General features: G+C 56.3%; 44 protein-coding genes, 1 tRNA gene and 2 pseudogenes. 23 read left to right on the top strand and 24 right to left on the bottom strand.

The features are described 5' to 3' along the window. Positions 1-121 precede the first annotated feature (121 nt). Positions 122-197: transfer RNA gene (locus H2Z33_RS08560), tRNA-Trp, on the top strand. 99 nt (positions 198-296) lie between these two features. Here H2Z33_RS08560 and hdfR read toward each other — a convergent pair. Then, positions 297-1,118, bottom strand: coding sequence for an HTH-type transcriptional regulator HdfR (hdfR, locus tag H2Z33_RS08565; RefSeq protein WP_047732710.1), 822 nt, complete (start codon positions 1,116-1,118; stop codon positions 297-299). Positions 1,119-1,236: 118 nt separating this feature from the next. Between hdfR and H2Z33_RS08570 the strand changes: the two genes are divergently transcribed. After that, positions 1,237-1,575: a DUF413 domain-containing protein gene (locus tag H2Z33_RS08570; RefSeq protein WP_006808641.1), complete on the top strand. Its 339-nt coding sequence runs from the start codon at positions 1,237-1,239 to the stop codon at positions 1,573-1,575. A 27-nt stretch (positions 1,576-1,602) separates the two neighbouring features. Here the strand turns inward: H2Z33_RS08570 and H2Z33_RS08575 are convergent, their stop codons facing one another. Next, on the bottom strand, positions 1,603-3,123 hold the full coding sequence (locus H2Z33_RS08575) for a YifB family Mg chelatase-like AAA ATPase (RefSeq protein ID WP_023295617.1): 1,521 nt from the start codon (positions 3,121-3,123) through the stop codon (positions 1,603-1,605). Between the two features lie 340 nt (positions 3,124-3,463). On the opposite strand from H2Z33_RS08575, the gene ilvL reads away from it, so the two are divergent. From ilvL to ilvA, 7 genes are all read left to right on the top strand, one after another. Continuing rightward, entirely contained in the window at positions 3,464-3,562 is a 99-nt protein-coding gene (ilvL, locus tag H2Z33_RS08580) for an ilv operon leader peptide (protein WP_001311244.1), read from the top strand. An 86-nt stretch (positions 3,563-3,648) separates the two neighbouring features. After that, positions 3,649-3,699 (top strand): peptide IlvX, encoded by a 51-nt coding sequence (ilvX, locus tag H2Z33_RS08585; RefSeq protein ID WP_166792073.1) that lies wholly within the window; start codon positions 3,649-3,651, stop codon positions 3,697-3,699. Between the two features lie 2 nt (positions 3,700-3,701). Then, positions 3,702-5,348: an acetolactate synthase 2 catalytic subunit gene (gene ilvG / locus H2Z33_RS08590; RefSeq protein WP_063135471.1), complete on the top strand. Its 1,647-nt coding sequence runs from the start codon at positions 3,702-3,704 to the stop codon at positions 5,346-5,348. Further along, positions 5,345-5,608: an acetolactate synthase 2 small subunit gene (gene ilvM, locus H2Z33_RS08595; RefSeq protein WP_003860184.1), complete on the top strand. Its 264-nt coding sequence runs from the start codon at positions 5,345-5,347 to the stop codon at positions 5,606-5,608. The genes ilvG and ilvM overlap by 4 nt, the downstream gene beginning before the upstream one ends. 18 nt (positions 5,609-5,626) lie before the next feature. After that, a complete protein-coding gene (gene ilvE / locus H2Z33_RS08600; protein WP_063135472.1) occupies positions 5,627-6,556 on the top strand; it encodes a branched-chain-amino-acid transaminase in 930 nt (309 codons plus the stop codon). 60 nt (positions 6,557-6,616) lie between these two features. Continuing rightward, a complete protein-coding gene (gene ilvD / locus H2Z33_RS08605) occupies positions 6,617-8,467 on the top strand; it encodes a dihydroxy-acid dehydratase (RefSeq protein ID WP_033488021.1) in 1,851 nt (616 codons plus the stop codon). A gap of 2 nt (positions 8,468-8,469) precedes the next feature. Next, positions 8,470-10,014 (top strand): threonine ammonia-lyase, biosynthetic, encoded by a 1,545-nt coding sequence (gene ilvA / locus H2Z33_RS08610; RefSeq protein WP_026094330.1) that lies wholly within the window; start codon positions 8,470-8,472, stop codon positions 10,012-10,014. Between the two features lie 97 nt (positions 10,015-10,111). Here ilvA and ilvY read toward each other — a convergent pair whose 3' ends face one another. Continuing rightward, positions 10,112-11,002: an HTH-type transcriptional activator IlvY gene (gene ilvY / locus H2Z33_RS08615; protein ID WP_017693777.1), complete on the bottom strand. Its 891-nt coding sequence runs from the start codon at positions 11,000-11,002 to the stop codon at positions 10,112-10,114. A 152-nt stretch (positions 11,003-11,154) separates the two neighbouring features. Between ilvY and ilvC the strand changes: the two genes are divergently transcribed. Then, positions 11,155-12,630, top strand: coding sequence for a ketol-acid reductoisomerase (ilvC, locus tag H2Z33_RS08620; RefSeq protein ID WP_006808634.1), 1,476 nt, complete (start codon positions 11,155-11,157; stop codon positions 12,628-12,630). A gap of 38 nt (positions 12,631-12,668) precedes the next feature. Here ilvC and trmL read toward each other — a convergent pair whose 3' ends face one another. The 5 genes from trmL to lldP all read right to left on the bottom strand — a co-directional run bounded on the left by trmL (position 12,669) and on the right by lldP (position 18,318). Further along, the gene (gene trmL / locus H2Z33_RS08625) at positions 12,669-13,142 is read right to left on the bottom strand and encodes a tRNA (uridine(34)/cytosine(34)/5-carboxymethylaminomethyluridine(34)-2'-O)-methyltransferase TrmL (RefSeq protein WP_003860178.1); all 474 of its coding nucleotides are present in this window, start codon (positions 13,140-13,142) and stop codon (positions 12,669-12,671) included. Between the two features lie 45 nt (positions 13,143-13,187). Continuing rightward, positions 13,188-14,528: an MFS transporter gene (locus tag H2Z33_RS08630; RefSeq protein ID WP_047056518.1), complete on the bottom strand. Its 1,341-nt coding sequence runs from the start codon at positions 14,526-14,528 to the stop codon at positions 13,188-13,190. A 180-nt stretch (positions 14,529-14,708) separates the two neighbouring features. Further along, entirely contained in the window at positions 14,709-15,896 is a 1,188-nt protein-coding gene (lldD, locus tag H2Z33_RS08635; protein ID WP_015572772.1) for an FMN-dependent L-lactate dehydrogenase LldD, read from the bottom strand. Further along, positions 15,893-16,666, bottom strand: a complete 774-nt coding sequence (gene lldR, locus H2Z33_RS08640; RefSeq protein WP_006808630.1) for a transcriptional regulator LldR — start codon at positions 16,664-16,666, stop codon at positions 15,893-15,895. Before lldR ends, lldD begins: the two co-directional genes overlap by 4 nt. Next, positions 16,663-18,318 carry an L-lactate permease gene (lldP, locus tag H2Z33_RS08645; protein WP_003860175.1) on the bottom strand — a complete coding sequence of 552 codons (1,656 nt, stop codon included), beginning with the start codon at positions 18,316-18,318 and terminating at the stop codon, positions 16,663-16,665. Before lldP ends, lldR begins: the two co-directional genes overlap by 4 nt. Positions 18,319-19,418: 1,100 nt before the next feature. Here lldP and H2Z33_RS08650 point away from each other — a divergent pair. Genes H2Z33_RS08650 through H2Z33_RS08665 form a run of 4 tightly spaced genes read left to right on the top strand, consistent with a single transcriptional unit; the run spans position 19,419 to position 24,294 of the window. Then, the gene (locus H2Z33_RS08650) at positions 19,419-20,000 is read left to right on the top strand and encodes a fimbrial protein (RefSeq protein WP_015572771.1); all 582 of its coding nucleotides are present in this window, start codon (positions 19,419-19,421) and stop codon (positions 19,998-20,000) included. Between the two features lie 30 nt (positions 20,001-20,030). Further along, complete coding sequence (locus H2Z33_RS08655) at positions 20,031-20,705, top strand: molecular chaperone (protein ID WP_017693782.1); 675 nt, start codon at positions 20,031-20,033, stop codon at positions 20,703-20,705. Between the two features lie 4 nt (positions 20,706-20,709). After that, positions 20,710-23,190 carry a fimbria/pilus outer membrane usher protein gene (locus tag H2Z33_RS08660; protein ID WP_032651950.1) on the top strand — a complete coding sequence of 827 codons (2,481 nt, stop codon included), beginning with the start codon at positions 20,710-20,712 and terminating at the stop codon, positions 23,188-23,190. Positions 23,191-23,199: 9 nt separating this feature from the next. Further along, positions 23,200-24,294 (top strand): fimbrial protein, encoded by a 1,095-nt coding sequence (locus tag H2Z33_RS08665; RefSeq protein ID WP_032668988.1) that lies wholly within the window; start codon positions 23,200-23,202, stop codon positions 24,292-24,294. A 32-nt stretch (positions 24,295-24,326) separates the two neighbouring features. Here the strand turns inward: H2Z33_RS08665 and H2Z33_RS08670 are convergent, their stop codons facing one another. The 4 genes from H2Z33_RS08670 to H2Z33_RS08685 all read right to left on the bottom strand — a co-directional run bounded on the left by H2Z33_RS08670 (position 24,327) and on the right by H2Z33_RS08685 (position 28,492). Further along, positions 24,327-24,689: a YibL family ribosome-associated protein gene (locus tag H2Z33_RS08670; RefSeq protein WP_015572767.1), complete on the bottom strand. Its 363-nt coding sequence runs from the start codon at positions 24,687-24,689 to the stop codon at positions 24,327-24,329. 58 nt (positions 24,690-24,747) lie between these two features. Then, entirely contained in the window at positions 24,748-25,338 is a 591-nt protein-coding gene (gene mtlR / locus H2Z33_RS08675; protein ID WP_015572766.1) for a mannitol operon repressor MtlR, read from the bottom strand. Next, positions 25,335-26,483 carry a mannitol-1-phosphate 5-dehydrogenase gene (mtlD, locus tag H2Z33_RS08680; RefSeq protein WP_017382581.1) on the bottom strand — a complete coding sequence of 383 codons (1,149 nt, stop codon included), beginning with the start codon at positions 26,481-26,483 and terminating at the stop codon, positions 25,335-25,337. Before mtlD ends, mtlR begins: the two co-directional genes overlap by 4 nt. Before the next feature lie 101 nt (positions 26,484-26,584). Further along, entirely contained in the window at positions 26,585-28,492 is a 1,908-nt protein-coding gene (locus tag H2Z33_RS08685) for a PTS mannitol transporter subunit IICBA (RefSeq protein ID WP_015572764.1), read from the bottom strand. A 436-nt stretch (positions 28,493-28,928) separates the two neighbouring features. Here H2Z33_RS08685 and H2Z33_RS08690 point away from each other — a divergent pair, with 436 nt between their 5' ends. The 3 genes from H2Z33_RS08690 (at position 28,929) to selB (ending at position 32,861) form a co-directional block, all read left to right on the top strand. Next, on the top strand, positions 28,929-29,537 hold the full coding sequence (locus tag H2Z33_RS08690; RefSeq protein WP_045339422.1) for a glutathione S-transferase: 609 nt from the start codon (positions 28,929-28,931) through the stop codon (positions 29,535-29,537). A 103-nt stretch (positions 29,538-29,640) separates the two neighbouring features. Continuing rightward, positions 29,641-31,026 (top strand): L-seryl-tRNA(Sec) selenium transferase, encoded by a 1,386-nt coding sequence (selA, locus tag H2Z33_RS08695; RefSeq protein WP_047062390.1) that lies wholly within the window; start codon positions 29,641-29,643, stop codon positions 31,024-31,026. Further along, complete coding sequence (selB, locus tag H2Z33_RS08700) at positions 31,023-32,861, top strand: selenocysteine-specific translation elongation factor (protein ID WP_063135474.1); 1,839 nt, start codon at positions 31,023-31,025, stop codon at positions 32,859-32,861. Before selA ends, selB begins: the two co-directional genes overlap by 4 nt. A 3-nt stretch (positions 32,862-32,864) precedes the next feature. Here selB and H2Z33_RS08705 read toward each other — a convergent pair whose 3' ends face one another. Then, entirely contained in the window at positions 32,865-33,749 is an 885-nt protein-coding gene (locus tag H2Z33_RS08705; protein ID WP_015572761.1) for an ROK family protein, read from the bottom strand. Positions 33,750-33,915: 166 nt separating this feature from the next. On the opposite strand from H2Z33_RS08705, the gene aldB reads away from it, so the two are divergent. The 3 genes from aldB (at position 33,916) to H2Z33_RS08720 (ending at position 36,311) form a co-directional block, all read left to right on the top strand. Continuing rightward, on the top strand, positions 33,916-35,454 hold the full coding sequence (aldB, locus tag H2Z33_RS08710) for an aldehyde dehydrogenase AldB (RefSeq protein WP_006808612.1): 1,539 nt from the start codon (positions 33,916-33,918) through the stop codon (positions 35,452-35,454). A 249-nt stretch (positions 35,455-35,703) separates the two neighbouring features. Next, on the top strand, positions 35,704-35,889 hold the full coding sequence (locus H2Z33_RS08715; RefSeq protein WP_071788668.1) for a type II toxin-antitoxin system HicA family toxin: 186 nt from the start codon (positions 35,704-35,706) through the stop codon (positions 35,887-35,889). A gap of 14 nt (positions 35,890-35,903) precedes the next feature. Continuing rightward, positions 35,904-36,311 (top strand): type II toxin-antitoxin system HicB family antitoxin, encoded by a 408-nt coding sequence (locus H2Z33_RS08720; RefSeq protein ID WP_032651934.1) that lies wholly within the window; start codon positions 35,904-35,906, stop codon positions 36,309-36,311. A 3-nt stretch (positions 36,312-36,314) separates the two neighbouring features. On the opposite strand, the gene H2Z33_RS08725 is transcribed toward H2Z33_RS08720, so the two are convergent. Together H2Z33_RS08725 and H2Z33_RS08730 are read right to left on the bottom strand one after the other, a co-directional pair. Beyond that, positions 36,315-37,391: a type I restriction endonuclease gene (locus H2Z33_RS08725; RefSeq protein ID WP_047354172.1), complete on the bottom strand. Its 1,077-nt coding sequence runs from the start codon at positions 37,389-37,391 to the stop codon at positions 36,315-36,317. 201 nt (positions 37,392-37,592) lie between these two features. After that, positions 37,593-37,970: pseudogene (locus tag H2Z33_RS08730) on the bottom strand (glycoside hydrolase family 127 protein); the annotation flags it as partial. A gap of 6 nt (positions 37,971-37,976) precedes the next feature. Between H2Z33_RS08730 and H2Z33_RS08735 the strand changes: the two are divergent. After that, positions 37,977-38,264, top strand: a pseudogene (locus H2Z33_RS08735) (helix-turn-helix transcriptional regulator); the annotation flags it as partial. Here H2Z33_RS08735 and araD read toward each other — a convergent pair. The 8 genes from araD to yiaK form a co-directional block, all read right to left on the bottom strand. After that, a complete protein-coding gene (gene araD, locus H2Z33_RS08740; RefSeq protein WP_048246698.1) occupies positions 38,265-38,960 on the bottom strand; it encodes an L-ribulose-5-phosphate 4-epimerase in 696 nt (231 codons plus the stop codon). It abuts the pseudogene before it with no gap. Next, a complete protein-coding gene (locus tag H2Z33_RS08745) occupies positions 38,954-39,814 on the bottom strand; it encodes an L-ribulose-5-phosphate 3-epimerase (RefSeq protein ID WP_017693794.1) in 861 nt (286 codons plus the stop codon). The genes araD and H2Z33_RS08745 overlap by 7 nt, the downstream gene beginning before the upstream one ends. A 2-nt stretch (positions 39,815-39,816) precedes the next feature. After that, positions 39,817-40,470, bottom strand: coding sequence for a 3-keto-L-gulonate-6-phosphate decarboxylase UlaD (gene ulaD / locus H2Z33_RS08750; RefSeq protein WP_017693795.1), 654 nt, complete (start codon positions 40,468-40,470; stop codon positions 39,817-39,819). Next, a complete protein-coding gene (locus H2Z33_RS08755) occupies positions 40,467-41,972 on the bottom strand; it encodes an FGGY-family carbohydrate kinase (RefSeq protein WP_045334689.1) in 1,506 nt (501 codons plus the stop codon). The genes ulaD and H2Z33_RS08755 overlap by 4 nt, the downstream gene beginning before the upstream one ends. A gap of 76 nt (positions 41,973-42,048) precedes the next feature. Then, positions 42,049-43,368, bottom strand: a complete 1,320-nt coding sequence (locus H2Z33_RS08760) for an MFS transporter (protein ID WP_045334691.1) — start codon at positions 43,366-43,368, stop codon at positions 42,049-42,051. 45 nt (positions 43,369-43,413) lie between these two features. Next, a complete protein-coding gene (locus tag H2Z33_RS08765) occupies positions 43,414-44,340 on the bottom strand; it encodes a DUF4862 family protein (RefSeq protein ID WP_032103938.1) in 927 nt (308 codons plus the stop codon). A gap of 26 nt (positions 44,341-44,366) precedes the next feature. Further along, the gene (locus tag H2Z33_RS08770; RefSeq protein ID WP_063135476.1) at positions 44,367-44,834 is read right to left on the bottom strand and encodes a YhcH/YjgK/YiaL family protein; all 468 of its coding nucleotides are present in this window, start codon (positions 44,832-44,834) and stop codon (positions 44,367-44,369) included. A 10-nt stretch (positions 44,835-44,844) separates the two neighbouring features. After that, on the bottom strand, positions 44,845-45,843 hold the full coding sequence (yiaK, locus tag H2Z33_RS08775; RefSeq protein ID WP_063135477.1) for a 3-dehydro-L-gulonate 2-dehydrogenase: 999 nt from the start codon (positions 45,841-45,843) through the stop codon (positions 44,845-44,847). A gap of 224 nt (positions 45,844-46,067) precedes the next feature. Between yiaK and yiaJ the strand changes: the two genes are divergently transcribed. After that, positions 46,068-46,886, top strand: coding sequence for an IclR family transcriptional regulator YiaJ (gene yiaJ, locus H2Z33_RS08780; protein ID WP_015572751.1), 819 nt, complete (start codon positions 46,068-46,070; stop codon positions 46,884-46,886). Between the two features lie 3 nt (positions 46,887-46,889). Next, entirely contained in the window at positions 46,890-47,345 is a 456-nt protein-coding gene (locus tag H2Z33_RS08785; RefSeq protein WP_047740776.1) for a 4Fe-4S dicluster domain-containing protein, read from the top strand. Positions 47,346-47,352: 7 nt separating this feature from the next. On the opposite strand, the gene avtA is transcribed toward H2Z33_RS08785, so the two are convergent. Further along, positions 47,353-48,606 carry a valine--pyruvate transaminase gene (gene avtA, locus H2Z33_RS08790; RefSeq protein WP_015572749.1) on the bottom strand — a complete coding sequence of 418 codons (1,254 nt, stop codon included), beginning with the start codon at positions 48,604-48,606 and terminating at the stop codon, positions 47,353-47,355. Positions 48,607-48,915: the final 309 nt, after the last annotated feature.

A 48,915-nucleotide genomic window follows, 5' to 3' on the forward strand; every position in this document is an offset into this window, starting at 1 on the left:
AGTTCAGTCGGTTAGAATACCTGCCTGTCACGCAGGGGGTCGCGGGTTCGAGTCCCGTCCGTTCCGCCACTTATTAAGACATTAAGCCTGCCCTTCCGGCAGGCTTAATGGCAAAAACTTTAGGGGCGTAGCTCAGTTGGTAGAGCACCGGTCTCCAAAACCGGGTGTCGCGAGTTCGAGTCTCTCCGCCCCTGCCATATAGAATCCTTTGCTTCGGCAAAGGATTTTTTTTGCCTGCAAAACAGCTCAACACCTTCCTGAAGAATAAGCAGCCTGCGTTTCCGCAGGCTTTTGCGTTAATCCAGTATGCTGGTTTTTAACAGATCTTTTATCTGCGACTGCTTATCGCTGTTTTGCAGCCAAATGGCATACAGCGGTCTGGAGAGCGTTGTCGAATCGGTGACAACATGGAGTGTAGGTTTATTATCCGCCCAGCGAGCAGGTAACCAGGTACAGCCTTTCAATGCGGGAAGATGCTGGCATGCGATCTCCGCTGAGCTTGTCGTGAGCTGCGGGATATCATCGCTGGCAATTAACCCCGTCTCGTGTTGCTGAAAATCAGGCCCCCATTCCAGGCGTAAATAATTCAGATCGGCCTTCATCATTGCAGGCTCCGATGCATAGAGCGCCAGGCTAAATTGTCCAACAATCTGGCTGCTAAATTCGTCCATCTTGGGGGCTTCTGTGGTGATCAGCAGATCAAGCTGCCGCTCGTGGAGTTGCTTAACCAGCGACTGACGTTGCGCAATCCTCGCCTCAAATTGCAGATGGTTGTGTGTGCGATATAGCCGCATAAGCCATTGGCTGAGCATGCATTCCCATAGCGATGCGCTGGCACCGATCGAGAATTCATTATGCCGGGAGGTGTGCGCAACCTCCTTTCGCGCTGCCTGCCAGGTATTCATCAGGGTTTCTGCATAAGGCAACAGCTTTTCACCAGCCGGAGTTAAACGAATATTGTTGCGATGGCGGGTAAAAAGGTTCACACCCAGTTGATTTTCCAGCTGTCGAATACGAAAACTGACTGCTGACTGCGTCAGGTAGAGGGCTTCAGCTGCTCGCCCAAAGTGTCGCGTTCTGCTCACTTCGAGGAAAGTTTTTAGCAATTCCGTATCCACATCTTTCTCCACAAAATTATTTGTCGTTATGATTTAAATGTTTTGTTTTACACTCTGTCAAGCGTAACTAATACTCCGCGCCATAAATAGCTCGGCCAAAGAATTAGGAGCGTGTAGGATGGCGGAAAGCTTTACGACGACTAATCGTTTTTTCGACAATAAACATTACCCGCGCGGGTTCTCTCGTCACGGCGATTTCACTATCAAAGAAGCTCAACTTCTTGAGCGCCATGGTTATGCCTTTAACGAGCTGGATCTGGGTAAACGTGAACCGGCAACCGAAGATGAAAAACAGTTTGTCTCTGTTTGCCGTGGTGAGCGTGAGCCGCAGTCTGATGCAGAACGTGTATGGATCAAGTATATGGCTCGCATTAAGCGTCCTAAGCGTTTCCATACGCTGTCTGGCGGTAAGCCGCAGATGGAAGGTGCAGAAGACTACACCGAGTCTGACGATTAAGAAGAGAAGGGGCTACGGCCCCTTTTTTTACGCCAGCATTTTTTGCAGATGCAACAGCAGCCGATCGATCGCACGGTAACTTAATGCCTCCTGCAAATGCCGCCTCTCTATTCCGGAGCAGCCCTCCACGTCGGCGACCGTGCGCGCTACTTTCAACAAACGCTGCCACGCGCGAATGGATAGCCCAAACCGCGTCAGTGTATCTTCCAGCCAGCCTGCATCTTCAGCGTTAAGAGAACAAAACTGTCGGATCCCGCTGTTATCCAGCCGGGCATTCAGCCTGTTCTGACGAGCATACTGCCGCGCCTGCGCCGCAATAACCCGTTCACGCACAGTTGCTGAGCTTTCGCCCCTAATACCGGTTTGCCTCAGCAGACCGGGCGGGGGCAGGGGGATCTCGAGAGATAAATCAAAACGGTCGAGGAAGGGGCCAGACAGCTTACTCAGATAGCGCAGCGTCTGCTCCGGCGTACAGCGGTTATGATTGCCCTGATAATGACCCGTAGGACTAGGGTTCATCGCCGCGACCAGCTGAAACTGCGCAGGGTAGCTTATTTTGGCCCGAGTACGAGACAAATGGATTTCGCCGGATTCAATCGGCTCCCGCAATGCATCCAGCACGCGGCGTTCAAACTCTGGCAATTCATCCAGAAACAAAATGCCGTTGTGCGCCAGTGAGATTTCACCCGGTCCGGGGATCGAACCCCCGCCCACCATCGCGGTAAGAGACGCACTGTGGTGTGGAGAGCGGAAAGGACGGCGGCGCCACTGTTTATGCAGCGAGGTAGAACTGACCAGGCTAAATATCGCGGCGCTTTCCAGTGCTTCATGATTATTGAGGGGTGGCAACAGGCCGCTCAATCTGCTCGCCAGCATCGTTTTCCCCGTGCCTGGCGGACCTATCAGTAACAGGTTATGCCCACCCGCGGCCGTTATCTCTAACGCCCGTTTACCCTGTTCCTGACCCATAATATCGCTGAGATCCTCGGGCGAAGCTGGCGCCACCTCGTCATTCTCCTGCGGCTCGGCAAGCTCGTGTCGGCCTTCCAGCCAGGCGCAAACCTCTTGCAAATGTCCCGCGACAAGACACCCCTTTTCGGCGATAAGGCTTACTTCAGAGGCATTTTCATTGGCCACAATGATTTGTCTTCCCGCGCGTATGGCTTCAAGCGCACCCGAGATTGCTCCGGGAACGCCTCTTAACGCGCCTGTAAGCGCTAATTCACCCACGAACTCACACGAGCTTAGCCCTGGCGTATTGAGCTGTTCAGAAGCCGCGAGAAGCGCTATAGCAATAGGTAAATCATATCGCCCTCCCTCCTTTGGCAAATCGGCGGGCGCAAGGTTAATGGTGATCTTCTTCGCCGGAAAAGCATAACCGCTATTAATAATTGCGCTGCGCACGCGATCCCTCGCCTCTTTAACGGTCGTTTCTGGTAAGCCGACCAGCGTCAGGCCGGGCAGTCCATTACTTAAATGAACCTCTACAGAAATAAGCGGTGCCTTCACGCCGATGGCCGCGCGTGTATAAACAACTGACAGTGACATAAGCCCTCCTTGGCGGTGACTATGCCAGCATCATTTTTTCCTGTTTAGCACTAATTCACTGAATTACGGCGCTCGTTCCAGCCTTTTAGCGGCAAAATGTAATCCTTACATGTCGGTGGAATCGGCCTCGCAGAAAAGAAATCATGCGCGCCTTGCCGGATGAAGCAGGACAAAAAAATGAAAAATCTTCATTTCTATTTTTTCCCTATATAAAACAACGATTTTGAAAGAAATAGTTCGCATGCTACAGATATAGGTCATAAAAAAATCTTGTGTCAGATGAAATATCTGTGGTAACTCTTTAGGTATTCCTTCGAACAAGATGCAAAAAGAACTGAAAATGACAGCCCTTCTACGAGTGATTAGCCTGGTCGTGATTAGCGTGGTGGTGATTATTATCCCACCGTGCGGGGCTGCACTTGGACGAGGAAAGGCTTAGAAATCAAGCCTTAACGAACTAAGACCCCCGCACCGAAAGGTCCGGGGGTTTTTTTATGACTAAAAAACTTAAATGAGGAGCAGAGAATGACGACTAGCACAAAATTCTGTTTCTCCAGATTTATGACGGGGAACTAACTATGAATGGGGCACAATGGGTAGTACATGCGTTGCGCGCGCAGGGAGTCGAAACCGTATTCGGTTATCCGGGTGGCGCAATTATGCCGATTTACGATGCACTGTATGACGGCGGCGTGGAACACCTGTTGTGCCGACACGAGCAGGGCGCAGCGATGGCCGCCATCGGTTATGCCCGTGCGACCGGTAAAACCGGCGTCTGTATGGCCACCTCAGGTCCCGGCGCAACGAACCTGATCACCGGCCTGGCTGACGCGCTGCTCGACTCCGTACCCGTGGTGGCGATCACCGGCCAGGTGGCCTCTCCGTTCATCGGCACCGATGCCTTCCAGGAAGTGGATGTGCTCGGTTTATCGCTGGCCTGCACCAAACACAGCTTCCTCGTTCAGTCTCTCGAAGAGCTGCCGCGGGTGATGGCCGAAGCGTTCGAGGTTGCCAGCTCTGGCCGTCCTGGCCCGGTTCTGGTTGATATCCCGAAAGATATCCAGATTGCACTCGGCGATCTGGAGCCGCATTTCTCTACCGTGGAAAGCGATAATGCGTTCCCGCATGCAGAGGTGGAAGAGGCGCGTCAGATGATGGCGCAGGCCAGACAACCGATGCTGTACGTAGGCGGCGGCGTGGGCATGGCGCAGGCTGTTCCGGCGCTTCGCGCGTTCATTGCGACCACGCAAATGCCCGCCACCTGCACGCTGAAAGGTCTCGGTGCGGTAGAGGCGGATTACCCGTACTACCTCGGCATGCTGGGGATGCATGGTACCAAAGCGGCAAACCTGGCGGTGCAGGAATGCGACTTGCTTATCGCCGTCGGCGCCCGTTTTGACGACCGCGTTACCGGCAAGCTGAATACCTTCGCGCCGAACGCCAAAGTGATCCATATGGACATCGACCCGGCGGAGATGAACAAACTGCGTCAGGCGCATGTCGCGTTGCAGGGCGATCTTAACGCGCTGTTACCGGCGCTGGAGCAGCCGCTGGATATCAACCCATGGCGTCAGCACACCGCTGATATGCGTACTGAACACGCGTGGCGTTACGATCACCCAGGCGACGCCATCTATGCGCCGCTGCTGTTGAAACAGCTGTCAGACCGTAAACCCGCAGACAGCGTGGTAACGACGGATGTCGGCCAGCATCAGATGTGGTCAGCCCAGCACATGACCTACACCCGCCCGGAGAACTTTATCACCTCGAGCGGGTTAGGGACGATGGGCTTCGGTCTGCCCGCTGCCGTGGGCGCACAGGTTGCCCGCCCGAACGATACCGTTATCTGTATCTCCGGTGACGGCTCCTTCATGATGAACGTCCAGGAGCTCGGCACCGTGAAGCGTAAGCAGTTACCGCTGAAGATCGTCTTGCTCGATAACCAGCGTTTAGGCATGGTTCGCCAGTGGCAGCAGCTGTTCTTCCAGGAGCGCTACAGCGAAACGACCCTGACCGATAACCCCGATTTCCTCACCCTGGCCAGCGCCTTCGGCATTCCTGGCCAGCACATCACCCGTAAAGACCAGGTTGAAGCGGCACTCGACACCATGCTGTCAAGCGAAGGGCCATACCTGCTTCATGTCTCAATCGACGAGCTTGAGAACGTCTGGCCATTGGTACCGCCCGGTGCCAGTAACTCACAAATGCTGGAGAAATTATCATGATGCAACATCAGGTCGCCGTGCAGGCTCGCTTCAACCCGGAAACTTTAGAACGCGTATTGCGCGTGGTTCGCCACCGTGGCTTTCAGATTTGCTCTATGAATATGGAAACGGCCACCGACGCGCAGAACATCAGTATCGAATTAACCGTTGCCAGCCCGCGGCCGGTCGACTTACTGTTTAGTCAGTTATCAAAACTGGTAGACGTTGCCCATGTTGCCATCTGCCAGAGCACAACCACATCACAACAAATCCGCGCTTAAGCGTGACAGGACGAAAAAATGACGACAAAAAAAGCTGATTACATTTGGTTCAATGGTGAGATGGTTCGCTGGGAAGACGCGAAAGTTCACGTGATGTCCCACGCGCTGCACTACGGCACCTCCGTGTTTGAAGGGATCCGTTGCTACGACTCTCACAAAGGGCCAGTGGTGTTCCGCCATCGCGAACACATGCAGCGTCTGCATGACTCAGCCAAAATTTATCGTTTCCCGGTCTCCCAAAGCGTTGATGAGCTGATGGAAGCCTGCCGCGAGGTGATTCGCCAGAACAAACTGACCAGCGCCTATATTCGTCCGCTGGTGTTCGTGGGCGACGTTGGCATGGGCGTGAACCCGCCCGCCGGCTATAACACCGATGTGATCATTGCCGCGTTCCCGTGGGGCGCCTACCTGGGCGCGGAAGCGCTGGATCAGGGGATCGACGCAATGGTTTCTTCCTGGAACCGCGTGGCGCCAAACACTATCCCGACTGCGGCTAAAGCGGGCGGTAACTACCTTTCCTCACTGCTGGTCGGCAGCGAAGCGCGCCGTCACGGCTATCAGGAAGGTATCGCGCTGGATGTGAATGGCTACATCTCCGAAGGTGCGGGCGAAAACCTGTTTGAAGTGAAAGACGGCATTCTGTTCACCCCGCCGTTCACTTCGTCCGCGCTGCCGGGCATCACCCGCGACGCCATCATCAAGCTGGCAAAAGATCTGGGTATCGAAGTGCGCGAGCAGGTACTGTCCCGCGAATCCCTGTACCTGGCTGACGAAGTGTTCATGTCCGGTACCGCGGCTGAAATTACGCCGGTGCGTAGCGTCGATGGCATTCTGGTGGGCGAAGGCCGCTGTGGCCCGGTCACCAAACGCATTCAGCAAGCCTTCTTCGGCCTGTTCACCGGCGAAACAGAAGACAAATACGGCTGGTTGGATCAGGTTAATCACTAAATATAAATTTGGGACGGCACGCACCGTCCCATTAAATAGTCAGACGGGAGTAAATAAAGCATGCCTAAGTATCGTTCAGCCACCACCACCCACGGCCGTAATATGGCGGGTGCCCGCGCACTGTGGCGCGCCACCGGAATGACCGACGCCGATTTCGGCAAGCCAATTATCGCCGTGGTGAACTCCTTCACCCAGTTTGTGCCGGGCCACGTGCACCTGCGCGATCTCGGTAAGCTGGTTGCCGAGCAAATCGAAGCCTCCGGCGGCGTGGCGAAAGAGTTCAACACCATTGCGGTGGATGACGGTATCGCAATGGGCCACGGGGGAATGCTCTATTCACTGCCGTCGCGCGAGCTGATCGCCGACTCGGTGGAGTACATGGTTAATGCCCACTGCGCCGATGCGATGGTCTGTATCTCCAACTGCGACAAAATCACCCCGGGGATGCTGATGGCTTCCCTGCGCCTGAACATTCCGGTGATCTTCGTTTCTGGTGGCCCAATGGAAGCGGGGAAAACCAAGCTCTCCGACAAAATCATCAAGCTCGACCTGGTCGATGCGATGATCCAGGGCGCGGATCCGAAAGTCACTGACGAGCAGAGCGACCAGGTGGAACGCTCCGCGTGCCCGACCTGCGGCTCCTGTTCCGGTATGTTCACCGCCAACTCCATGAACTGCCTGACCGAAGCGCTGGGTCTTTCTCAGCCGGGTAACGGCTCGCTGCTGGCGACCCACGCCGACCGTAAACAGCTGTTCCTTAACGCGGGCAAGCGCATCGTTGAGCTGACCAAACGCTACTACGAGCAGGACGACGCCAGCGCGCTGCCGCGTAACATCGCCAGCAAAGCGGCGTTCGAAAACGCCATGACGCTGGATATCGCCATGGGCGGTTCCACCAACACCGTTCTGCACCTGCTGGCCGCCGCGCAGGAAGCTGAAATCGACTTCACCATGAGCGACATCGACAAGCTCTCCCGCAAAGTGCCGCAGCTGTGTAAAGTCGCGCCGAGTACCCAGAAGTACCACATGGAAGATGTCCACCGTGCGGGTGGCGTGATTGGTATTCTCGGCGAGCTGGATCGCGCCGGGCTGCTGAACCGCGACGTGAAAAACGTGCTCGGCCTGACGCTGCCGGAGTCGCTGGAGCAGTACGACGTGATGCTGACCAAAGACGACGCGGTGAAAAACATGTATCGCGCCGGTCCGGCGGGCATCCGTACCACCCAGGCGTTCTCGCAGGATTGCCGCTGGGACACGCTGGATGACGATCGCGCCGAAGGCTGCATTCGCTCGCTGGAACATGCCTACAGCAAAGACGGCGGTTTGGCCGTGCTGTACGGTAACTTCGCGGAAAATGGCTGCATTGTGAAAACCGCAGGCGTGGACGACAGCATCCTGAAATTTACCGGCCCGGCAAAAGTGTATGAAAGCCAGGACGAAGCGGTAGACGCTATCCTCGGCGGCAAAGTGGTGGAAGGCGACGTGGTGGTCATTCGCTACGAAGGGCCGAAAGGCGGTCCGGGCATGCAGGAGATGCTCTACCCGACCACCTTCCTGAAATCGATGGGCCTCGGCAAAGCCTGCGCGCTGATCACCGATGGTCGATTCTCTGGCGGCACGTCAGGCCTCTCCATTGGTCACGTCTCGCCAGAAGCGGCAAGCGGCGGCAATATCGCGATCATCGAAGATGGCGACCTGATCGAAATCGACATTCCGAACCGCGGCATTCAGTTGAAGCTGAGTGACCAGGAGATTGCGGCCCGTCGTGAGGCGCAGGAAGCCCGCGGCGACAAAGCCTGGACGCCGAAAGATCGTCAGCGTGAAGTCTCCTTCGCCCTGCGCGCTTACGCGAGTCTTGCCACCAGTGCAGATAAAGGCGCGGTGCGCGATAAATCTAAACTGGGGGGCTAATGATGGCCGAGTCACAACCCTTATCCGCCGCCCCGGAGGGGGCGGAATACCTGAGAGCGGTACTACGCGCGCCGGTCTATGAAGCGGTGCAGGTCACGCCCCTGCAAAAAATGGACAAACTCTCTTCGCGTCTCGACAACGTCATTCTGGTGAAGCGTGAAGACAGGCAGCCGGTGCACAGCTTTAAGCTGCGCGGCGCATACGCGATGATGGCCGGGCTGACGGACGAGCAGAAAGCGCGCGGGGTGATTACCGCCTCGGCGGGCAATCACGCGCAGGGCGTGGCGTTCTCCTCGGCGCGTCTGGGGCTGAAGGCGCTGATCGTGATGCCGGTCGCCACCGCAGATATCAAGGTCGACGCGGTGCGCGGGTTCGGCGGAGAAGTGCTGCTTCACGGCGCTAACTTTGACGAAGCCAAAGCCAAAGCGATTGAGCTGGCGCAGCAGCAGGGCTTCACCTGGGTGCCGCCGTTCGATCACCCGATGGTGATTGCCGGGCAGGGTACGCTGGCGCTGGAACTGTTGCAGCAGGACGCCCATCTCGACCGCGTTTTCGTCCCGGTGGGCGGCGGTGGCTTAGCCGCAGGTGTGGCGGTGCTGATCAAACAGCTGATGCCGCAGATCAAAGTGATTGCGGTTGAAGCGGAAGACTCTGCCTGCCTGAAGGCGGCGCTGGACGCCGGACATCCGGTAGATCTGCCGCGCGTCGGGCTGTTCGCCGAGGGCGTGGCGGTGAAGCGCATTGGCGACGAAACGTTCCGCCTGTGCCAGGAGTATCTAGACGATATCGTCACCGTCGACAGCGACGCTATCTGCGCGGCGATGAAAGATCTCTTCGAGGATGTGCGTGCGGTGGCGGAACCATCCGGCGCGCTGGCGCTGGCGGGAATGAAAAAATACATCGCCCAGCACAATATTCGCGGCGAGCGTCTGGCGCACGTGCTTTCCGGTGCCAACGTGAACTTCCACGGTCTGCGCTACGTTTCCGAGCGCTGTGAGCTGGGTGAGCAGCGTGAAGCGCTGCTGGCGGTGACCATTCCGGAAGAGAAGGGCAGCTTCCTGAAGTTCTGCCAGCTGCTGGGCGGCCGCTCGGTAACGGAGTTCAACTACCGCTTTGCCGATGCCAAAGATGCGTGCATTTTTGTCGGCGTGCGTCTGAGCCGTGGCGTGGAGGAGCGCAAAGAGATCCTCAGCCTGCTGCATGACGGTGGCTACAGCGTGGTCGATCTCTCCGACGACGAGATGGCGAAGCTGCACGTGCGTTACATGGTCGGCGGCCGTCCATCCAAGCCGCTCAAGGAACGCCTGTTCAGCTTCGAGTTCCCGGAATCGCCGGGCGCGCTGCTCAAGTTCCTGCACACGTTGGGTACGCACTGGAACATCTCTCTGTTCCACTACCGCAGCCACGGCACCGACTATGGCCGCGTGCTGGCGGCGTTCGAGCTGGGCGAGCACGAGCCGGATTTCGAAACGCGCCTGAACGAGCTGGGCTATGAGTGCCATGACGAAACCCACAACCCGGCGTTCCGTTTCTTCCTGGCGGGTTAGGTTGTTCGGGAAAATGCCTGATGGCGCTGCGCTTATCAGGCCTACGTTCTAAGGTTTGAACTGCGTGTAGGCCGTGTAAGCGCAGCTCCACCCGGCTTTAGTGGTTCGGCAATATCGTCCAGAACGCATCAATAAGCGGCTCATGCAGCCGCTTTTTTTGTGCGCACACGCCGAGCTCGAACGGCGTTTTCTCATCGCTGCGTTCTAAAATCATCACGCGATTGCGCACCGGCTCCGGGCTGTTTTCCAGCACCACTTCCGGTAGCAGCGCTACGCCGCAGCCGAGCGCCACCATCGATACCATCGCCTCATGGCCGCCGACCGTGGCGTAAATCGACGGGTTACTGATCTTCTGGCGGCGGAACCACAGCTCAATGCGGCGGCGCACCGGCCCCTGATCGGCCATGATAAACGGCACCGTGGACCAGTCCGGTTTCTCCACCGAAACCTGGTTGCGCACCGGGCAGGGCAGCGCCGGGGCAATCAGCACTACCGCCAGATTTTCCAGCATCGAGAACGCCACCGCCCCCGGCAGCGTTTCGGGTTTCCCGGCAATCGCCAGATCCGCTTCGCCCGTTACCACTTTTTCCATCGCGTCGGCGGCATCGCCGGTGGTGAGCTTAATTTCAACCGACGGATGTTCCGCACGGAAGCGGTCGAGAATGGGGGGAAGATGGCTGTAGGCAGCGGTCACGGAACAGAAAATATGCAGCTCGCCGGAAAGCGACGGCCCCTGCTGGTCGATGGTGTGCCGCAGCTGCTGATACTGTAATAACGTCTGCTGAGCAAAGATGCGCAGCTCTTCACCGGCTTCCGTGAGAGTGACGGTGCGGTTATCGCGCACGAACAGCGGCTGGCCGAGGTCTTCCTCAAGGCGCTGGATCTGGCGCGACAGCGTGGAGGGGCTGACGTGCATCGCCCGGGCGCTACGGCCAAAGTGACGGCTTTCCGCCAGGTGCAGGAACATTTTCAGATCGCGTAAATCCACCGATTCCACTCCCTCTTTTTACATTGCATAAATTGCAATGTGACGTTGTGAATATATCAATTTCCGCAATAAATTTCCTGTTGTAATGTGGGTACATTCTCGCTGAAACGCGAACCGAACAATAAGACACACAACATCACGAGGTATCACCCATGGCTAACTACTTTAATACACTGAACTTGCGCCAGCAGCTGGCGCAGCTGGGCAAATGCCGCTTCATGGCGCGCGATGAATTTGCTGATGGCGCGAGCTACCTTCAGGGTAAAAAAGTGGTCATTGTCGGCTGTGGCGCACAGGGTCTGAACCAGGGCCTGAACATGCGTGACTCCGGGCTGGATATCTCCTACGCCCTGCGTAAAGAAGCGATTGCCGAAAAGCGTGCTTCCTGGCGTAAAGCGACCGAAAACGGCTTCAAAGTGGGCACCTACGAAGAGCTGATCCCGCAGGCGGATCTGGTGGTTAACCTGACGCCGGACAAGCAGCACTCTGACGTTGTGCGTTCCGTACAGCCGCTGATGAAAGACGGCGCCGCGCTGGGTTACTCCCACGGCTTCAACATCGTTGAAGTGGGCGAGCAGATCCGTAAAGACATCACCGTGGTGATGGTGGCACCGAAGTGCCCGGGCACCGAAGTGCGCGAAGAGTACAAACGTGGCTTCGGCGTACCGACGCTGATCGCCGTTCACCCGGAAAACGATCCGAAAGGCGAGGGCATGGCGATTGCCAAAGCCTGGGCTGCGGCCACTGGCGGCCATCGTGCGGGCGTGCTGGAATCTTCCTTCGTTGCGGAAGTGAAATCTGACCTGATGGGCGAGCAGACCATCCTGTGCGGCATGCTCCAGGCCGGCTCTCTGCTGTGCTTCGACAAGCTGGTGGAAGAAGGCACCGATCCGGCATACGCGGAAAAACTGATTCAGTTCGGCTGGGAAACCATCACCGAAGCGCTGAAGCAGGGCGGCATTACGCTGATGATGGACCGACTGTCCAACCCGGCAAAACTGCGCGCGTTCGCACTCTCTGAACAGCTGAAAACCATCATGGCGCCGCTGTTCCAGAAACACATGGACGACATCATCTCCGGCGAGTTCTCTTCCGGCATGATGGCGGACTGGGCGAATGACGATAAGAAACTGCTGACCTGGCGCGAAGAGACCGGTAAAACCGCGTTCGAAACCGCACCACAGTATGACGGCAAGATCACCGAGCAGGAGTACTTCGATAAAGGCGTCCTGATGATCGCGATGGTGAAAGCGGGCGTTGAGCTGGCGTTCGAAACCATGGTGGATTCGGGCATCATTGAAGAATCTGCGTACTACGAATCGCTGCACGAGCTGCCGCTGATCGCAAACACCATCGCCCGTAAACGTCTGTATGAGATGAACGTGGTGATCTCCGATACTGCCGAGTACGGTAACTACCTGTTCTCTTACGCCTGCGTACCGCTGCTGAAAGAGTTCATGACCACCCTGCAAGCGGGCGATCTGGGCCAGGCGATTGCGGAAGGAGCGGTTGATAACGCGCAGCTGCGTGACGTCAACGAAGCGATTCGCAGCCACGAAATCGAGAAAGTGGGCCAGAAACTGCGTGGCTACATGACCGATATGAAACGTATCGCGGTAGCAGGCTAAACACGACGAATCGGGTGGCGTAAGCCACCCGAACTGTTTTAGCTACGCAATATCGCGCCGGGATAACCCAGCTGGCGCCACGCCTCATACACCACCACCGACACCGCATTCGACAGGTTCATGCTGCGGCTGTCCGGCATCATCGGAATACGAATTTTCTGCTCAGCGGGCAGGGCATCCAGAATGGTGGCCGGCAGGCCGCGGGTTTCCGGACCAAACATCAGATAATCCCCGTCCTGATAGCTTACGGCGCTGTGCGCTGGCGTACCTTTGGTGGTCAGGGCGAACATGCGCTGTGGTTTTTCGGATCCCAGAAACGCGGCGTAATCGTGATGACGAACGACGGCGGTAAACTCATGGTAGTCCAGCCCCGCGCGGCGCAGACGTTTGTCGTCCCACGTAAAGCCCATCGGCTCAATGATGTGCAGACGAAAACCGGTGTTGGCGCACAGGCGGATAATATTGCCGGTGTTCGGCGGAATTTCTGGTTCGAATAAGACGATGTTAAGCATGCTGCCCCCTTAATTGCGGGGGCAGAATAGCAGAAAAGAGAGGGACTAGGCGACGCCCGGCTCCTGCGCGCGGCTATACAGCATTTTGTAGACGGTTGCCGCCGCAGCCACGAGAGCAGGTACGCTGAGGATCATTAAAATACTGTCCGCCTGCCACTGCATGGAAAGAAGCTGGGCGCTGGTCAGGGTGCCCGCCACGCCGCCGAAGCGGCCGATCCCCTGCATCCAGGCGATACCCGTCGCACGGCACTCGGTAGGGTAAAAGGTGGCGGCCAGGGTCTGCATGCCCGACTGCGCGCCGTTCATCGCGATCCCCATCAGGAAAATTAACCCGCCAAACAGGGCGATATGGTTATGCTCAATGCCGAGTAAAAGAATCAGGCCCATCGTCAGCACGAAACCACACGCGACCACCTTGTGCGCTTCCCAGCGATCCATCATCCAGCCCGCGAGCAAAATGCCAGCGGTGCCGCCGAAGGTGAACAGCGAGGTGAGCCAGGCGGATTCCGCCAGCGCATATCCCATCCCCTGCATCAGCGTTGGCATCCAGCTCAGCAGGACGTAATAAATCACCAGCCCCATAAAATAGGTGACCCACAGCATCAGGGTGCCGGGCAGCCAGGGCATGGAAAACAGCTGCGACACGCTGCCTTTTTTCGACGCGACTTTCTCCTCCGCGAGGAAAAAGCCCGTGACGCTATCCAGCGTGCTGCGGGCGAACCGGCTGGCGATGCGGCGAACCTGGGCGACGTCTTTCCCGCGCTGCACCAGAAACTTCACCGACTCCGGCAACAGCAGCGCCAGCAGCACCGTTAAAATCAGCGGCGCAATCGCGCCGGTCAGCAGCACGCTTCGCCAGCCGTGGTGAGGGATAAGCCAGGATGAGATTGCTCCGCCGCCCGCCGCACCCAGCGGAAAGCCGCAGTACATGGTGTTAATTGCCATGGCGCGGCAGCGCTGGGGGGCAAACTCGGAGATCAGCGTGATGGCGTTAGGCATGGCAGCGCCAAGGCCGAGGCCTGTCAGAAATCGCCACAGCGTCAGGGTATTCAGACTTTGCGCCCAGGCCGTGCCCAGGCTCGCCAGGCCGAAGAACAGACACGAAAAGACCAGCACGCGCTTGCGTCCCATCCGGTCCGATACCGGACCTGCAATCAGGGCACCCAGCGACAGCCCCAGCAGCGCCGCACTCAGCACCGGCCCCAGATCCTGTTTATGTATTCCCCACTCCGTCGACAGCGTAGGCGCAATGTAACCCATCGCTGCGGTATCAAACCCATCAATCGCCAGCACCAGAAAGCCCAGCACAATAAGAAGCCAGTGAAACCCTGAAAAAGGACTTTCATCGATCACCTGCTGAATATCCACCTTACCTGAATACGCCATACGCTCCACTCCGATCTGATGTTGTTTTTGTGTTCTTGTATTTGCTTGTCTATACAATTGCGGAAGGCAGGTGGATGTCAAATTTTCTTATCCAGAATGTTACGCAGGTGTTATTTTCGACAAAAAAAGCGCCCGAGGGGGAAGTCGGGCGCGGAAGAAGGGGAGGCTAACCGGGGGAGATCAGGCCGCGTTTCCCTGAGAAAGAGGGGCCAGCGCCGCAGGCAGCTTACTGAGCTCCTGCACCAGAGAGTCTTTGCTGATTTCACCGATTGTTTTCGCACCGGTCAGCGTCATCGCCACCTTCATCTCTTTCTCGATCAGGTTCAGCAGATTCGCCACGCCCGCCTGGCCGCTGGTGGCCAGCGCGTACAGGTAAGCACGGCCCAGCAGCACGCTGTCCGCGCCCAGGGCGATCATGCGCACCACGTCCAGCCCGTTACGGATGCCGCTGTCGGCCAGGATCGCAATATCGCCTTTCACCGCATCGGCAATGGCCGGCAGGGCGCGGGCGGAGGAGAGCACCCCGTCAAGCTGGCGGCCACCATGGTTAGAGACCACGATCCCATCGGCGCCAAAACGTACCGCGTCGCGGGCATCTTCCGGGTCGAGGATCCCTTTGATCACCATCGGGCCGTCCCAGAATTCGCGGATCCACTCCAGGTCTTTCCATGAGATCGACGGATCGAAATTGTTCGCCAGCCAGCCGATGTAATCTTCCAGCCCGGTCGGTTTACCCAGGTAGGCCGAAATATTGCCCAGATCGTGCGGACGGCCGTTCACGCCCACATCCCACGCCCACTGCGGGTGCGTCACCGCCTGCCAGTAACGGCGCAGGGCCGCGTTAGGGCCGCTCATGCCGGAGTGGGCGTCGCGGTAGCGCGCGCCGGGGGTCGGCATGTCGACGGTAAAGACCAGCGTTGAGCAGCCCGCCGCTTTGGCGCGCTCCAGTGCGTTGCGCATAAAACCGCGATCGCGCAGGACGTACAGCTGGAACCACATCGGGCGCTTGATGGTCGGGGCGACTTCTTCAATCGGGCAGACGGACACGGTGGAAAGGGTAAACGGAATGCCTTTGGCATCTGCGGCGGCGGCGGCCTGCACTTCACCGCGACGGGCATACATGCCGCATAAACCGACAGGTGCGAGCGCTACCGGCATGGAGAGCGTTTCGTTAAACAGCTTCGTCTCAAGGCTCAGGTCAGACATATTCTTCAGCACGCGCTGGCGCAGGGCCACCTCCGACAGGTCTTCCACGTTGCGGCGCAGGGTGTATTCGGCATACGCCCCGCCGTCAATGTAGTGGAACAGGAACGGGGGCAAAATGCGCTGCGCCGCGGCGCGATAATCACTGGCTGCTGAAATAATCATGCTTTGTTCTCCCTGGAAATATCACTCTCGCCAGGCAGACGGGTAATACGCGCCTGTCGGGCCTGATCTTCATCGAATCGTTTAATGGTGGTATGCACGAAGCCGAGATGCGCCATCATCGCCTTGCGCGCGGCCTCGGCATCACCGGCCAGAATGGCGTTGAGCACCGCCTCGTGCTGTTCGGTCAGCTGAGCAAACACCGGCGGGACCAGATACATGCGCTGGCGGCTCTGCTTCACGGAGGATTGCAGCAGGTCGAAGAACCCGCGCATGGTTTGCAGCAGTACCACGTTGTGCGAGGCCTCGGCAATCGCCAGATGGAACCGCACATCCGCCTGGGAGGCGATGTCCGGGTCGCTGCTTTGCGTGGCTTCAAAACAGGCTTTGAGCTTCTCTTTGTCGGCGTCGGTTGCCCGCATCGCCGCGTGCCACGCTGTACTGGTTTCGATGGCGTGACGCGCTTCGAGGATGTCGAAGCTGTAGTCCGGGTCGTTTTCCATCAGCGTCTTCAGCGGCTGCACGATGTTTTGTTCGGACCAGTCGTCATGCTGCCAGCGCACGAAGGTGCCGCCGCCGCGACGGCTCAGCAGCACCCCTTCACTAACCAGCGTCGCCAGCGCCTCGCGCAGCGAGTTGCGCGACACGCCAAGCTGAGCGGCAAGCTGACGCTCGGCGGGCAATCTCATGCCCGCTTCCAGCTGTTGTTCTTCTATCAGCGCCCGTACGCGAGTGGCAATCTCGTCGGACAGGCGTCTGGGCATCACTATCATGGAATCATCCAGGTTAAGACATAGGCCTGCAATGTGGTGATCACGCCCACCATGCAGGTAAATATCAGGCTGTGTTTAACGGTAAAGCGGAACAGGTCCGACTCTTTGCCTACCAGCCCCACCGCGGCACAGGCAATGGCGATGGACTGCGGCGAGATCATCTTCCCGGTCACGCCGCCGGTGGTGTTCGCGGCGACCAGCAGCACGTCCGAGACGCCAATCTGCTGCGCGGCCGTGGCCTGTAGGGCGGCAAACAGGGCGTTAGATGACGTATCTGAACCAGTCAGGAACACCCCCAGCCAGCCGAGGAACGGCGAGAAGAAGGTAAACGCGTGGCCGGTATGCGCCAGCGCTAACGCCAGCGTCGACGACAGGCCGGAGTAGTTCGAAATAAACGCGAACGCCAGCACCATGCCGATGGAGTAAATCGGCAACATCAGCTCTTTAATCGTCGCCGCAAAGGTCTGCACCGCGGCGGCAGGCTTCATGCGCAGCCACACTACGGAAAGGATAGCGGCAAACAGGATGGCCGTGCCGGTGGCTGAGAACCAGTCGAACTTAAACACTGCCGCATATGGCGTGGCGTCGTGCACCACCGGCGGCATACGGGCGACCATTTTGTCGAGGAACGGCACGGAGATATTAATCACCATGTCGTACAGCGCGCCGCCCGGGGCGAACAGGGCTTTAAACGGCGGAATGCTCCACAGCGTCACGGTGGCGGTCAGGAACAGGAACGGTGACCATGCGCGCACAATCTGTCCGGCGGTATAGCCGGTGCGCGCCAGCGTCTGATCCACGTGCGATGCGCCCATGTCAGCAAAGCGGAAGATACGTACCGGCTGCCAGCGTTTCAGGAACAGCGTCAGGCAGACCAGCGACACCAGGGAAGAGATGATGTCCGGCAGTTCCGGGCCGAGGAAGTTGGAGCTGAGATACTGGGCAATGGCGAACGAACCGCCCGCTACCATCACCGCAGGCCAGGTCTCCTTCACGCCGCGCCAGCCGTCCATAATCGCCATGATCCAGAACAGCACGATAATGGTCAGGAACGGCAGCTGGCGACCCACCATCTGGCCGATCTCGAAGCTGTCCAGCCCGGTCACCTGGCCCGCCACCAGAATCGGAATGCCCATCGCGCCAAACGCTACCGGGGCGGTGTTCACAATCAGGCACAGGCCAGCGGCATACAGCGGGTTAAAGCCCAGCCCGACCAGCAGAGCGGCGGTGATCGCCACCGGCGCGCCAAATCCTGCCGCCCCTTCAAGGAACGCCCCGAAGGAGAAACCGACAATCAGCATCTGTAAACGCTGGTCCGGTGTAATAGAGAGAATCGACGAGCGAATAATGTCGAACTGCCCGGTTTTGACCGAGATTTTGTAGACAAAGACGGCGGCGATGATGATCCACGCAATCGGCCACAGGCCGTAGAAGAAACCATACACCACGGAGGCCAGCGCGCGATCGACCGGCATTTTATAGAAGAACAGAGCCACCAGCAGGGCGATGGCAACGGTGTACGTTGCGGCAAGGTAGCCCTTCAGCTTGAGCTTAATTAGCGCAAAGAAGAAAAACAGGATCGGTAGCGATGCGATCAGGCTCGACAGCCAGATATTCCCGGCCGGATCGTAGTTTTGTTGCCAGAGGCTCATGCAGGTCTCCTGAGGACCACACAGGTGTTCGTCGGGTGAGTCTCTGCTCATCTCAGCGTCACACTTAGTGTAAAAGTGGTCCATCCAATATTGTGATGTAGGGGTAATGGCAATAAATGGTTAACCAAGTGTTGCTATTCGGCAATGGTTTTGTGAAGTGGAGCATCAAAACTGTGAACGATGGATAGCTTTGCGCATGATTGGTAGGACCAAAATCGCAAAATCAACTCACCGTGTGCGTTGGGAGCGGTAGTCAGGTGGAGGGCATTACTTTCGCCTTTTGAGCAGATACGGCGCGTAAAAGATGTTGAATAAAATGGGGAGGTGATAATATTACGTGAATTGAATGAGGTTTGTTTGCTTTATTTGTGTTTTTGAAAAGCTGTATATATGTGAGCAGAGTGATTTATTTCCTATAAATAAAATTTTTTTTTGGTTAAAAATGCGAAATCTAAGCTGTAGCAAAAAATTTTAATTAAGGTAAATTTCACATATAGATTTTAACAGTGTATTACAAACGATCAATTGCTGATCGATAAAGAAATATCCTGTTTAACCGTGATTTTTCAGGATAAAGGGCAAGAATTTTTTGCTGAAGTGACATTTTTTGGCTAATAATATTCTGAAATAAATTGATCAAACAATGATCAGTTGGCTCTCTTGTAATTTAGTTACGGTATTAAAAGCAAATTAATAATTATCAGGGCAATCGAAAGGGGTTAAATTTGTTAGCTAAGTGTTAATTCCAGAGTGTTTACAGACGCGGCGTACTGCTTTTCAATACGTAGACGCTAAAAGGCATATGATTTACTATTTATTCAGAAGCAACGTTACAGAAGACATTAAATTTATTACTAACCACAACGTATTCAGTGTTATTTTCGGCCAGAAGTCATTTCCTCAGTTGCAGGATATCTGTGTATGGCCTTCTGAAAATATACGGATTATCACCATGGGATGGACCCTGCTTTATTCTATAAGGTCGCGTGACCCATTCTGCTAAAACCCTTTTGGTGGCGTTTTTAAATCCTTATAGCGGTTATTGTACCTGGTACAACAAGTCTATATCTGTTTAATTTACAGAGGGGAAAGTGTTCCAAATGAAAATCAAAAATGTGGCGCTGGCGATTGCCGCGGCGGGGCTGCTGTTATCTTCTCAATCAGTACTGGCAAGCAGTGATTCTGGCGTTAATGCTTCCCTGGATACAGGCGCTGGCTCGCAGAGTACAGGCGGCGTGATCAACTTTACCGGGAAAATCACTCTTATTTCCTGTGATATTACCCCTGCGTCAAAAAGCAAAACGGTAGACCTCGGCGCGTGGGCGAAAAGCTACTTCGACGATCACAGCGAAACGACGCCGCGTGAGTTCAAAATCAACGTAGAGAACTGCCCGGAGACGGTTGAATCGGTTGCGGTACTGTTTGACGGAACCAAAGATACGGTGAATGACACACTGCTACAGGTTACGCCAGGCGAAGGTATGGCGACGGGCGTCGGCGTGAAGCTTTATAACAGCGATCGCAGCACCGCGATTAAACCGGGTACGGTATCTGAAACAACCGCACCGGATGCTGAAGGCAATGCTGAATTAACGTTTTATGCCTCTCTCGACAAAGACGGGTCGGAAATTAACGCGGGCGACGTCAATGCCGTTTCCAACTTCCTGATGGTTTATAACTGATTTCACTCTCAGCTACCTCCAGAGATAATAATGATGAAACGTTTATCGTATATTATGCTCACTGCATTAATGGTTAGTTCTGCGTCAGTTTCCGCTGGCGTTGTAATGGGGGGAACACGGATCGTATACCCACAACACAGCAAGGAGGTGGCATTTTCTGTTTCTAATATGGAAAGTGCGGTTCCCTATCTTATTCAGTCGTGGGTTGAAGGTGATGGGCAGGATAAAAATAACGCTGCGCCATTTATTGTCACACCACCTCTGTTCAGACTTGATCCGGAGCAGACCAACACGCTGCGTATTCAATATACCGGCGCTCCGCTGCCCACAGATCGTGAATCTGTATTCTGGCTCGATATTAAAGCGATTGCGCCAAAGCCAAAAGAGAGCAGCAACGAATTACAAGTTAACGTTAAATCGAAATTTAAAATTTTCTACCGCCCGGACAACCTTAAAGGGGACGCTGCCACTGCCTGGCAGAAAATAACGTTTTCGCGGACGGGAAAAGGGCTTAAGGCCGCCAACCCGACGCCATACTACGTCTCTTTTTATCGACTGTCCGTTGGCGGGCATAAAATTGAGCAGCCGGGCATGATCGGTCCAGGGGAAACCCGCGAATGGCCTGTGTCCGCCTCCGGGGGCGTAAGCTGGTCGGCTATTAATGATTTTGGTGCCATCACCGCCACCCACACCCAGCCTCTTTAAGACCATGTCTTTTCGCCTGTTTCGTTACGCGCCGCTTTCGGTGTTGCTGCTTAGCTTCAGCCGCGCGGGGATGGCCGAGGATTACTTTGATCCCGCCGCGCTGGAGCTTTCCTCTACCGAACAGAAAACGGCGGATCTGCACTATTTCTCTGAAAAGGGCGGGCAGATGCCAGGCACCTGGCTCGTGACGCTGGAGATTAACGGACGCGAGGAGCGGCATCAGGAGATCACCTTCGTCAATGAGAAAGGCAGCCTGCAACCCGTTTTTAGCGTATCGCTGCTGGAAGCGCTTGGGGTGAATGTCAGGGCCATTCCTGCATTCTCACGGTTGCGGGAGGGAGAAACGTTCACGCACCTCGCGGATTTCATTCCGGCAGCGCGAACCTCCTATGATTTCAACCAGCAGCGTCTCTTTCTCAGCCTGCCGCAGGCGGCGATGAAACACCGCAGCCGTGGCTACGTGCCGCAGTCGCAGTGGGACGATGGTATCCCGGCGGCCTTTACTGATTACAGTCTGTCGGGCGGCCAGGCACATCATCAGCGTGGCGTCACGACATCCAGCTATCTGAGCCTGCGTAACGGTATCAATCTGGGGGCGTGGCGGTTGCGCAACACCTCCGCCTGGAGCCACAGCGACGCGGGCGGCGACCATTTTCAGTCGCAAAGTAGCTGGCTGACCCGGGATATTCGCCGTCTTAACAGCCAGCTACGGATCGGCGATGCCTGGACCGCAGGCGACGTCTTCGATAGCGTGGCGTTTCGCGGGGTACAGCTCACATCAAGCGAAAGCATGTTGCCCGACAGCCAGCGCGGCTTCGCACCAACCATCCGCGGCGTCGCACACAGCTTCGCTAAAGTCTCCGTTTCGCAAAATGGCTATGTGATCTATGAAACCTGGGTGGCCGCCGGGCCATTTATCATTAACGATCTGTTCCCCGGCGCACAAAGTGGCGATCTACAGGTGACGGTCACGGAAAGTGACGGCTCAACGCGCGTCTTTACCCAACCCTATTCTGCGGTGCCGTTTATGCGACGCCTGGGCAGCCTGAAATACAGCCTCAACGCCGGACGATTTCACTCCGGCTCCGGCGATGCGCGTTCACCTGAGTTTGTTGAAGGCGCTTTCTTCTACGGCCTGCTCTCGAGGATGACGGTGTATGGCGGCTTTCGTACGGCGAGCAACTATCAGGCCGGTGCAATTGGCGTAGGCAGAGGGTTTGGCGCATTTGGCTCGCTGGGCATTGACGATACGCTGGCAAAAAGCCGTTTACCCAATGGCAAAAGCGCGATGGGGCAGGCGTGGCGCATTCAGTATCAGAAAGATTTCAGCGCTACCGGCACCGCCTTCAACCTGGCGAGTTATCGCTATGCCTCGCGCAATTACTATGAATTCAGTGAACTGAATCAGTCTGACAGCCAACAGCTGCAACTCAATAATCGCCGTAGCCGCTCGCAGGTCACCTTCTCACAGACGCTGGGTCAGTTCGGCAGCCTCAGCGTCTCGGCATGGATGCAGGATTACTGGCATACGTCCGGGCAGGATAAAACCATCCACATTGGCTGGTACACCAGCTGGCGAGGCATTACCTGGGGCGCGGGGTATGACTACACCGACTCAGCGCTTGAGCAGCATCCCGATCGTACCGTGTCGTTTAACGTCAATGTTCCGCTTGGTCACTGGTTACCGGACAGCTCGGTCAGTTACTTCATCAACCACAACAATCGTGGGATGACCACTCAGCAGGTGTCACTCAACGGCAGTGCGCTGGCGAATCGCAACCTTAATTACAGCGTTCAGCAGAGTAAGGCCAGCGAGGGACAAGCCGACAGTACCAGCCTGGCGCTGCAATACAACGGTGGCTACGGCAACGTCAGCCTCGGTTATGACCACAGCCGAAGCGGTAGCAACGCGAGCCTCGGACTCGCCGGAGGCGTTATCGCCACGCAGTATGGCGTCACGCTTAGCCAGCCGCTGGGCGATACCGTCGCCCTGCTACGCGTGCCCGGCGCGGCGAACGTTGAGCCGGAGGGCTACAACGGGATCCATACCGACAGCCGCGGCTATGCGGTCATGCCAACGCTCTCGGCGTACCGCAAAAATACCGTCAGTCTTGATACGGCGACGCTGGGTGAGAACGTCGACGTTGAGCAGAGCGGTCTGACGCTCATTCCCACCAGCGGCGCGGTGGTGCTGGCCAATTACAAAACCCACATTGGTTATCGCGTTCTGTTTTCCCTGCGATACCACGGCGAACCGTTGCCGTTTGGCGCGCAGGCTGAAGTGGTGGAGCAGAACCGCCATTCTGCAAACCGAAGCATGGTCGCTGACGGCGGTCAGGCCTACCTGAGCGGGGTACCAGAGCGCGGCACCCTGCGCGTCAGCTGGTATCAGGACGGGGAGCAGCAGCAATGCCAGACACCTTTCAGACTGGGGAAAGCTCATATGGCCCCCGGTATCGCCACGCTATCCGTTGAGTGCCATTAGAGGAATATCATGCGTCGTTTTATTCACTGGTTTTTCTATCTGAGCCTTCTTTCGCTTTTTGGCATGCTGAGTTTTCATGCCCATGCTCAGACCTCATCTTGCCGCACCACGCGCGATCAGTGGGTCGTTCAGGTGCCCTACGCCATAGGGTATGCGCCCGGCACGGCGGACTGGACGCCGATATCTGCGCCGATACAGTCTACCGGGGCGGATTTCTACAGCTGTGATGGCGGGAATGATGCCTGGCGTAGTATCGGCTTTGTCGACGTGGATAACCCCGTCGGCACCGTGGTTGGTGAAGACGGCGCGTCACGTCACGTCTATAAAACTCAGATCGACGGCATCGGCTATGCGCTGGGGTTCCGGGAACAGCAGTACTGCGGCGCCGATGCGGTACGCTATATTGACGGCACAAGTCAGGTGAATGGCAATGAGTCCAGGCGCATTTGCGACGCATCGCAAAACCCCGCCTTTGCCAGCGCCTCAATGTATAAAATGCAGTTCTGGGTGGTGTTTTACAAAATTCCAACGACCAGCGCCATGCCTGACGATAACGCCAATTCCCAGGAGCAAAATGTCGGATCGCTGATATTGCAGGCGGGAGAAAATCAAGCCAGCGCCACCAACGTGGCGACACCGGTACAGATCCATCTCGCCAGCTTCACCGTCAGGCGTACCAGCTGTTCAGTGGGCTCTCGCAGCATTCTTGTTCCCATGGGGAGCGTGAGCCAGCGTGAATTTCATGGCATAGGCTCCCGCGCCGGAGGCGGACGCTTCAGCATTCCGGTGACCTGCGAAAATAACACGGCGGTGAAGATGGGTTTCTTTGGCGATACCACGCCGGGCAACGATCGGGCGCTGGCGTTGACGAAGCAGGAGGATAGCGCCAGCGGTGTCGGGATCGAACTGCTTTACGGTGACAATACCGGTTCGGTTCAGGGGCAGGTGGTACCGTGGAACACCCCACAGGTGTCAGCATTTGAGCAAGTGGGGGATAACCAGACGCAAACCTTCTGGTTTGATGCGCATTACCTTCAGACGGAAGAGAACGTGACGGCGGGAAAAGCGGATGCGATGGCGACGTTTAACCTGATTTACAACTGAGTTTCCCCTGCCGCAGCGGCAGGGGAGGACGATCAGAACGCGGTCTTACAAAAACCCGTCATCTCTTTCAGGCCCATTTCGCGACCAAGCTCAGTCATCGGGTGCACCACTACCAGGCCACGGACGCTTTTCTTCAGCTTGCCCATGTCGGCCTGCTCTTTTTTGGTGATCGCGCGGCGATGCGGCATGTTCATCAGCTTCTGCGCTTCTTTACTCAGCTTCTGGCCTTTCACTTCGCGCAGGCGTTCAATTTCCGCCTCCAGCTTCACGGACTCTTTTTCCAGCTCGGCATATTTCTCGGCAGAATCGACCAGGGAGAGGCCAGCCATCTGATGGCGGATCAGATCCAGACGGTCGCTCAGGCGTTTAATTTCGTTCTTTTCGACTTCTTTCATGACAAATAACTCTGAAAACGGGGAATTTACAGGGAAGGATACACCAATGTGTGCGGGCTTACTTCTGAAACGCTTTTTTTAAGCTGATTTTAGAAATCAGCTCAGTCAGGGAAAGCACCATGGTGGAGCGCACAACCTGTTGATAACGCAGCTTTTGCATCGCGTACAGCTCAGGGTCGCTGTTATCAAACTGAGGTGCGGGAGGGAGCGCGGATACGCAGTGCAGTTCGCCGAAGGGCCCCAGTATCTCATCATCGGTAAAGGTGTACTCATTACCGTCATGATTGAGCTCTTCGCGCAGCGCCATTAACAGCTCGGCGTCTTCATACTCCTGGCGGTTCAGCACGCCAAGACCGTAAATCAGCTTCAGCCGTACCGATAAATCGCCCAGCGGTCCGTCTCCGTCCAGTAACGGTTCTACAGCATACTTTACCGCGTAGTCGTCTTTGCGAAACACCTGAAGCACCAGAATGTTCACCGCCTCGGTTAACAGCTCGACGGCGGCAATCAGGAAACTTCGTACGGTTTTGCCAGCATTCAGACGCTCAAGCACACGATTTTCAAAGGCCTGGGTTTGTTCCATTATTGCCTGCATATCTGACAATCTGTTATTCGGGCGCAGGCTAACCTGCGCCGGACTCTGCATCATTTGGTTGCGTTGTATGCGCTGACCGCCTCCGCAACTACGTCACTGTTGGCATCCAGACCGGAGATCTGCGCCAGCGCAGCCTGCGCGCCTTTGTCATCAATCAGCTGAGCCAGCTCAATCGCCTGCGGGTCCTGCTCGCTGCGGTAGTGCATGGCGGCAGCGATGCCCTTCACCAGGTTAGCGTGCGGCAGGCCGTATTCCAGCGTGCCCAGCAGCGGTTTAATCAGGCGGTCGCCCGCGCTTAGTTTACGCAGCGGCTGACGACCCACGCGCTCAACGTCATCTTTCAGATACGGGTTTTCAAAACGACCGAGGATTTTCTGGATGTATGCCGCGTGTTTATCAGCATCAAAACCGTAGCGTTTGATCAGCACCGCGCCGCTCTCTTCCATTGCCCCTTTGACCACCGCACGGATGTTCTCATCGAGGATCGCGTCACGAATCGTCTGATGACCGGCCAATTTTCCGAGGTACGCGGTTATAGCATGCCCGGTGTTCAGCGTGAAGAGTTTACGTTCGACAAATGCCATCAGGTTATCGGTTAATTCCATTCCCGGAATGGTCGGCAGCGCGCCCTTAAACTGGGTTTTATCAACGATCCACTCGCTGAAGGTTTCCACGGTCACTTCCAGCGGGTCGTTGGTGGCGGATGCTGACGGCGGAACGATGCGATCCACGGCGGAATCCACAAAACCCACGTGCGCTTCAACCCAGGCTTTATCTTCGTCGGCGACGGCCGCAAGAACGTGGCCTTTCAGCTGCGTGGTGCCGCGCACCATGTTTTCACAGGCGATGATGTTCAGCGGCGTTTCAACGCCCTGTGCTTTACGCTTCGCCAGGCCTTTCGCGACCGCCGGGGCGATACGCTCAAGCACCACCGGACCCACGGCGGTGGTGACCAGATCAACGCTCGCGATGAGGTCAATCACGTCGTCGCCAATGCTGCTTACCGCGTTGACGCCAGAGACCGTTTCAACCTGTTCGTTTTCACCCACCACGTGAACCTGATAGCTATGACGGGCATTCAGGGCATCCAGAACCACCTGATTCACATCGGCGAATGTCAGGGTAATGCCCGCGTCTGCCAGCAGTTTACCGATAAAGCCACGACCGATATTACCTGCGCCAAAATGTAATGCTTTCATAGTGTTAACCTTCATCAATGTTTTTACCCGAGAGGGCTGGGGTGAGGAACGTTTTCCCCTCACCCTAGCCCTCTCCCCGGGGGGAGAGGGAAGAGGCGCTGTTATTTGTTCAGCAGAGCCAGAACTTCTTCAACGCTGGTGGTGTTGGCCAGACGCTCAATAACCGTTTCGTCATCCAGCGCGTTGGTCAGGCTGGTAATCACCTGGATATGCTCGTTGTTGCGAGCGGCGATACCAATCACCAGACGGGCGATATCGTCCTCTTCTTCACCGAAGCGCACGCCATCAGGATACTGACAGAACACCACGCCGGTTTTCAGCACGCGGTCTTTGGCTTCCACCGTACCGTGCGGAACCGCGATGGATTCACCCAGGTAGGTTGGGGTTAGCTTTTCGCGTTCCAGCATCGCCTCAACGTACTCAGGCTGAACGTAGCCGCCTTTCACCAGCTGCTCACCGGCGAAGCGAATGGCCTCTTCTTTATTGGTCGCCGTGCGGCCAAGGAAGATGTTTTCAGCGCCCAGTTTGAACAGATGCGCGTTGCTCTCGTCGAAGCTGTCTTGCAGGCTGGTACGCACTTTCACTTCGTTATCTTCATGGCGCTGCGCCGCCACCAGGCGTTCGGTCAGGCTGGCGTACAGGCCGCTGTCGAGGAAGTTGGTCAGGGAAATGTGCTGCGCCTGCGGTACCTGACGCATAGCGCGTTCGGTCAGATCGCGGTGCGTGATCACCAGGTCAACGTCCGGCGGCAGGCTGTTAATCGCGCTGTTGGTGACGGAGATGTTGGTCAGACCCGCATCCTGCACTTTCTTCCGCAGTACGCCCGCACCCATTGCGCTGGAGCCCATACCGGCATCACAGGCCACGATGATTTTACGCACGTGGCTCAGGTCGTTAGAGACATCACCCGCCGCCAGCGGCGTTGCGCCTTTGGATTCGGCTTTCATGTCATGCATACGACGGGTTGCCGCTTCGATATCGTCGTCTTCTTTCACCTTGCTGGTTTTCAGCAGGATAGCGGAGGCCACGAAGGAGACCGCCATGGCCGCACAGATCGCCGCGATGTTCGCGAAGTAGGCGCCTTTCGGGGTCATCGCCAGCACCGCCAGGATAGAGCCTGGAGAAGCAGGAGACACCAGACCACCGCCCAGTACGCTCAGGGTGAACACGCCGGTCATACCGCCAAGGATAACGGCCAGGATCAGACGTGGGTTCATCAGCACATATGGGAAGTAAATTTCGTGAATACCGCCCAGGAAGTGAATGATCGCCGCGCCGCCAGCAGACTGTTTCGCGCTGCCGCGACCAAAGAACATGTATGCCAGCAGAACGCCCATACCCGGACCCGGGTTCGCTTCAATCAGGAAGAAGATGGACTTGCCGAGATCGTGTGACTGCTGAATACCCAGCGGTGAGAAGATACCGTGGTTGATGGCGTTGTTCAGGAACAGGATTTTCGCTGGTTCAACGAAGATAGACGCCAGCGGCAGCATGTCGTGCGCCACCATGAAGTTAACGCCCGCGGCCAGCAGCTTGGACAGCACTTCAACCGCCGGGCCAATGCCGAGGAACGCCAGAATCGCGAGGATCATCCCGATGATGCCCGCAGAGAAGTTGTTCACCAGCATTTCGAAGCCGGATTTGATCTTGCCATCAACCCAGACGTCAAATTTCTTGATCGCCCAGCCGCCCAGAGGACCGGCAATCATCGCACCGAGGAACATCGGCATATCCGCACCGACGATCACCCCCATGGTTGTGATGGCACCCACGACGCCACCGCGGTCACCGCCCACCAGACGACCACCGGTATAACCGATGAGCAGTGGCAGGAGATAGGTAATCATTGGGCCAACAAGTTTTGCCAGCGTTTCGTTAGGCAACCACCCTGTCGGAATAAATAATGCGGTGATAATACCCCACGCGATAAACGCGCCGATATTTGGCATCACCATGTTGCTGAGGAAACGACCAAAGCTTTGCACTTTGATCTTGAAATCGGATGACATAAAACACCCCTTCTTATGTTTACGCTTAGGCTTGTGGCCCGAGGTTTATCGTTAATGTGCGGCGGCAGAGGTAGCCGGGCCCTGTTCTGATGCTGTGAAATCTGGCACTGAATCGTTCAACTGTCCAGACAGCGAAATTTTGTGTGATCTGAATCACATGAATGTAGGGGGTGAGGACATTAATGAAGTGATCGCGATCACATAACGAGTGTGTGAAAAAAATACATCGCTCAAAATTACGCCAAAATGGATGGTGTTTTGTGATTTATATCACAATGTTAAGTTGGCTGTTTGTTTCCAGATTGTGATTTGATTCACAAAATATTTTTATGCAGATTTCTCCCGTATCCCCTCATGGCAGGAATGCGATACGCACACCTGCCTTTTTCCACGGCTTGATCCATACTGACCTCTTTATGGGCATTAAGGATAAGCAATGAAACTCATCGGCAGTTATACCAGTCCTTTCGTGCGTAAGATTTCGATTCTCCTGCTGGAGAAAGGAATTGAATTTGAATTCGTGAATGAACAGCCCTACAACGCAGAGAACGGCGTTGCGCAGTACAACCCGCTGGGGAAAGTCCCGGCGCTGGTAACGGACGAGGGCGACTACTGGTTTGATTCCCCGATCATTGCGGAGTACATCGAACTGCTTGGCGTTGCGCCAGCCATGCTGCCGGCGGACCCAAAAGCAGCGCTGGTGATGAAGCAAATTGAAGCCCTGGCGGATGGCATTATGGATGCGGCATTGACGTCCGTACGCGAGCAGGCAAGGCCCGCCGCCCAGCAGTCAGAAAATGAGCTGCTACGCCAGCGCGAAAAAATCAGCCGCAGCCTGGATATGTGCGAACAGCTGATCCGCGACGGGAAAATTCAGAGCGATAGCCTGAATCTGGCGACGATCGCCATCGCCTGCGCCATTGGCTACCTCAATTTCCGCCGCGTCTCGCCGGGCTGGTGCGTGGATCGTCCGCTGCTGGTCAAGCTGGCGGAGACGCTCTTCCAGCGCGAAAGTTTTGCCCGGACTGAACCGCCAAAGGCTTGATGCGGGTTATAACACTTCCTGGCGGGAGGCGGTACAATCCCCCCACATGTTAACTCCCTCTCCCGTCGGGAGGGGGGAAAATATTTACTCGCCAGGCGCATTCATGACTACTCATCATTCCCTCTACAGCCAGATCCCCGCTACCGATCGACTGCTTCGTGACCCGCGCATCACTGCGGTGCTGGAGCAGTTTGGCCATACTGCAACGGTCGACATGCTACGCCAGCTTCAGGACGATGCGCGTCGCCATATTCAGGCTGAGAACGCGCTACCCGGCTGGTGCGTGGCGTGGGAGCAGGAAGTTGAACGCAGGCTGAGCAAGCACGGGCAAAGCGCGTTGCGCCCGGTTATTAACCTGACAGGCACGGTTCTGCACACCAATCTGGGCCGGGCACAGCAGGCAGAAGAGGCAACAGAGGCCGTCACCCGTGCCATGCGCTCGCCGGTGACGCTGGAGTACGATCTGGACGGCGCCGGGCGTGGGCATCGCGATCGCGCACTGGCGGATCTTCTCTGCCAGATCACCGGCGCGGAAGATGCCTGCATTGTGAATAACAACGCGGCGGCGGTGCTGTTAATGCTGGCGGCCACCGCGAGCGGAAAAGAGGTTGTCGTCTCTCGCGGCGAGCTGGTGGAGATCGGCGGGGCGTTTCGTATTCCGGACGTCATGCGCCAGGCGGGCTGCACGCTGCATGAAGTGGGCACAACCAACCGTACCCATGCAAAAGATTATCGCGCGGCGGTGAATGAAAACACCGCCCTGCTGATGAAAGTGCATACCAGCAATTATCACATTGAGGGTTTCACCAAAACGGTGGAAGAGGCCGAACTGGCCGCCATTGGGCGCGAGCTAAACGTGCCGGTGATTGCCGATCTCGGCAGCGGGTCGCTGGTGGATATGCGCCAGTACGGTCTGCCGAAAGAGCCCATGGTGCAGGAAATGGTTGCCGCGGGCGTAAGCCTGGTCAGTTTCTCCGGTGATAAATTGCTGGGCGGGCCGCAGGCGGGGATTATCGTCGGCAGGCGCGAGCTGATTGCGCAGCTACAGCAGCACCCGCTGAAGCGCGCCCTGCGTGCCGATAAAATGACGCTGGCCGCGCTGGAAGCCACGCTGCGGCTCTATCTCCACCCGGAGAAACTGGCTGACCGCCTGCCCACGTTGCGTTTGCTGAGCCGTGATGCGGCCTCCATTCGCGCGCAGGCGGAAGCGCTACTGCCGCAGGTTGCTCCTCATTACCCTGAGTTTGACGTTCGTATCGAGCCTTGCCTGTCGCAAATTGGCAGCGGCTCGCTGCCGGTGGACAGGTTACCGAGCGAAGCGCTGACGTTCACCCCGCGCGACGGACGCGGAAGCCAGCTTGAGGCGCTGTCGGCGCGCTGGCGCGCATTACCGACGCCGGTGATTGGCCGGATCGGTGAGGGTCGCATGTGGCTGGATTTACGCTGTCTGGAAGATGAAGTGCGGTTTCTGGAGATGATGTTGAAATGATTATTGCCACCGCCGGTCATGTTGACCACGGCAAAACCACGTTATTGCAGGCCATTACGGGCGTGAATGCCGATCGCCTGCCGGAAGAGAAAAAGCGCGGCATGACCATTGACCTGGGTTACGCCTACTGGCCGCAGCCCGACGGTCGCGTGCTGGGCTTTATCGACGTGCCCGGCCACGAGAAGTTTCTTTCCAATATGCTCGCGGGCGTGGGCGGGATCGATCACGCCCTGCTGGTGGTCGCGTGCGATGACGGGGTGATGGCGCAAACGCGCGAGCATCTGGCGATCCTCCAGCTGACGGGAAACCCGCAGTTGACCGTCGCCCTCACCAAAGCGGACCGTGTGGATGAGGCGCGTATCGACGAGGTGCGTGAAGAGGTGCTGGCGGCGCTGAGTGAGTACGGTTTTAGGGATGCCGCACTGTTTGTCACCGTGGCGACAGAAGGCCGCGGTATCGACGCTCTTCGCGACCATTTGCAGCAGATCTCGTCTCGTGAACATGCCAGCCATCACCGCTTCCGTCTGGCGATCGACAGGGCATTTACCGTGAAAGGGGCTGGGCTGGTGGTGACCGGCACCGCGCTGAGCGGCGAAGTGAACGTGGGCGATACCCTGTGGCTGACGGGCGTGAACAAACCGATGCGCGTGCGCGGGCTTCACGCGCAAAACCAGCCGGTGGAACAGGCCCACGCCGGGCAGCGTATCGCGCTGAATATTGCCGGTGATGCCGAAAAAGACCAGCTTAACCGCGGCGACTGGCTGCTGGCCGACGCGCCGCCGGAGCCTTCTGAACGGATCATCGTTTCTCTCCAGACCCATACCCCGCTGACCCAGTGGCAGCCGCTGCATATCCACCACGCGGCCAGCCACATCACCGGACGCGTGTCGCTGCTGGAAAACGATCTCGCCGAACTGGTGTTCGACTCCCCGCTCTGGCTGGCGGATAACGACCGCCTGGTTCTGCGCGATATTTCGGCGCGGGAAACGCTGGCGGGCGCGCGCGTGGTCATGCTGGATCCGCCCCGTCGCGGCAAGCGTAAGCCCGAGTATTTACAGTGGCTGGCCGCACTGGCCCAGGCCCGCGATGATAAGTCTGCGTTAGATATCCACCTTGAGCGGGGTGCGGTGGATCTGGCGGCGTTCGCCTGGGCGCGCCAGCTCAGCGGCGAAGGATTGCGTCTTCTGACGCAGGAGCCAGGTTTTATTCAGGCCGGCAACAGCCTGCTGAACGCGCCGGTGGCGGCGCGCTGGCAGCGCAAAGTGCTGAGCACGCTGGCGACCTACCATGAACAGCATCAGGATGAGCCCGGTCCGGGTCGTGAACGTCTGCGGCGCATGGCGTTGCCCATGGAAGACGACGCGCTGGTGCTGTTGCTGATTGAAAACATGCGTGAAAGCGGCGTGATTGCAAGTCATCACGGCTGGCTGCACCTGCCGGCGCACAAGGCCGGTTTTACCGCTGAGCAGGACGCGGTCTGGCAAAAAGTGGCGGCGCTGTTTGGCGATGAACCGTGGTGGGTGCGCGATCTGGCGCGTGAAACCAATACCGATGAGCAGCTGATGCGTCAGGTACTGCGCCATGCGGCGCAGCAGGGGATGATTGTGGCGATCGTGAAAGATCGTTATTACCGCAACGATCGGATCGTGGCATTTGCGAACCTGATCCGGGAGCTGGATCAGGCGCGCGGATCAACCTGCGCCGCAGACTTCCGCGATCGGCTGAACGTAGGACGCAAACTGGCGATTCAGATCCTGGAGTATTTCAACCGCATCGGGTTTACGCGTCGTCGTGGCAATGACCATGTGCTACGCGACGCGCAGTTATTTCCCTAAGCGTTAAGCGCTGCGCGCCTGCTTCTGCTTAGCCAGCCAGACCGCGCCCAGCCTTCCCGCCTGGTTACCCAGCTCGCAGGGAAGGATGGGCACCCGGAGCGCTTCCCACTCCTCGAATCGCTGTAGGTATTTATCCAGCAGGAGATAGATTTTCTCCTGCTCGCTAATGCCGCCGCCAATCAGCACCGCCTGCGGATCAAACATGGAGATCACGCTGTAGATGCCCCGCGAGAGGAAATGCGCCCACTCTTCTATGGCCTCACGCAGATGCACGTCGCTGTCCATGCGTCTAAACAGCTCCTCACCATCAGGCATCTCATCTTCCGACACGGCCAGCGCACGGCGGCAGGCTTTCATCAGGCCGCTGGCGGACGCCACTTCGTGCATCGGCTCGCCGTTGTTGCCAACGGGCAGCACGCCAAACTCACCCGCCCGGTAGTGCGACCCACGGTAGAGATCGCCCTCCATGACGATACCGCCGCCGATGCCGGTGCCGATGGTGATGCAGACAAAATGCTCATAGTCCTTGCCGGCGCCCTGCCAGCGTTCGCCCAGCGCCGCGCAGTTGGCGTCATTTTCGGTTGTTACGGGGAGATCGGTCAGCTGTGCGAAAAGCTCGCACAGGTTTTCACCGTCAAGGTAATCCAGCGCCCCGGCCTTGGCCGCTTCGCCGGTATGATGATTGATGTGGCCCGGAAAACTCACGCCGATGCCGACGATCTCATGCTCCTGGCGGTACTTATCCACCACCGCTTTCCACTTCTGTTTGAAGGTGCTTTCATCGTCAGGCGTATCATATTCATCGGATGTCAGTTCTTCGCCGTTTTCGTTGATCACGCCGTGTTTGATGTGGGTTCCGCCCACGTCAAAGCCGATAAATAGCTGCATTGCATTGTTCCTCATGAGCCCCTGAGCTATTAAGTATGGCTCCGGCGGCAGAAACGAAACGTAAAGTACGGTAATCCGTGATACGGCTCGTAAACCCGTTACCGACTGGCGAGAAAATCACCAGCCGGAACTACCCTTGTTGTACACCTACTGCAAGGAGACGGTCATGACAAACAATCCTCCCTCATCGCGTATCCAGCCAGGCGAGTATGGTTTTCCTCTTAAGCTGAAGCCCCGCTATGACAACTTTATCGGCGGCGACTGGGTGGCGCCCGTCGACGGTGAATACTATTCCAACCTGACGCCCGTTACCGGCCAGCCGCTGTGTGAAATTGCCAGTTCGGGCAAGCGGGATATCGATTTAGCGCTGGATGCGGCGCATAAGGCGAAAGATAAGTGGGGACAAACGTCCGTTCAGGACAGAGCGGCCATTTTGTTCAAAATCGCCGATCGGATGGAGCAGAATCTGGAGCTGCTGGCGACCGCGGAAACGTGGGACAACGGCAAGCCGATCCGGGAAACCATGGCGGCGGACGTGCCGCTGGCGATTGACCATTTCCGCTATTTTGCGTCCTGCATTCGTGCCCAGGAGGGGGGAATAAGTGAAGTTGACAAAGATACCGTGGCGTATCACTTCCACGAGCCGCTCGGCGTGGTGGGGCAAATTATTCCGTGGAACTTCCCGCTGCTGATGGCGAGCTGGAAAATGGCGCCCGCGCTGGCGGCGGGTAACTGCGTGGTGCTGAAACCTGCACGCCTAACGCCGCTTTCGGTACTGCTGCTGATGGAGGTGATTGGCGACCTGTTGCCGCCGGGGGTCATTAACGTGGTCAACGGGGCCGGGGGAGAGATCGGCGAATATCTGGCTACTTCAAAGCGTATTGCTAAAGTGGCGTTTACCGGCTCAACGGAAGTGGGTCAGCAGATCATGCAGTACGCGACCCAGAACATCATTCCGGTCACCCTGGAGCTGGGCGGGAAATCGCCGAACATCTTCTTTGCCGACGTGATGGATGAAGAGGACGCCTTCTTCGACAAAGCGCTGGAAGGGTTTGCGCTGTTCGCGTTCAACCAGGGTGAAGTCTGCACCTGTCCGAGCCGCGCGCTGGTGCAGGAATCCATTTATGAGCGCTTTATGGAGCGGGCGATCCGGCGCGTGGAGTCGATTCGCAGCGGTAATCCGCTGGATAACGTCACCCAGATGGGAGCGCAGGTATCGCATGGCCAGCTGGAAACCATCCTCAACTATATTGATATCGGTAAAAAAGAGGGGGCCGATGTGTTGACCGGCGGTCGTCGTAAGGTGCTGGGCGGCGATTTGCAGGAGGGTTACTACCTTGAGCCGACCATCCTGTTCGGTAAGAACAACATGCGCGTTTTCCAGGAGGAAATTTTTGGACCGGTGCTGGCCGTCACCACGTTTAAAACCATGGACGAGGCGCTGGAGCTCGCCAACGACACGCAGTATGGCCTGGGGGCGGGCGTCTGGAGTCGTAACGGTAATCTGGCCTATAAAATGGGCCGCGGCATTCAGGCCGGACGCGTATGGACAAACTGCTATCACGCCTATCCGGCTCATGCGGCGTTTGGCGGCTACAAGCAGTCGGGCATCGGGCGTGAAACCCATAAGATGATGCTGGAGCACTACCAGCAAACGAAATGTCTGTTAGTCAGCTACTCCGATAAACCGCTGGGGCTGTTTTAATCTCCGGGCTCAGGTCGTCCCGGGTAGGGTGACCTGAGCCGGGTTAAAGCCGGGTGGTGGCTTCGCCTTACCCGGCCTACGAGAGTGTCCGCATTTTTATCTGCAACATGACATGCCTCCTTCTTCTTTTCTCGACGCCTCTTCCTGTTTCGACAAAGCCTGGCTGCACTGCCTTTTTTAATGCGCTAATGTCATTCAATCCAGTAGTGGTGGTGTGTATCATGTGTATAATCAGGGAAGGGTTGGGATGTGAAAAGTGCGGATATCATTGCTGTTCTGGTTAGCCATGGCTGGAAATGTGTAAGAACGAAGGGAAGCCATCATCAGTTTCGCCATCCAGTGCAAAAAGGGTTGGTAACCGTTCCGCATCCTAAAAAGGACATTAAACCGGGCACTCTCGCACAGATCTGGCGACAGGCGGGCATTAAACACTGATATCAGGAGTAGTTATGTTTTATCCGGCTTACATTCATTCTGATTCCGACGGTAGCGCCAGCGGTTTCTTCCCCGACGTTCCGGGATGTTTTTTTGCGGGGGATTCACTTGATGACGCTTTTCAGGATGCACGTGATGCGCTCACGGCGCACTTCGAAGCGCTGTTTGAAATGGATGAAGCATTGCCTCTCCCGGGTAGTGTCGAAGTGCACCTTGAAAATCAACCTGACGACTTCACAGGCGGGCAATGGTTGCTGGTGGATATTAATATGAAGCAATTCGACGGCAGAGCCGAACGCATCAACATCACGATGCCTCGACGTTTGCTGGTGAAGATTGATTCCTTTGTCAGCGAGCATCCTCAATTCGGCAATCGAAGCGCATTTCTGGCCGAGGCAGCACGTCGCGTGCTGCCTCGGTGAAGATTAGATGTAAAGAGCAGCAGTTGCTTTCAGGATATCTGCAAAGGAATAAATATCATCAACTGTAGAAATTGGGTGCCGTGTTTCATTTTTTTCGAGATCAAAGAGCCCGATGTATTTTTGAGTCCGATTAAAATGCAGCCGGCAAAGAGGCTTGCGGTTATTGTCGTCTACAAGAATGCCGCAATAGCTCTTTGTATCTCTATGGGTAATGCGAGGTGCCTCCAACACTGCTCGCGTGATTGCTTTAACAATATGAAAACCTTCCAACTCTTCTAAAGTCGTGATGATTTCACTCTCATCTTTTTGTTCATCATCTTCACTTTGCTGTGTTTCCGTTGGCGCTTCGACGACAGCCGGAGTAATACCTGTAATGGCAGACTTAAGCCTCTCATTAACTTGATCGTTTATGTACTGACTTGCTGCCTTTTTCGTGAGATTTTGAAAAGATTCTCTGACTTTTTGGGTTAGCATTCCGTCATATACTCGCGAAGCAAAAAACTTAACGAAATCGTCTTCTGGATTGTTAAGTTGAGTATGCAATATTCTCTTGATTTGACTAACGTATTTTAATTCTCCAGCCGCGTTTATGATGGATTCAAGATCAAAAGAAGATTTGGTGAGTTTTTTTAATTCAGGTATAACGTTTTCATCAATATCAAGCAGGTCTACTTCTAAAAAAGGTTTCTCATCCATTTTATTAGGAGCATCGAGGTCGGTATAAAATCTGTATATTTGCCCATTCGTTAAGATGGAGATCCTTGCATTTGTAACGTGAAAGTATCTGAAAAGTTGTGAAGCATGATTTATATGCAAAGGCTCACCAATTTTTTTACATTCGATGAGTATTTGCACATCGTTATTTTTCATTATCGCATAGTCAATTTTTTCACCTTTTTTTGTGCCGATATCACAAACAAATTCAGGCGTAACCTCTGACGGATCAAATACGTCATAACCTAAAACATTATGAATAAAAGGCATTACAAATGCCGTTTTGGTTGCTTCTTCTGTATTAATTACTTCAATTTGCTGCCTAATTTTAGTAGATAACGCATTTAGTCTTTCTGTAAATTCCATGGGATATCCTTATTTCTTTGCTGTGTGCCTTGATGAAATATCATTAAAATGCATGTCATTCAATAAGCGCTTGTGGGTGGCACCAGTAAAAAAACGTTTCCGGGGTTTGGATCACAGAGTGATTAAAATCATTCAAAGAAAATAAACCCGACAACGCCGAGCTTATTGAGTATACTATATATATAACGATGTATTATTTTTTTAAATTATGCCCTCATCCATCCATATCCGCATTTCCCCTTCTCCCCGGTTTGCCCAGCTAAACCACGGAATAAAGGTCAGGGTCCGGGGCTGACGTTCTACCGGCGAGTGGTCGTACTGCCACAGGGCATCAGTGTCCTTCGCCTGACACCCGATCTCTTCCGCCTGTATCAGCATCTTGTGCGCGAAAATGCCTTTGCCTTCGAAGACCCGAAACGCGCTGTCCTGGGGCAAAGAAAGGTTATGCAGATTTGCGCCGTTATCGGCTTCTTCCAGGCAGTAAACCAGCGGTCCACGCTGCAATGCGACTTTCCTCGCCTGCTGGCGCACCTGCGGGTTGCCGTACACACGGCGGACCGGCATCGGTAACGTCAGCGTGGACTGCCCCTGTCCACTTCGCAGCTGGCAAAAGAACTGCACTGCAACGCAGATTACCTAGGGAGGGTATTTCGTCGGACGTTTCATTTAACCCTGACGGAGGCAATTCACCGCCAGCGCGTCAGGGCCGCTGAAAAACTGCTGCTGAACGATGCGGCCTCATTAACTGAAGTGGCCGCCCGGTGCGGTTTTAATGACGTGGGTTATTTCCGGCAAATATTCTCAAAACATACCGGGTTAACGCCCGCCGTCTGGAAACGGCGGTACTGTAAAGAGCATATTAATTCCGGATGATCACTGGCCGTAATAGGCATTTGCGCCATGCTTGCGCAGATAATGCTTATCCAGCAATTCCTGCTGGATAACCGGAAGCTGAGGTGCAAGCTGGCGCGAGAAAAGCCCCATATAGGCGCACTCTTCCAGCACCACGGCATTGTGTACCGCATCGGCAGCGTCTTTGCCCCAGGCAAACGGGCCGTGAGAATGAACCAGCACCGCCGGGACCTGCATCGGGCTTATGTCGCGCTCCTCGAAGGTTTTGATAATGACTTCCCCCGTCTGGTATTCATATTCACCCGCGATTTCAGCCGTGGTCATCAGCCGCGTGCAGGGGATCGCACCGTAAAAATAGTCCGCGTGCGTCGTTCCCCACGCGGGTAAATCTTGCCCCGCCTGCGACCAGATGGTGGCGTGGCGGGAATGGGTATGCACAATGCCGCCAATTTCCGGGTAACGACGATACAGCGCGAGATGGGTCGGGGTGTCGGAGGAGGGCTTTTTACTCCCCTCGACCACTTTACCCGTGGCGATATTTACCACCACCATATCTTCTGCGGTCATCACGTCGTACTCCACGCCGGATGGTTTGATCACCATCATGCCGCTGGCACGGTCAACCGCGCTGACGTTGCCCCAGGTGAACGTCACCAGCTGGTGGGCGGGCAGGGCGAGATTTGCCGCCAGCACCTCGGCTTTGAGTTGTTCTAACATGTCATGCCTCCTTCCTGCATTCGGGCTTCAATCCAGCGGCGCGCCTGGATGATCTCCAGCACCGGCTCTTTGGCTTTCTCGGTCCACATTTCAATCAGAAATGCGCCGCGATAATTAAGTTGATTCAGCGTGTTAAACACGCCAACGAAATCGACGCAGCCCTCGCCAAACGGCACGTCGCGGAACTGTCCGGGGCTTTGCTCGGTAACGGGCCGGGTATCTTTCAGGTGGATAGCGGCGATGCGGTCAATGCCCAGCGTCAGCTCGGCGGTGACGTCGTTGCCCCACGCGCTCAGGTTGCCGACGTCCGGGTAAACGCTGAACCACGGCGAGGCGAGCATGTCGTCCCACTTTTTCCACTTGCTGATGGAGTTCATAAACGCAGTGTCCATGATCTCTACCGCCAGCATTACCTGCGCGGCGGCAGCCTGCTCTACGGCCCACGCCAGCCCTTCGGCAAAGCGCTGTTGCGTGCCCTCGTCGTGCTCCTCGTAGTACACGTCATAACCCGCAAGCTGGATGGTGCGAATACCCAAATCACGGGCCAGCCGGATGGCTTTGGTCATGATCTCGCGGGCGCGTTCGCGCACGATTTCATCGCGGCTGCCAAACGGGAAGCGACGATGGGCAGACAAGCACATCGACGGGATGGCCACGCCGGTCTCCAGCATCGCTTCCACAAGAGAGGCGCGCTGCGTGGTACTCCATTCAAGGCGCGATAAACGCTCGTCGGTCTCATCCACCGACATCTCCACAAAATCGAAGCCGCAGCTTTTTGCCAGAACCAGGCGCTCCGGCCAGGAGAGATCTTTTGGCAGCGCTTTTTCGTAAATGCCTAACGGATGCTGACGCATGGTTACTCTCCCCAGATGTCGCGGATTTGCGAATGGAATGCCTGTGCCACCTGCGGCGGATTATCGGCGCCTGCCAGCGCGCGCCCGGCAATGAAGGCTTTGACGTTGATCTGCTTAAACAGCGACAGGTCAGCGGGGGTGATACCGCCAGTTATAGAAAGCTGCAAACCGATATCGGACAGCGCCTTCATTTTGCTGAGATCCGCCTCACCCCACTGCTGGCCGCTGGCCTGTGCGTCGCGCCCGCGGTGGTAAATCGCCTGCTTCACCCCGATGCGATGCCACGCGCGTGCGTCGTCCAGCGTCCAGTTGCCAAACAGCTCCATCTGGATCTCGCCGCCGCCGCGCAGTGCGACCTCGTGGCCACGTTCAACGGTGGCCAGCGGGGCGGCACAGATGATGGTCATCCAGTTTGCGCCTGCGCCAAACGCCTGCTCAGCCAGCGTTTCTCCGGCATCGGCGACTTTCCAGTCCGCCACGATAATTTTATCCGGACACTGCGCACGCAGGGCGCGAACGGCGTTTAGCCCTTCGGTCAGGCATAGAATGGTGCCGGCTTCGACGATGTCGACGTGATCGGAAAGCGTCGCGACATCGCGCTGCGCGGCCTGAAGCGAGGTGTGGTCGAGCGCCAGCTGCAATAATGGTCGGCTCATAGGTCGTACTCCTTAACACGGGCGTGATAGCCCTGTAATGCTGAAATCAGTAGCTGGTAACGGTGATATTTGCGCTGGTAGGCGGCATGGGCACGCATGTCAGGTTCAATCATCCGGATGTCATGCCTGAGGGCGCGCTGAGCGGCGTAAAAATCGGGATAAAGGCCTGTACCGACGAGCGCGGCCAGCGCCGCACCGGAACAGCCGGTCTCTTCCACCTGCGGGAGTTCAATCGCCAGGCCGCTGACGTCCGCGAGCATCTGCATCCACACGTCCGAATGGGTTGGGCCGCCCGTCACGCGCAGGGCCTGCACGTGGGGAAAGCGTTCGAGCATACGGTTGAGGTGGGTCATGTGGCTGAATACCACCCCTTCATAAACCGCCTGGAGGAGGTGCGCGCGGGTATGCAGCGCCTGCAAGCCATAGAAGCCGCTGGTCATCTCCAGCCCGGCGTTGCTGCCGTAGAGGAAAGGCAGGAAGAACACATCGCTTTCAGCTTTTGGCAGGCTGGCCACGGCGTGGTTAATCTCATCGAATGACATATCGCCCCATTGGGCCGTCAGCCATTCCAGGTTGCCGGACGACGTGGGGCTGGCTTCATGAACGATGAACTGCTGCGGATGGACGTAGCGGCCATAGACGTAGGGGAAAGGCTCGTTGTCGCGGATGCCGTGGGCAATCCCACTGGTTACGGCCCAGGTCCCCATTACGGCATTCAGCGTATGTTCGTCATGCAGCCCGGCGCAGATCGCGGTGGAAACCACATCAAACAGTCCACCAACGACGGGAGTACCCGCCGTGAGACCGGTCAGTGCGGCTGCCTGAGCGGTGATTTCCCCGCAAATTTCTGCTGAACCGATAATAGGCGGCAGGGCACCGTCAATGTCGCTGATGCCGAGCCAGCGCGTGAGCTGCGGATCGTACTGCCCGGTATTCATGTTGTAGAGATTGGATTCCGAGATGTTGCTCTCTTCGCAGCCTTTGACCCCGGTCAGACACCAGCGCAGGTAATCGTGCGCCATCATCACGCTGCCAATTTGCTGATACCGCTGCGGCTCGTTCTCTTTAACCCAGCGCAGGAGTGAGGCCGGATGCCCCGTCCACAGCGTCTGGCGAGTATGCGGATAGAGCTTTTCGGGTATACCGTCCTGCTGCCAGCGTTGCACGATCTCCTGCGCACGGCGATCGGAGGAAAGAATGGCGTTACCCAGGGGGCGATCCTGTTTATCGAGCAGAAACAGCCCCTTGCCCTGGGCTGAAATGCCAACGCCTTTGATCTGACCGCCGTCAGCGCCTGAATTTTTGAGCAGCAGGGCGACGGTTTTGTGGCAGTGCTGCCAGAGCTGGTGCATATCCCGCTCGGCGTAGCCGGCGCGGGGGCTGAGCGTGGCCACTGAGCGGCGTTCAATACAGACTTCTTTGCCCTGGCTGTTGTATAAACCGGCTTTCAGATAAGTACCGCCACAATCGATACCCAGCCAGAAGGGCTCTTTTTCACTCATCTTCTTCTCGCTTAATTGCCGGGTGGCGCTTCGCTTACCCGGCCTACGGTTTGGTTTAGTGGGTCAGATGAGGGCCTCAGACCGCACGTTTATGTGGAGTTACCGTGGGATTAGGCTCTGCTCCGGCATCGCATTTCGCCGGTAACAGCAGGGCCAGCAGCGATGCCAGCGCCAGCGAAACTGCCAGGCAGTAAACGCCTGCGTCTTTGCTGTACAGGGTGATCAGTACCCCTACCGCATAAGGACCGCAGAACCCGCCGAGGTTGCCCAGGGCATTAATCACGCCGCGAGCGCCACCCGCCATCTCAGCGCTGAACAGACGCGCCGGTATGGTCCAGAACACCCCCGCTGCGGATTGCAGGAAGAAGCCACAGCCCACCAGCGCGGCATAGGCCAGCCAGGTGTGCTCTTTCAGCGCCACGGAGAGGAACATGCAGAGCGCAAAGCCAATCAATGGCAGGGAGACAAACAGCTTGCGCTTGCCGGTGCGGTCAGAGAGCGTAGAGAACAGGAACATGCCAGCAATGGCGCCGATGTAAGGCAGAATGGCGAGCATTCCCACCTGGCCGATGCTGGTGTGTGTCAGTTCTTTCAGAATGGTGGGCAGCCAGAGGGTGTAACCGTAAATGCCAGTCTGGTAGAAGAAGTTGAGGGCGATCAGCTGCCACATGGTTTTGTCAGACAGCACCGCGCTGAGCGAGGCGTTTTTCACCTCTTTACCCGCAATGGCCTGCTGCTCTGCCGCCAGGGTTTGTACCAGGTAGTTTTTCTCGGCCTCAGAGATCCAGCGTGCTTCCTGCGGCCGGTCGTAGACGGTGAACGCCCACAGCACCAGCACAACAACGGACATCAGACCTTCAATAATGAACAGCCAGCGCCAGTCGAGAGCGGTAATAATCCAGCCCGACAGCGGGGCGGTGATGATCCCGGCGATGGGCACGAACATGATCACAATCGCGTTGGCGCGGCCGCGCTCGGCATCCGGGAACCAGTTACTGATCATCGTGAGCACAACGGGCAGCATCCCACCTTCCGCCACGCCGAGTAAGAAGCGCAGTACCAGCAGCTGATACTGGTTGGTCACAAGCCCGGTCAGAACCGAGATCACCGCCCAGGCAACCAGCGACCAGCCGATAAACTTCTTACCGCTGCCGTGCACGGCGATTTTGCCGCCGGGAACTTGCAGGAACAAATAGCCGATAAAAAAGATCCCCCCCGCCAGGCCCGCCATCGTGGCGGAAATGCCCAGCTCTTCATCCATACCGCCGGGCATCGCAAAAGCTATATTTACGCGGTCCATATAGGAAATAATGCAGGCGATAAGAATAGGGGGAATGATCCTTAGCCAGCGCTGGCGCGGAATGTCCGCGTGTAGAGCATTAGAAGAAATATTCATAGTTAATATCTCAGTGAAGGTAACCGGAAAATGTATTCTTTATTTTTATTGTGACGCTTTATTCATAGCGCTAATGCCGTCGCGCAAAATAGCGATGCGATGGCTGACGTCAGCATTAGCATTTATTTCCAGTAATTTAATACCGGAGAATTTCAATGTTGCGGCGCTCGCCGCAGTAAACAGCGTTTTTACATGTTCAGTGGACATGAGACTGTCGGCGCAGAACGAAGAAAACGGCGCGTGCAGATCCTGCCATTCTCCATACTCACCGTGAGGGGTCGTGCCCGAAAACATCAGCGCCCCCAGCTTCCCGGCAGCGAGTGCCGCCTGAACATGTTCCAGCGGAAGGGCGGTGTTGCGACCTTCGATCGCCGAACGTGCCCAGTTGATACAGACGCTGATATCGGTCTCTTTCACTACCTCCAGCACCTGCTCTAAGGGCAAGAACCCTTTACGCGGCGCCGGGCCATTCATCGCATCACAGTGTTCCAGCACCAGATCGCAGCCCCAGTCCCAGCTCGCGATTTCCCGTACCGAGCGGGAGAATGATTCTGTCGCTTGCTCGACAGAATCATTACCCGCCTGCGGTGCGGCCTGCATTTCCAGAGCGATCACTTTCCCGGGAAAGCGGGTGTTAACGGCATCAATCTTTTGATGCAGATGGCGGTAATATTCAATGCACGCTTTACGCTGTTCTTCGTCCGCGGACGCCAGGCCAAACGCGCCGTTGCTGCCGCGGCGGCGCATGGTTTCCATAACGGCTGTGACAACGATCTGCCAGTCGCCCGGCGTATGACGAAACAGCCATTCATCACCAAACGGATGGAGATTTTCAAGGCAAGGTTGTTCCAGCCCGCGAATATTTGGCGTGTCGGAAAGTTCCCGCCAGAAGGCGTATTCTTCCTGCTCCCCTTTCTGGTGAAATGAGGGTGCACAGGGGTACGCACCAATAATAAAACCGGTGTTGGTCATTTCGCATTCCTGTATTTATCAGAAAATTAATCTAATTCGCTGATGGCCACTTTCACCACAATTTTACGAATTGCGGATCCCTTGTTTTTAATACAGGCAGGACGGTGAACATCCTGCGGGAAAAATATGGCGTAACTGCCTGGTATCATTTCGATAAATGACTCATGTTCGCTGTCGTGATAAAAAATAATATCCCGTTGCCCCAGCAATGATTCGCTGATTTTGTTATTCCCGGTATCAATAGCAATACCGATTTTTTCTTCGCCCCAGGCCAGAAACTGGATATCCAGATAGCGGCGATGTACTTCAGGGCGGTTCTCGTGCTGTTCCTTTGTGGTGAGGTCGAGAACCTGGGCAAAAATGTTGCGGCCTTCAATTTCGATCACGCCCGGCGCCAGGGTGGTGAAATCCGTGGTACGCAGAAAATTAAGCGCCTTTTCTATCGCCAGCGGCAGGCGACATGGATTTGGCTGTGCAATATGTCCGAATATCATGACCCACTCCTTACAGAGACTGGATTTTCGCCCACACGCTGTCGTCAACCGTGATGCCGTTGCGGCGATTCTCCTCCAGCAGGCGTGTGAACTCATGACCTGGCAGACGGACGGCGACATTTTCATCAGCGCGTTCTGCGGTGGTGATGAAGTCCATGATGCGCTGTAGTTTGGCATCGCGGGTTGGACCGTCGAGCAGGCGATCCACTTCGATGGCGATAAAGATCTGCGATACGCCGTATTCGTCGCTGTTGTCCTGGGTCACTTCCGCGACGGACGCGCCGTCAGAGAGCAGGGTGGCGATCATGTCGAGCACAATCGACAAGCCGGAACCTTTCCAGTAGCCCATGGGCAGAATGCGACGGTTTTTCTCAATCACGCCCGGCTCTCTGGTCAGATTGCCTTCATCGTCAAAGCCGCCGTCGACCGGTAATTCGCGTCCGGCCAGGCGATTCACCTCCAGCATGCCGTAGGAGAACATCGACATCGACATATCGACCATGGTGATTGGATTCGACGGGATAGCGACGATCAGCGGGTTTGTGCCGATGCAGCATTCTTTTGATCCCCACGCGGGCATCACGGCAATAGAGTTGGTCCAGCAGATGCCGATATAGCCTTTCTCCGCCGCCTGCCAGCCGTAGCTGCCGCCGCGCATCCAGTGGTTAGCGTTACGCAGCGCCACCAGGCCGATCCCGTGATCGGACGCCAGCTCGGTAGCACGGTCCATCATCTTCTTCGCCGTCAGGTTGCCGATGGAACGCTGGGCATCCCACTGTTCGATGGCGCCTAATGTCGTTACGCGTTTCGGCTGGGCGTCAGGGATGATGTCGCCTGCGTCAAGCTGCTGAATAAATCGCGGGAAGCGGTTGACGCCGTGTGAATAAACGCCGGACTCCGTGGTGCGGGCGAACATCTCGGCGCAGGCGTCTGCGGTATCCGCTTTTACACCGCGATCGAGCAGAACCCGATTGAACGCCGCTTTCAACTCTTCGAAGGTCACTTTCATCCCTGTTCTCCTGTTTTTTTAGGGGCAAGTGCGAGTGCTTTTTTATCGCTAAATTTCACTATACGAAATCTGATTTCAAATATAACGATCAAATTTTGTCAGATCAACGACATTCACGTTTTTCAAAATCGATTAAAATCAAATGGTTGTGTTTTTTCTGTTGAGATCGTGAACTAAACCACACTTTGCGCTACCATCAGGGCGCGATAAACAGGAGCCATTTGATGAGCATAAAAGAGAGCGAAATGACGCAAGAAAAAGAGAGGCCAGCAGGTAGCCAGAGCTTGTTTCGCGGCCTGATGCTGATTGAAATCCTCAGTAACTATCCGAACGGGTGTCCGCTTGCGCATTTATCAGAACTGGCGGGGCTGAATAAAAGCACCGTGCACCGGTTATTGCAGGGGTTGCAGTCGTGCGGGTACGTGACGCCGGCGCCGGCGGCAGGGAGCTATCGTCTGACCACCAAATTTATCGCCGTCGGGCAAAAGGCGCTTTCATCGCTCAATATTATTCACGTGGCGGCGCCGCACCTCGAGGCGCTGAACATTGCCACCGGCGAAACGGTCAACTTCTCCAGCCGTGAAGATGATCACGCGATCCTGATTTATAAGCTTGAGCCGACAACCGGTATGCTGCGCACGCGCGCATATATCGGCCAGCATATGCCGCTCTATTGTTCTGCGATGGGCAAAATCTATATGGCGTTTGGCCATCAGGATTACGTGGCGAGCTACTGGGAAAGCCACCAGGAACAGATCCAACCTTTGACCCGCAACACCATCACCGAACTGAGCGCGATGTATGATGAGCTGGCGGAAATTCGCGATCACAGTATGGCGATGGATAAAGAAGAGAACGAGCTGGGGGTGTCATGTATCGCCGTGCCGGTCTTTGATATTCACGGGCGCGTGCCCTATGCCATCTCCATTTCGCTGTCGACGTCGCGCATGAAGCAGGTGGGTGAGAAAAACTTGCTAAAACCGCTGCGTGACACGGCGGAAGCTATCTCGAAAGAACTGGGGTTTAACGTGCGCGAGGCGTAACTGATGAACCGATTTATTCTGACGGATCCAGAAAAATGTATCGGGTGCCGCACCTGTGAGGTTGCGTGCATGATGTCGCATCAAAGCAGCGCCACGCCAGAAGCGCTTACGTCACGGATCCGCGTGGTTAAGGGGGGTACCTTCACCACGGCCGTGGGCTGCCACCAGTGTGAAGATGCGCCCTGCGCGAATGTCTGCCCGACGGGGGCCATTCACCGTGCTGCGGGAGCCTGGCTCGTTGAGCAGGCTCGCTGTATCGGCTGCAAAAGCTGTATGGTGGCGTGCCCGTTCGGGGCAATGCAGGTTCGGGTCGTGGAAGATCGCGTTCAGGCGCTGAAATGTGATTTGTGCGCGCATCGCGAGGGCGGTCCCGCCTGCGTCGAAGCCTGTCCCACCCACGCGCTGCGCTGCATAGACCCCACCAGATTACGCGCGGAACGGCTGCGTAATCTGGCCTGAGGTTTTATTAACCGGCCTCGCGCCAGGCGTTCTCAATCTCTTCGGCGAGAATTTTCACACCCGCTTCGATTTTTTCCGGGTCCGGGACGTAGTTCATGCGCATGCACTGGTGCGTGTGCGGCCACGGCTTATCCAGCCCCGGGAAGAAGTAATCCCCTGGCACCATCAGTACGCCACGTTTTTTCAGACGCTGATAAAGCAGCTCTGTCGTAATGGGCAGATCCTTAAACCACAGCCACAGGAAAATTGCCCCTTCCGGTTTATGGATCAGGCAGCGTTCTTCCGGTAAGTAGCGGCGAAGGATGGCAATAGTTTCCTGAACGCGCTGAGAGTAAAACGGCTTAATCACCTCATTCGACAGGCGCAGCAGGTCGTTACGCCTGATCATCTCGCACATCATCGCCGGGCCGATGCCGCCAGGAGAAAGGCTAATAATGCCGTTCATGTTGGTAATGGCGGTGATGATTTTCTCGTTAGCAATGATAATGCCGCAGCGGCTGCCCGGCAGGCCCAGCTTGGAGAGGCTCATGCAGAGGATGATATTCGGGTTCCATAGCGGACGCGCTTCGCTGAAGATGATCCCCGGGAACGGTACGCCATAGGCGTTATCGATAACCAGCGGGATGCCGTGCTGATTCGCCAGCGCATCCAGCTTCATCAGCTCGTCGTCGGTGATCACGTTGCCCGTCGGGTTGGTGGGACGTGATACGCAGATCATGCCCGTCTCTTCACCGATATGCAGATGTTCAAAATCGACGTGATATTTGAACTGGCCCTCTGGCAGCAACTCGATATTCGGACGTGCGGAAACAAACAGGTCTTCTTCGAGGCCGGCATCGGCATAGCCGATATACTCCGGTGCCAGCGGGAACAGCACTTTTTTCGTGGTGCCGTCGGCGCGGCGTCCGGCGAACAGATTGAATAAGTAGAAAAACGCGCTCTGACTGCCGTTTGTCAGTGCAATATTCTGTGGTTCGATATCCCAACCCAGCGCTTCCCGCAGCATTGCCGCCAGAAGCGTCAGTAGTTCTGTTTTACCCTGAGGGCCGTCGTAATTACATAGCGCATCGGTTGCTTTACCGTTTTCCAGCATCTCTGCCAGCAGCGTCTGGAAGTAGGTGTTCATCTCCGGAATTTGAGCCGGGTTTCCGCCACCAAGCATGATAGCGCCTGGGGTGCGCAGCCCGTCGTTGAGGTCCTCCATCAGGCGGGTAATGCCTGAATGGCGGGTAAATTTGTCGCCGAATAGTGAAAACGTCATAGCAGGTGATCTGTCGGGCTTAATATGAAAGGCAGTAACCATAACGCCAGCACCGTGTTGGTGCAAATCGGCGGATGTGGTCGGATTTGTTGTTTTATGTGGCGGGTTTGTATTTGTGTGGTGAATTGTTCTGGTGAATGCCCCTCACCCCGGCCCTCTCCCCCTGAGGCTGAGAGTTCCCCACAAAATAATGCCTGCACAGACGGCCCCCTCTCCCTTGAGGGAGAGGGCCGGGGTGAGGGGGAACATACGGCTCTGGTGGTCATTCCGTTCACGTTATGTTCCTTGCTACTCTGTCACGACATAACC

It is taken from the genome of Enterobacter sp. YSU, assembly GCF_016082135.1.
Lineage (GTDB): Bacteria > Pseudomonadota > Gammaproteobacteria > Enterobacterales > Enterobacteriaceae > Enterobacter > Enterobacter hormaechei_C.

Bases quoted from the DNA above. Each gene is read 5' to 3' on its own strand.
- H2Z33_RS08570 (WP_006808641.1), top strand. From the start codon at position 1,237: ATGGCGGAAAGCTTTACGACGACTAATCGTTTTTTCGACAATAAACAT.
- H2Z33_RS08575 (WP_023295617.1), bottom strand. From the start codon at position 3,123: ATGTCACTGTCAGTTGTTTATACACGCGCGGCCATCGGCGTGAAGGCA.
- ilvL (WP_001311244.1), top strand. From the start codon at position 3,464: ATGACAGCCCTTCTACGAGTGATTAGCCTGGTCGTGATTAGCGTGGTG.
- ilvG (WP_063135471.1), top strand. From the start codon at position 3,702: ATGAATGGGGCACAATGGGTAGTACATGCGTTGCGCGCGCAGGGAGTC.
- ilvM (WP_003860184.1), top strand. From the start codon at position 5,345: ATGATGCAACATCAGGTCGCCGTGCAGGCTCGCTTCAACCCGGAAACT.
- ilvE (WP_063135472.1), top strand. From the start codon at position 5,627: ATGACGACAAAAAAAGCTGATTACATTTGGTTCAATGGTGAGATGGTT.
- ilvD (WP_033488021.1), top strand. From the start codon at position 6,617: ATGCCTAAGTATCGTTCAGCCACCACCACCCACGGCCGTAATATGGCG.
- ilvA (WP_026094330.1), top strand. From the start codon at position 8,470: ATGGCCGAGTCACAACCCTTATCCGCCGCCCCGGAGGGGGCGGAATAC.
- ilvC (WP_006808634.1), top strand. From the start codon at position 11,155: ATGGCTAACTACTTTAATACACTGAACTTGCGCCAGCAGCTGGCGCAG.
- trmL (WP_003860178.1), bottom strand. From the start codon at position 13,142: ATGCTTAACATCGTCTTATTCGAACCAGAAATTCCGCCGAACACCGGC.
- H2Z33_RS08630 (WP_047056518.1), bottom strand. From the start codon at position 14,528: ATGGCGTATTCAGGTAAGGTGGATATTCAGCAGGTGATCGATGAAAGT.
- lldD (WP_015572772.1), bottom strand. From the start codon at position 15,896: ATGATTATTTCAGCAGCCAGTGATTATCGCGCCGCGGCGCAGCGCATT.
- lldR (WP_006808630.1), bottom strand. From the start codon at position 16,666: ATGATAGTGATGCCCAGACGCCTGTCCGACGAGATTGCCACTCGCGTA.
- lldP (WP_003860175.1), bottom strand. From the start codon at position 18,318: ATGAGCCTCTGGCAACAAAACTACGATCCGGCCGGGAATATCTGGCTG.
- H2Z33_RS08650 (WP_015572771.1), top strand. From the start codon at position 19,419: ATGAAAATCAAAAATGTGGCGCTGGCGATTGCCGCGGCGGGGCTGCTG.
- H2Z33_RS08655 (WP_017693782.1), top strand. From the start codon at position 20,031: ATGATGAAACGTTTATCGTATATTATGCTCACTGCATTAATGGTTAGT.
- H2Z33_RS08660 (WP_032651950.1), top strand. From the start codon at position 20,710: ATGTCTTTTCGCCTGTTTCGTTACGCGCCGCTTTCGGTGTTGCTGCTT.
- H2Z33_RS08665 (WP_032668988.1), top strand. From the start codon at position 23,200: ATGCGTCGTTTTATTCACTGGTTTTTCTATCTGAGCCTTCTTTCGCTT.
- H2Z33_RS08670 (WP_015572767.1), bottom strand. From the start codon at position 24,689: ATGAAAGAAGTCGAAAAGAACGAAATTAAACGCCTGAGCGACCGTCTG.
- mtlR (WP_015572766.1), bottom strand. From the start codon at position 25,338: ATGATGCAGAGTCCGGCGCAGGTTAGCCTGCGCCCGAATAACAGATTG.
- mtlD (WP_017382581.1), bottom strand. From the start codon at position 26,483: ATGAAAGCATTACATTTTGGCGCAGGTAATATCGGTCGTGGCTTTATC.
- H2Z33_RS08685 (WP_015572764.1), bottom strand. From the start codon at position 28,492: ATGTCATCCGATTTCAAGATCAAAGTGCAAAGCTTTGGTCGTTTCCTC.
- H2Z33_RS08690 (WP_045339422.1), top strand. From the start codon at position 28,929: ATGAAACTCATCGGCAGTTATACCAGTCCTTTCGTGCGTAAGATTTCG.
- selA (WP_047062390.1), top strand. From the start codon at position 29,641: ATGACTACTCATCATTCCCTCTACAGCCAGATCCCCGCTACCGATCGA.
- selB (WP_063135474.1), top strand. From the start codon at position 31,023: ATGATTATTGCCACCGCCGGTCATGTTGACCACGGCAAAACCACGTTA.
- H2Z33_RS08705 (WP_015572761.1), bottom strand. From the start codon at position 33,749: ATGCAGCTATTTATCGGCTTTGACGTGGGCGGAACCCACATCAAACAC.
- aldB (WP_006808612.1), top strand. From the start codon at position 33,916: ATGACAAACAATCCTCCCTCATCGCGTATCCAGCCAGGCGAGTATGGT.
- H2Z33_RS08720 (WP_032651934.1), top strand. From the start codon at position 35,904: ATGTTTTATCCGGCTTACATTCATTCTGATTCCGACGGTAGCGCCAGC.
- H2Z33_RS08725 (WP_047354172.1), bottom strand. From the start codon at position 37,391: ATGGAATTTACAGAAAGACTAAATGCGTTATCTACTAAAATTAGGCAG.
- araD (WP_048246698.1), bottom strand. From the start codon at position 38,960: ATGTTAGAACAACTCAAAGCCGAGGTGCTGGCGGCAAATCTCGCCCTG.
- H2Z33_RS08745 (WP_017693794.1), bottom strand. From the start codon at position 39,814: ATGCGTCAGCATCCGTTAGGCATTTACGAAAAAGCGCTGCCAAAAGAT.
- ulaD (WP_017693795.1), bottom strand. From the start codon at position 40,470: ATGAGCCGACCATTATTGCAGCTGGCGCTCGACCACACCTCGCTTCAG.
- H2Z33_RS08755 (WP_045334689.1), bottom strand. From the start codon at position 41,972: ATGAGTGAAAAAGAGCCCTTCTGGCTGGGTATCGATTGTGGCGGTACT.
- H2Z33_RS08760 (WP_045334691.1), bottom strand. From the start codon at position 43,368: ATGAATATTTCTTCTAATGCTCTACACGCGGACATTCCGCGCCAGCGC.
- H2Z33_RS08765 (WP_032103938.1), bottom strand. From the start codon at position 44,340: ATGACCAACACCGGTTTTATTATTGGTGCGTACCCCTGTGCACCCTCA.
- H2Z33_RS08770 (WP_063135476.1), bottom strand. From the start codon at position 44,834: ATGATATTCGGACATATTGCACAGCCAAATCCATGTCGCCTGCCGCTG.
- yiaK (WP_063135477.1), bottom strand. From the start codon at position 45,843: ATGAAAGTGACCTTCGAAGAGTTGAAAGCGGCGTTCAATCGGGTTCTG.
- yiaJ (WP_015572751.1), top strand. From the start codon at position 46,068: ATGAGCATAAAAGAGAGCGAAATGACGCAAGAAAAAGAGAGGCCAGCA.
- H2Z33_RS08785 (WP_047740776.1), top strand. From the start codon at position 46,890: ATGAACCGATTTATTCTGACGGATCCAGAAAAATGTATCGGGTGCCGC.
- avtA (WP_015572749.1), bottom strand. From the start codon at position 48,606: ATGACGTTTTCACTATTCGGCGACAAATTTACCCGCCATTCAGGCATT.